This is a genomic window from Azospirillum sp. TSH58 (assembly GCF_003119115.1).
In the GTDB taxonomy this organism is placed as follows: domain Bacteria; phylum Pseudomonadota; class Alphaproteobacteria; order Azospirillales; family Azospirillaceae; genus Azospirillum.
In genome coordinates, this window is sequence record NZ_CP022364.1 from 272501 (window position 1) to 328595 (window position 56095).

Below are 56095 nucleotides of genomic sequence, written 5' to 3' on the forward strand. Positions count from 1 at the left end.
GGTCCCCCGGGGGTGGCAAGCACTTTTTTCGTCCCCGGCGATTTTTCTCGCCGCCTGCTCCCAAGCTCACATGACACTCTTTTCATTGGCTGTGCCGCGACGGGGACCGCATAGTCGGACCAACGGCTGAAGGGTTCTTCAGCTTGAACGCGGCAGTAATCAATGGTTCGTTAACCAAAATCCGGTAAGGTTGCACAACGGCAGAGAGTAGCCGCCAGCCGAACGCCGGGACCATCAGACACGGGTCCGACCGCCGCGATTGCGCTGAACCATTTTATAAAGGCTGACAAGCGTGACATTGCTTCGCACGCCGACCTTGGTCGAAGCCCCGGGCGCCGGCCATCGTTCGTCCGAATCTTCGAACGATGCCCTCTCCTCTTCCCCTTCCTCTCTTCAAGTTCCGGGCGTGCTGCGAGGCCGCGCGATGCCGGAGCTGCTTCGGGATGAGCTGCTGGCCGACATCTTCGCGGACACCGCGCGGGCCACGCCGGAGCGGACCGCCATCCTGTTCGACGGGCGCCGGGTCAGCTACGGCGAACTGGAGGCCCGGGCGAACCGTGTGGCCAACGCCTTGCGCGCTCGTGGCTACGGTCCGGGAAGCTTCGTCGGCCTGTGGATGACGCGGTCGCTCGACCTGCATGTGGCGCTGCTCGGTATCCTGAAGGCCGGCGCTGCCTATCTGCCCTTCGACGCCGACGCGCCCGCCGAACGCGTGGCGATCAGCCTGGCCGATTGCTCCGCGCCGGCCATCCTGGTGGACGCGGTGACCGCGTCGAAGGCGGCCGGGCTCGCGGTGCCGGCGCTGCGGCTGGACGATCTGGCTTCGGATGATGAACGTGCGCCCGACCTGCGCGCGGACGGCGTCACCCGCGATCATCCGGCCTACGCGATCTACACCTCGGGCTCCACCGGCAAGCCCAAGGGCATCGTCATCAGCCACGCCAACATCTGCCACTATCTGCGCGCGGCCAACAGCCTGTACGGCATCACCGGCGAGGATGTCGCCTTCCAGGGCGCCTCGGTGGCCTTCGACCTGTCGCTGGAAGAGATCTTCGTGCCCTATCTGGTCGGCGCGACGCTCTGGGTGGCGAGCCGGCAGGTGCTGGACGAGGCCGACCGGCTGGCCGACGTGCTGAACGACGCCGGAATCACGGTGCTGGACACCGTGCCGACCCTGCTCGCCATGCTGCCCAAGGATGTGCCGAGCCTGCGCGTCGTCATCCTGGGCGGCGAGGCCTGCCCGCCCGCGGTGGCCGCGCGGTGGTGCCGTCCCGGGCGGACGATCTTCAACAGCTATGGCCCGACCGAGGCGACCGTGGTCGCCACCGTGGCCGAAGTGCGTCCGGACGAGCCGGTCACCATCGGCCGGCCGATCCCGAACTACAGCTGCTATGTAGTGGACGAGGCGATGGCGCTCGTCGCCCCCGGCACCCAGGGCGAGTTGCTGATCGGCGGGCCGGGCGTGGCGCAGGGCTATCTGGGGCGCCCGGACCTGACCGCCGAGAAGTTCATCCGCAACAGCTTCGCCATCCACGGCAACGATCCGGTGCTCTACCGCTCCGGCGACGCCGTGAGCATCGATCCGAACGGCAACCTTCTGTTCCATGGCCGCATCGACGATCAGGTGAAGATCCGCGGTTTCCGGCTGGAGCTGGGCGAGATCGAGGCCAAGCTGACCGACATGGCCGGCGTGAGCCAGGCCACCGTCGTGCTGCGCAACGACAACGGGCTGGACCGGCTGGTCGCCTTCCTGGTGCCGCAGGCCGGCGCCGCGCTGGACAAGACGGCGCTGCGCGACCAGCTGCGCGCCCAGTTGCCAAGCTACATGGTGCCGTCGCATTTCGAAGTGACGGACCGCCTGCCCCGGCTGACCTCCGGCAAGGCCGATCGCAAGGCGCTGCAGGCCGCGCCGCTGACCGACGACGCCGGCCCCGGCGAGCAGGACGAGCCGCGGACGCCGACGGAGGCCGCCCTGCTGGAGGCCGCCAAGCGCGTCTTCCCCGGTCAGTCGGTGCCGCTGGAGGCCGACTTCTTCATGGATCTGGGCGGGCATTCGCTGCTCGCCGCGCGGTTCGTCTCGGCGGTGCGGGAGACCCGGCACCTCGACGGGCTGACGCTGCAGGATGTCTACGGCGCCCGCAGCCTGCGCGCCATGGCCGAGCGGCTGGACGCCCGCGCCCCGCGCGGCGGCACCAGCGGCGGGGCGGAGCGCAAGGACCGCTCCTTCACGCCGCCTCCCCTGCTCCGCCGCTTCCTGTGCGGCGCGGCGCAGGCGGCGGCCCTGCCCTTCATCCTGGCGCTGATGACGGCGCAGTGGCTCGGCGTCTTCGTCAGCTACATGCTGCTGTCGGGCGAGGACGCCAATTTCCTTCAGGAAATCGTCACGCTGCTCGGCGTCTACATGGTCATCAACGCCGCCACGGTGGTGATCGCCGTCGCCGCCAAGTGGCTGGTCATCGGGCGGACGAAGCCCGGGCGCTACCCGCTGTGGGGCGCCTACTATTACCGCTGGTGGCTGGCGCAGCGCTTCATCAGCCTCGTCCATCTGAAGTGGTTCCAGGGCTCGCCGGTCATGCGGGTCCTCTTGCGCGCGCTCGGCGCCAAGGTGGGCGACGAGACGCTGATCGGCGAGTTCGAGTCCGGGGCCATCGACCTCGTCACAATCGGCGCCGGCGCCTCGATCGGCGGCAAGGTGAAGCTGGCCAACGCGGAGGTGATCGGCAACGAGCTGGTCATCGGCGCGGTGGAGATCGGCGCCGACGCCTATGTCGGCACCTCCTGCGTCATCGGCATGGACGCGGTGGTCGGTCACGGCACGGAGCTGGCCGACCTGACCGCCCTGCCGGCCGGTGCCCGCACCGGCGCCTATGAGCGCTGGGACGGCTCGCCCGCCCGCCGCGTCGGCAGCGTCGACCGGGCGGAGCTGCCAGCCCCGGCGACCGCGGGACGGCTGCGCCGCGGGCTGAACGCCGCCTTCTACACGGCGATGCTGCTGGCCCTGCCGCCGATCTCGCTGATGCCGATCTTCCCGGCCTTCTACCTGTTCGACAATCTGGACGGGGTGCTGGGGTCGGTCTTCGGCGTCAGCTATCTCTATTACCTGCCGCTGATCGCCTGGCCGACCGCCATGGCGCTGGTGGCCGTGACGGTCTGCATGATCGCCGCGGTGCGCTGGATCGTCCTGCCGCGCGTCGAGGCCGGCACCTATTCGGTGCACAGCGGCTTCTACCTGCGCAAATGGATGGTGGCGCTGTCCACCGAGGTGATGCTGGACACCCTCAGCTCGCTCTACGCCACGGTCTACATGCGGGCGTGGTACCGGCTGATGGGCGCCAAGATCGGCAAGGACGCGGAGATCTCCACCAACCTCGCCGGGCGCTACGACCTCGTGGAGATCGGCGAGAAGTGCTTCATCGCCGACGAGGTGGTGCTGGGCGACGAGGACATCCGCCGCGGCTGGATGTTCCTGAAGCCGGTGAAGACCGAGGCGCGCGTGTTCGTCGGCAACGACGCGGTGGTGCCGGCGGGGGCCAGCATCCCCACCGGCTCGCTGATCGGCATCAAGTCGAAGCCGCCCGGCAACGAGGCGATGTCCGCGGGCGAGACGTGGTTCGGCAGCCCGCCGATCAAGCTGCCGGTGCGCCAGCGCTTCGACGGGGTCGGCGCCAACTGGACCTATGAGCCGTCCAAGGCCCGCCGCCTGGGCCGCGCGGTGTTCGAGGCCTTCAGCCTGTCGATGCCGACGATGCTGTTCATCACCTTCGGCACGCTGGCGGTCGAGCTGTTCGCCCCGGCCATCCTGGAGCAGCGCTACGGCGCCTTCCTGGCGCAGTTCCTGGCGGTCAGCGTCGCCATCCCGGTGGCGATGGTGGCGGTGGTGATCCTGGTGAAGTGGCTGCTGATGGGCCGCTACACGCCGACCGTGAAGCCGATGTGGTCCTGGTGGGCCATGAAGACCGAAGCGGTGGCGGTGCTCTATTGGGGTCTGGCCGGCAAGGTGCTGCTCGACCATCTGCGCGGCACGCCGATGCTGCCCTGGGTGCTGCGCCTGTTCGGCACGAAGTTCGGCAAGGGCGTCTTCATGGACACCACCGACATCACCGAGTTCGACTGCGTGTCGGTCGGCGACCACAGCGCGGTGAACGCCCTGTCGGCCCTGCAGACGCACCTGTACGAGGACCGCGTGATGAAGGTCGGTTGCGTGAAGGTGGGCCGCGGCGTCACCATCGGCGCCGGTTCCACCGTGTTGTACGACACCAACGTCGGCGATTACGCCCATCTCGGCCCGCTGACCCTGGTCATGAAGGGCGAGGAGATCCCGGCGCACACCGAATGGGTCGGCGCCCCGGCGGAGCCGGTGACCGAAGGCCAAGCCGAGTTGACAGATCAGTTCAAGACCGCCGCGTAAGTTCTTTTTAATATTAGATTGTTTCGGCCCGGCATCCAGCGCTTCGGCGGTAGGTCCGGGCCGCATCGTTTTTGGGGTGAGGCAACGCCCTTTCCTTATCGCCGCAGGGCGTTCCGTTCCCGTTGTGCGCCGGGCGCAGGGGTGTATAACGGTGCGCGAGCGTGGCCCTGGCCCTTTTGCGCGCTCCCGCGCGCCGCATCGGGGCCTGTGACCCAAGAAACAGGAAGGAAGCCCCCCGAATGCCCGATGACATCAGCCCCGCCCGCGGCGCCGCGACGCTGTTCCCGCTGTCCAAGGACGACACGACCTACCGCAAGCTGACCTCGGATCACGTCTCGGTCGTCGAGTTCGACGGCGAACAGGTCCTGAAGGTGGAGCCGGAGGGCCTGCGCCTGCTGGCCGAGGAGGCCTTCAAGGACATCAACCACCTGCTGCGCCCCGGCCATCTCAGCCAGATCCGCGCGATCCTCGACGATCCGGAAGCCTCGCCGAACGACAAGTTCGTGGCGCTGGACCTGCTGAAGAACGCCAACATCGCCGCCGCCGGCACCCTGCCGATGTGCCAGGACACCGGCACCGCCATCATCATGGGCAAGAAGGGCCGCCGCGTCTTCACCAAGGGCGGCGACGAGACCGCCCTGTCGGAAGGTGCCCGCGACGCCTACCTGAAGCGCAACCTGCGCTACAGCCAGCTCGCCCCGATCTCCATGTATGAGGAGAAGAACACCCGCAACAACCTGCCGGGCCAGGTCGAGATCTACGCGGAGGGCGAGGACGCCTACAAGTTCCTGTTCATGGCCAAGGGCGGCGGGTCGGCCAACAAGACTTTCCTGCACCAGGCCACCCCGTCGGTTCTGGCGCCGGACCGGCTGCTGAAGTTCCTCGAGGACAAGATCCGCTACCTCGGCACCTCGGCCTGTCCGCCCTACCACCTCGCCATCGTCATCGGCGGCCTGTCGGCGGAGCAGAATCTGAAGACGGTGAAGCTGGCCTCGGCCCGCTACCTCGACAATCTGCCGACCGAGGGCGGCGAGGACGCGCACGCCTTCCGCGACCTCGCCATGGAGGCGGAGGTGCACAAGCTGACGCAGACCATGGGCATCGGCGCCCAGTTCGGCGGCAAGTACTTCTGCCACGACGTCCGCGTCATCCGCCTGCCGCGCCACGGCGCCTCCATGCCGATCGGCATCGGCGTGTCCTGCTCGGCCGACCGTCAGGCGGTGGGCAAGATCACCAAGGACGGCATCTTCCTGGAGCAGTTGGAGACCGATCCGGCCAAGTACCTGCCCGAGATCACCGACGGCGATCTCGCCGGCGAGGTGGTCAAGATCGATCTGAACCAGCCGATGAGCGAGATCCTCGCCACGCTGAAGCAGTATCCGATCCGCACCCGCCTGTCGCTGACCGGCCCGCTGATCGTCGCCCGCGACCTCGCCCACGCCAAGCTGCGCGCGCGGCTGGACGCCGGCGAGCCGCTGCCAGACTATTTCAAGAACCACCCCATCTACTACGCCGGCCCGGCCAAGACGCCGGAAGGCTACGCCTCGGGCTCCTTCGGTCCGACGACCGCCGGACGCATGGACAGCTTCGTCGAGCAGTTCCAGGCGGCGGGCGGTTCGATGGTCATGCTGGCCAAGGGCAACCGCAGCCCCGAGGTGACCGCGGCCTGCAAGACGCATGGCGGCTTCTATCTCGGCTCCATCGGCGGTGCCGCGGCCCGTCTGGCCCAGGACTGCATCAAGAAGGTGGAGTGCATCGAGTATCCGGAACTCGGCATGGAAGCCATCTGGCGCATCGAGGTCGAGGACTTCCCGGCCTTCATCATCGTCGATGACAAGGGCAACGACTTCTTCAAGGAACTGAAGCTGGCCTGACGCCCGTTCTTCCCCTGTCCCTCCCCTGCGTCAGCTCTCGCGCAAACTGAGGGTTTGCGCGGACGCGGCAGGCGGACCGACGGTCCGCCGAGAGCGGGAGAGGGACAGGGAGGAGACAATTGTCTGCAATGCGAGGACCCGCCATGGCCGATGACCTGACCGCCAAGATCGCCGACGCCCAGCGCCGCGCCCTGTTCGCCGCCGAGGTCATCGTGAACCGGCGACTGCATGATTTCTCGATGCGCCATCAGACGCACTACGCCAACGACGTGGCAGAGGAGCGCAAGGCCATCGAGAAGGAAATCCGCGCCATCCGCCGCCGCGTTCCGGCCGCTCCGCTGGTGACGGACGCGTTGGTGGCCCAGGTCGCGGGCGACGTCCACCCGCCGGAATCGGTCCGGGCGGTGCTGCTGGCGCTGGCCGCCATCCGGCCCGACGTTCTGACAACGGTTGACGAAGCCGCCCTCAACCCCGAAGAGGATGAGGAAGACTGACCGACTCGTCCGTTAAGGCACCATGACACCCGAACAAATCCAGGCCCGCGTCCTCTACCGCGACGGGCTGATGCTCATCATCGACAAGCCCGCCGGCCTACCCGTCCACGCCGGACCGGGCGGCGGCCCGAATCTGGAGCGCCATTTCGACGCCCTGCGCTTCGGCTTTCCGAAGCCGCCGGGGCTCGCGCACCGGCTGGACCGCGACACCTCCGGCTGCCTGATCCTTGGGCGGCATCCCAAGGCCCTGCGCAAGCTGGGCAAGCTGTTCCAGGACGGCAAGGTCGACAAGACCTATTGGGCGGTCGTCGCCGGCACCCCGCCGGAGGAGCAGGGGCGCATCGAGCTGCCTTTGAAGAAGGTCACCAACAAGACCGGTGGCTGGCGCATCGTCGTGGCCGACGACGGGCAGAGCGCCGTCACCGACTACCGGGTCCTGGGCCGCGGCGACGGCATGACGTGGCTGGAGTTGAAGCCCCACACCGGGCGCACGCACCAGATCCGCGTGCATTGCGCCACGGCGCTGGGCTGTCCGCTGCTCGGCGATCCGCAATATGGCGGGCCGGATGGGCATCCGCTGCACCTGCAGTCGCGGGCCATATCCCTGCCCCTCTACCCCTCCCGCGAGGCGGTCGGCGCGGTGGCGCCGGTTCCGCCCCACATGCGCGCGGCGCTGGCCGCCTGCGGCTTTCACGGAGACGGCCCGGCCTGACGGTCGGGCCAGCGGGCCGTTACGCCCGCCACTCGGCGCGCTTCTCCGTGCCGACCTCCGTCTCATGCACCATGAAGCCGACGTAGCCGGCCACGATCGCGAGGACGGCGTGCAGCCAGATGTCGTTGCCGTGCAGCGGCACCAGCCCGAACAGCGTGTTCAGACCCGGGATGAAGCCAAGAACGGTCAGCACGGCGTAGGCCACGGCCACGCTGCGCAGATAGCTGCGCGAGGCCAGACGGCTGGAGAAGTAGGCGAAGAAGCCCCACAGGCCGAACAGGAGATGCACGATGTTGTGCAACAGATTCACCGGGAACAGCCCGAGCAGATAGCCGTGGAAGGATTCGACGGCGAGGGTCATGCCCTCCGGAGGCGGGGACAGGAAGGTCGGAATGAAGCCTAAAATGCCGATGGCCGTAAAAGCCGCGGCATAGACCAGTGTTACGTTGCGCCACCACATGTGCGTCTCCGTTGGCCGACAGGGGAAGAAACCGTCTTACCAACAGAGGCTATGGAAACAGCGTTCCCTGGCTCAGGCGGCAACCGGCTCCATGGTCACCGCTTTGACCGGGCACACGGCCGCGCAGTCGCCGCAGCCGGTGCATCCCCCCTCCTCGACGATCGGCAGCCAGCGCCCGCGCCCCAGCGGACGGAAACGGATCGCGCCGTGGTCGCAATGGTCGCCGCACATCCGGCAGTCGGTCCCGGTGTAGGACAGGCACGCCGCGCCGATGCGCGCCTCCAGCGCCTGGGGCGCCTCGGACGGACGGCTCTCGGACCGGAGGCGGCCCCGGAACAGATCCGCGCGACTGATCGCCATGATGGCTTCCCTCCTCCCGGCTTTTCCTTTTCCGTCGCCCTGCCCTTGCTGCATTCGCGAATGCCGGGCATCGGCGATGGCGGTACAGTGATGCTTCGTGCACCACCCGACCTTGATCGTCGTCAAGGTCCGCACCGGAAGGACGGACGGCATGGTCCCCATCGGCAACACCACGGCGCGCTGGATGACGCTTCGCTACGGGCTGGCGCTCGGGGTGATCGCGCTGTGCACGTTGGCCGGCTTCGTCATGACCGAACGGGTCATCGACCAGCACGCCGACATGCTGGAGGTCGTGAACATCTCCGGCCGCCAGCGCATGCTGTCCCAGCGCACCGCCCTGCTGGCGGAGCAGCTCCGCAACGCCCCGACCGATGCCGAGCGGAGCGCCCTGACCGTCCGTCTGGCCGAGGCGACCGACATGTTCGAGAACGCACACCGGCGGCTGACCGGCGCCGACGAGGGGCCGGCCATGGGCAAGGACGTGCGGCGCCTCTATTTCGACGGGCCGGAGCCACTGAACGATCTGGTGCTCCGCCACATCGCCGCGCTCCGCGCGGTGATCGCCGCCGGCCCCGCCGGTCTGCCGCCCGACATGCCCGAGGCCGACCTCGTCACCCATCAGGCGCTCGGCCCGCTGCTGGCGGGCCTGGAGGACATGGTGGCGCGCTATCAGGAGGCGGGCGAGCGTGGCTTCGCCACTCTGCACAATCTGGGGTTCGCCGCCCTGATCCTGACTCTGCTGACCCTGTGCGCCGAGGTTCTGGTGATCTTCCGACCGATGGTCCGGCAGGTGCAGCGCCAGTTCGCCGACATCACCCGCATGACCCAGGCGTTGGAGCAGACCAACGTCACGCTGGAGGCCCAGGTGCGCGCCCGCACCGCCGAGCTGCACACGGCGAAGGTGGCGGCGGAACAGGCCCATCTGGCGAAATCGCGTTTTCTCGCCCACGCCGGGCATGACCTGAAGCAGCCCCTTCAGGCCATCAACATGTTCACCGGCATGCTGGAACGGCAGCTCGACAAGCCCCGCGCCTTGGCGCTGGTGAAGGATTTGCGGCTGGCCCAGCGGTCGATGCACGATCTGCTGAACGCCATCCTGGACATCTCGAAGCTGGAATCCGGCGTGGTCGAACCGAAGCCCGCCGATGTCGCGCTGTCCGCCCTGTTCGACCAGCTCGAAGCGGAATTCACCGGGATTGCCGAGGACAAGGGCCTGCGGCTGCGCGTCGTGCCGACGGACCTTTCCGTGCGGACGGACCCCTTCCTTCTGGAGCGCATCCTGCGCAACCTGCTCACCAACGCGGTGCGCTACACCGAACAGGGCGGCGTGCTGATGGGATGCCGGCGCCGCGGCGGCACTGTGTGGATCGAGGTCTACGACACCGGCCGCGGCATCGCCGAAATCGACCGCCGCCGCATTTTCGAGGAATTCGTCCAGCTCGACCGGCCCGACCGCGACCGCAGCGAGGGAATCGGGCTGGGGCTGGCCATCGTCGACCGGCTGGCCCGGCTGCTCGGCCATCCGCTGGAGCTACGCTCGGTCGAAGGGCGCGGAACGGTGTTCGCCGTGGGGGTTCCCCTGGTCCGCAGCCTACACGAGACGGTCGCGGCCTGATTCCTTGACCAGCAGCACCGCCTGGGTCCGGCTGCCCACACCCAGCGCCTTCAGCACGCCGGTGACGTGGGTCTTGACGGTGGACAGGTTCAGGCCCAGCCGCTCCCCGATCTCCTGATTCGACAGGCCCTGGGCCAACAGGTCCAGAACCTCCAACTGGCGGCGGGTCATGCCGTCGAAGACGCTCGGCTCATGCGCCTTCGCGGCGACCGGCGCCTGGGCCAACCCCGGCATGCCGAGCACCGGCGGCACATAGGACCCGCCGGCCATGACCAGCCGCAGGATGTTCACGACCAGAACGTCGTCGGTGGATTTCGGAATGAAGGCCCGCACCCCGCGCGACAGCACGGCGCGCATCTCGTCCGGCGAATCGATCATCGAGAAGACGACGACCGGCACCGGCGCCACCCGCTTCACCACCGCCTCCACGTCTTCCAGCCCACCGAGGCCCGGCATGCGCAGATCCATGATGACGAGGTCGTAGGTCCCCTGGTCCAGCAGCTGGGTCAACTGGCCGAAGCTGGTCGCCGCGGCCACGTTGGCCTGTTCGTCCAGCTCCCCGACCAGATGGGTCAGGCCACTGCGAACAATGGAGTGATCGTCGGCGATCAATACCTGCATGACAACCCTGCTTCGGCGAAGGCGGCTGGAGGAAACGACCCGATGGGACAGGGTCCGCTGGGACCGGGCCGGCCTCGGTCGTCTCAAACCAAAGTGCGGCTTCCGGTATGAACCTCATACGCCGACCGGAGGTTTCACGCCACAATTGATGCATGATTCCGCAATGCTGCGCGTGTTTCTGCCGCAGATGCGAAAAGGGCGCCGCGGTGGCGACGCCCTTTCCCTGTCCTGACCGCGCCGACCGGCCCCGAACGGGACCGGCGGCCCGCCGGATCACTGCACGCGGATGAGGATCTGCGCGCGGCGGTTCGACGGCTCGCGGACGTTCGCCCCGGTGTTCACCAGGAGCTGGGTCTCGCCCTTGCCCTCGACAGTGATCTGGTTGGCGGCAACGCCCTTGCCGACCAGCGCGTTCTTCACCGCGTCGGCGCGGCGCAGCGAGAGCCGCTGGTTGTAGGCCGGCGAGCCCGAGGTGTCGGTGTGGCCAACCACATGGATGCTGACCGCCCGCACCTGACCGGCCGAGGCGGCGGCATCGCCGATGATCTTGTCGGACGCCGCGGTGATGTTGGCCTTGTCCCAGTCGAAGAACACCAGATACTCCGACTGCGGCTGCGCCTGCACCGGAGCCGCCGGAGCGATGGGGGCCGCCGCGGGGGCCGCCGCCGGGGCGCCGAAGGTGTAGCGCAGGCCGGCCATGATGGTGTGGTTCTGGTACTCGCCCTTCACGGTGGAGCTGGCGAGGCCGGCGGGGCCGCCCAGATCGAACTTCGGATCGAGAGTCGCGAAGTAGCGGTAGTCCAGCGTCAGGGCCAGGTTCTGGCTCAGGGCGTAGGACACGCCGGCGATGCCCTGGTAGGCGAACACCCAGTCGCGGTCATCGAAACCGCCGAGATCCAGACGGACCTGGGCGATACCGGCGCCGACGCCGATGTAGGGCGTGAAGGCGGTGCCGGTGTTGATGTCGTACAGCACGTTGCCCATGAAGGCGAGCGAGCTGGCCTTGCCACCCAGACCGTTCACCGCCGCGTTGGAGCTGTCGGTGCTGTCGATCGCGTTGCGCCAGCGCCAAGCGAACTCCAGCTCGGCGCGCGGGCCGGCGGCGGTGGCGTAGCCGGCGGAGATGTCGCCGATGCCGCCCAGCTTGAAGCTGGTGCTGGCGTCCGTCGGGGTGTTTTCGAAACGCAGATCGGCGTCGCGCGTCCAGTTCACGCCGGCGCCGGCGCCGACGTAAAAGCCCTCGGTCGCGGCCATGGCGGCGGTCGGCAGCATCGCCGCGAGCGCCGTTCCGAGCAGAATCCCACGCAGAGTCATCTTCTTCTTTCCTTTGTGCACGGCGTTGCCGGGGCTGTCGAAGCGACCCGTTCAGAAGGCCGGGTGTCCGGAGACTCCGTCCTTCATCGGGCGAGCCCGCCACATTCCGTCGGCGGTTGAAACGTCATGAGTTCGAAATAACAGCAACCACCCAACGTCACAAGTGCTCTGCGACAAGATGAACAGGGATGTTGCATTTCTGCATTACCCGAACGTTCGTCGTAGACTTCATATTCATTTGAGATCGAAGCAATCGCCCGCCGAATTCTTCCTAATCCCATCGGATAGAATGCATGACTTTCGGAGTGGATTTGCTCATAGGACCAACAGAGCGGACGCACGAAGGCGCCCCGCCTTCGGCAGGGGCGGCGCTTGCGCGGTTTCCTGGAAAAGAGTGGACGGACCCGATGCGGCCGTTCAGGTCAATCCTGCGGCTCGGCGACCATCTCGAACTGGGTGGGATCAAGCAGGGCGGAAACCGCCAGAGTTTTCAAGGTCTTGTGATCGTCGGACCGCTGCAGCTGGGCATGCTGCGTGCCCAGCCCATCCTTGCGGATGGCGATCACCTGCCACATGCCACCGCCGGGCCCCAACTTGCGGAACATCTGGCCTTCGACGACTTCGCGCTTTCTGCGCATATCCGATCTCCAAAACCCAAAACGTCAAACCCGCCAACCCTGCGGGTGCGGCCGACCATTCAAACACCAATCCGCCCCCGTTTGGCGAGTGTCCGTTGTGCGTCCCACGCATACCGGAACCGGGCTGTAGCGGTGCTGCAACAACCGTCTTCGCACCTGCGGAACAATCCGCCGATCCGGCGTGTTGATGCCGTCATGAAAATCGATCACGACGTGCTCCTGTTCGCGACCCGCCTCGTGGAAGAACTGGGCGAGTCCGCCGTCCGCATCAGCCGCGTCCGCCTCGTCGAACTCACGGCTGCCAACAACCTGCGCGCCGCCGCCTTCTGGCGGGATGTGATGCGCACCTCCGAGAGGCTTCTGGCGGAGCGCTCCCCCGCTTCGGCGCCTCCCCCCACCGCGCCACCGGTGGCGCCCGTCCTGTCGGCGCAGCCGGCCACCCTCTGAGCCACACCGCAGACACCACGCCAAACGAAAGGCCCGGCGGTTTCCCGCCGGGCCTTTGCGCGACTTCGTTTCCCGAAGGAAAACGGATCGTACGACCGGTTTACTTGACCTGGGCGTACTGACCGTTGTTCCAGCGGTACCAGACATAGGCCGGAGTGGTCACGTCGCCCTTGGCGTCGAAGCCGATCTTGCCGATCACCGTGCTGTAGTTGCCCTTGCGGAGAACCTCAGAAACCTTGGCGGCGTCGGTGGAGTTGGCCTGCTTGACCGCGTCCGCCCAGATCTGCAGGGCGGCGTAGGTGTAGAGGGTGTAGCCCTCCGGCTCATAGCCGGCCTTGCGGAACTTCTCCACGGCTTCCTTGGCGTCCGGCATTTCGCGCGGGTCCGGACCGAAGGTCATCATGGTGTTCTCGCCGGCCGGACCGGTGATCGCCCAATACTCGTTGGTCACCAGCGCGTCGCCCGACACGATCGGGGCGTTCAGGCCCTGATCCTTCATCTGGCGGGCCAGCAGACCGGCTTCGGTGTGATAGCCACCGACATAGACGACGTCGACGGCTTCCTGCTTCAGCTTCGACACCAGCGCCGAGTAGTCCTTCTCACCCGCCGTGTAGGCTTCGTAGATCTTCTCCTTCTGGCCGCCGGCGTTCAGCGCCTTCTGCGTCTCGTCGGCGAGACCCTTACCATAGGCCGACTTGTCGTGCAGGATCGCGACGTTCTTGCCCTTGTAGTTGTCCAGCAGATACTTGCCGGCGATCTGGCCCTGCTGGTCGTCACGGCCGCAAACGCGGAAGACGTTCTTCAGGCCCTGCTCGGTCAGCTTGGGGTTGGTCGAGGCCGGGGAGATCTGCAGGACGCCTTCCTCGGCGTAGACCTGCGAGGCCGGGATCGAGGAGCCCGAGCAGAAGTGACCGGCGACGAACTTCACACCCGCCTTGGCGAGCTGGTTCGCCACGGCGACGGCCTGCTTCGGGTCGCAGGCGTCGTCGCCCACTTCCAGCTTCAGCTTCTGGCCCAGGACACCGCCGGCGGCGTTGATGTCGGCAACCGCCTGCTCCATGCCCTTCTTCATCTGCTCGCCGAAGGTGGCGTACTGGCCGGTGATCGGGCCGGCGGTCGCCACCGCGATGTCGGCCTTCGCCACCGAGGCGGTCATAGCGGTCGCCGCAACCGCAACGAGGAGGGAAAGCTTGTAGTTCATAGTTTCGTTGGCTCCCTGTTATGAGTCGTACGCCGGCCCCGCCGGGGCCTTTTCACCGGACCCCCAAGGGCTGGGGGCGCCGGTGCCGACAAGGTTCCACTATAGTCCGATCATCGCCAAGTGCGACAGTTTCGCCCGCGTCCTGGTCCCGATCGGAGCCATAGATTTCGCAATCACTCGGCGAGCGTTCCGCCGACGCGCTCGCGCCAGCCGAAGGGTCCCGAACGCTCGTACAGCCAAGGATACTGAGACACCATCCGGCGCGCCATCGAAATGCGGTACGTGGTCAGGGTGATCGCGCCGATCACCAGGGTGTGCACCACGAATCCGTATACCGACAGGAGCTGGCCGCCGAACAGGCCCCAGACCAGGAACCGGTCGCCCAAGCCCAGCAGGACGGAGTAGGCGATGGCGCTCGACAGCGGCTTCCAGCCTTCGGCCAGGGTCTGGCCGGTCAAAACGCCGCAGCCGCCGAACACCAGGACCGTCAGGCCCAGGAACACCGGCAGAGAGGACCCGAGAACGCCGTCCATCAGTGACCTCCCTCCAGATAGGCCGAGCGAACTTCCTCGTTCGCCAGCAGTTCCGCGCCGGTCCCCGACATGGTGACCTTACCGTTGACCATCACATAACCGCGGTGGGCGAGCTTCAGCGCGTGGAAGGCGTTCTGCTCGACCATGAACACGGTCATCTTCTGTTCGCGGTTGATGTCCTTCACCGCCTGGAAGATCTGCTTCACCACCAGCGGGGCGAGGCCCAGCGACGGCTCGTCGAGAAGCAGCAGCCGCGGCTGGCTCATCAGCGCGCGGCCGATGGCCAGCATCTGCTGCTCGCCGCCCGACATGGTGCCGGCGCGCTGGCCGATGCGCTCCTTCAGGCGCGGGAACAGGGTCAGGACCCGCTCCAGCTCGTTGGCGAAGCTGCCCGGCTTGGCGGTGATGGACCCCATCTGCAGGTTCTCCAGCACGCTCATGCGCGGGAAGATCCGGCGGCCTTCCGGCGACTGGGCGATGCCCAGGCGGACCAGTTCGTAGGTGGGCATCTGCGTGATGTCCTGCCCTTCGAAGGTGATCCGGCCCATGCGGGCGCGCGGACTGCCGCAGATGGTCATGAGAAGCGTGGACTTGCCGGCGCCGTTGGCGCCGATCAGCGAGACGATCTCGCCGGCCCCGATCTCGATGTCGACCCCCTTCAGCGCCTCGATGGCGCCGTAGAAGGTGTGGACGCCCGATACCTTCAGCATGGCTCAGGCCCCCTCCTCGGCTCGTTTGGCGACCTCCGGCAGGTCGGCCTTGACCTCCGGCGGCAACTCCTCGTCCTCTTCCTCGCCCAGATAGGCGCGGATGACCGCGGGGTCGTTCTTCACGAAGGCCGGATCGCCGTCGGAAATCTTCCGTCCGTAATCCAGCACCACGACATGGTCGGAAATGGTCATCACCACGCTCATGTCATGCTCGATCAGCAGCACGCCGATCCTGTGCTCGTCGCGGATGTAGGTGAGCAGATCGGCCAGTTCGCCCGACTCGCGGGGGTTGAGGCCCGCCGCCGGCTCATCCAGGCAGAGCATCACCGGCTCAGTGCACATGGCGCGGGCGATCTCCAGCCGGCGCTGGGCGCCGTAGGGCAGATTGCCCGCCTCCCAGTCCGCGAACTCCAGCAGGCGCACGCGGTCCAGCCAGTACTTGGCCAGATCGACCGCCTCCCGCTCCGTCTTGGTGTAGGACGGAAGGCCGAGCAGACCGGCGATGGAGAAGCCCGAGGCGCGGATCAGCTTGTTGTGCTGGGCGACGATCAGGTTCTCCAGGACGCTCATGCCGCCGAACAGGCGGATGTTCTGGAAGGTGCGGGCGACGCTGGCCTTCTGCGAGATGCGGTAGCCCGGCATCCGCTCCAGCAGGAACTCCTTCCCGTCGGCGTGGCGCAGCGTCAGCCGGCCCACCGTGGGGGTGTAGAAGCCGGTGATGCAGTTGAACAGCGTGGTCTTGCCGGCGCCGTTCGGGCCGATGATCGCGGTGATCTCGCCGTTGTTGGCCGAGAAGGAGACGTCGTTGACCGCCACCAGCCCACCGAAGCGCATGGTGAGGTGTTCGACCGTCAGCAGGGGCGTTGTGGTCATGGAATGGCCCGTCATCACTTTACCTTCCATCACTTCGCGCTCCCCCCGGCGATGCCCTGGCCGCCGGCGGCGGCGGTGCCCGCGGCGGGGCCGCCGGCTCCGCCCTTGGGACGGCCGTGCAGGAGGATGGTCGGATCGCGGTGGGCCAGCAGGCCGCGCGGACGCCACAGCATGATCAGCACCATGCCCATGCCGAACGCCAGCATGCGGTAGTCGGCCAGTTCACGGAAGGCTTCCGGCAGGCCGATGACCAGCAGGGTCGCCACGACGACGCCGATCTGGCTGCCCATGCCGCCCAGCACCACGATGGCGAGGATGATCGCCGACTCGATGAAGGTGAAGCTTTCCGGGCTGATGAAGCCCTGGCGGGTGGCGAAGAAGGACCCGGCGAAGCCGCCGAACATCGCCGCGATGGCGAAGGCCGCCAGCTTCATGTTCGTGCGGTTGATGCCCAGCGAGGCGCAGGCGATGTCGTCCTCGCGCAGCGCTTCCCAAGCGCGGCCCAGCGGCAGCTTGCGGACGCGCATGGTGAACAGGTTCACCACCAGGGCCAGCACCAGGATCAGGTAATAGAGGAAGATGATCCGGTGCAGCGGGCTGAACTCCAGGCCGAACATCTCGTGGAAGGCCGCGGTGCCCTCCGCCGGGGTCCGGGTGAAGTCGGCGATGCCGAAGAAGCTCGGGCGCGGAATGCCGGAGATGCCGTTCGGACCGCCGGTGAACTGGTACCAGTTGATCAGGATGATGCGGATGATCTCGCCGAAGCCCAGCGTCACGATGGCGAAATAGTCGCCGCGCAGGCGAAGGACCGGGAAGCCCAGCAGGACGCCCGACATCGCCGCCAGGAAACCGGCCAGCGGCAGGCAGACCCAGAAGCTGAAGCCGAAATAATGGGCCAGCAGCGCGTAGGAGTAGGCGCCCACCGCGTAGAAGGCCACATAGCCGAGGTCGAGCAGGCCGGCGAGGCCGACCACGATGTTCAACCCCCAGCCCAGCATGATGTAGGTCAGCAGCAGGATGCCGATGTCCAGCAGCTGGCGGTCGGCGAAGGGGGTGAACGGGAAGGCCAGCGCCACGACGACGGCGATCGGACCGAGCCAGCGGGAGGCGTGCTGCACCTGCGCGGCGATGTGGTCCATCCGCTTGTCGCGCTCCGCCTGCGACAGCTTGGAGCGGCCGGTGCGGATCGCCAAAATGGCGCGGATCGCGATGACCGCGCCGCCGGCGATCAGGATGACCCGAAGGGCCTCCGTCGGCATGGCGATGAAGAATCCCGCCGCGGTGGCGGCGGCGGCCAGCACCAGGACGGTGACGGCGTGGCCCTCGCGGATCAGGCAGAGGCCGAGACGGCCGAGGAAGACCAGACCGACGGCGGCGGCCACCTCGTTCCAGCGGGTTTCCAGCCCGAGGCCGGTGGGACGGTCCACCGTGCGCAGGCCGACCAGCGGAATCGTCAGGAGAAGGGCGACGAAGGCGGTCATCGCCGCCTCCTTCAGGATCGCGGGCCAGGCGATGGCCCGCGGCGAAGACAGGGAAATCGCGGTCATGGCCTCACACCTTCTCGATTTCCGGACGGCCCAGCAGGCCGGTCGGACGGAAGATCAGGACGAGCACGAGAATCGTGAAGGTCGCCACGTCCTTCCATTCGCTGCCCATGTAGCCCGACCAGAAGGCTTCGATCAGCCCGATGACCACGCCGCCCAGCATCGCGCCCGGCAGCGAGCCGATGCCGCCGAGCACCGCGGCGGTGAAGGCCTTAACGCCGGCCAGGAAGCCGATGTAGAAGTCGATCACGCCGTAGATCAGCAGAACCATCATGCCCGCCACGGCCGCCAGGGCGGCGCCCATGACGAAGGTCAGCGAGATGACGCGGTCGACGTTGACGCCGAGCAGGCCCGCCATCTTCTTGTCCTGCTCGCAGGCGCGCTGGGCGCGGCCGAGCGAGGTGCGGGTGATGAGCTGGGTGAAGCCGTACATCAGCGCGATCGTGATGACGATCGTCGCCAGACGCACGTAGCTGACCGACACCGCCCCGTCCATCATGGTCAGGTTGCCCGGCAGGATCGGCTGCAGCGGCTTGCTGCGGGCGCCCTGCAGGATCTGCACGTAGTTCTGCAGGAAGATCGACATGCCGATCGCCGAGATCAGCGGCGCCAGACGCGGCGAGCTGCGCAGCGGGCGATAGGCGATGCGCTCCACCGTCCATCCGTAGACGGCGGTGAACAGCATCGATGCGACCAGCATGACGAGAAGGGCCAGCGGAACCCAGGTGATCCCCAGGCTGCCGATGGCCAGGAAGGTGATGAGGGCCACGAAGGCGCCGATCATGTAGATCTCGCCGTGGGCGAAGTTGATCATGCCGATGATGCCGTACACCATCGTGTATCCGATCGCGATGAGGCCATAGATGGCGCCCAGCGACAGGCCGTTGATCAACTGCTGAAGAAAGTATTCCATTGTCTTACCTCGCCTCGGCGCGATGCGCAGGCTTCGGCGAGCGAGACAAGCGCGCTCGTACACCAGTCACGTGAAGTGCCACTCCCCGAATTGGCTTACCCGGGCTCTTGAGCGCGGGGCCAAGATTGTTGTGTGAGCGGAACGTTAGCCCAGCGGCTCTCAACAGAGCAAGAGGGCAAACCCGCACTCTATCTGCGGTAATACCAATTTTCCGAGAATTTGCAATATCGATTCATGTCAGTTCCGTGAACTTTGCGCTTGCTTTCTACCATAGCGAATGCACCGCATAAAAAACCCTCTTCACTGTGGTGAAGAGGGCTTGGCAACAACTGTGCCATTGCTGCGATGCGTGATGCCGGTCCGCCTGTGACGGCCGGCATCACCATCGATACTGGCCGCTCAGCGCTTGGCGGAAACCACCTGCGCCTTCGCCGGCTCCTTGGGCTTCCCGGGGGCCTTGGCCGTCGCCTTGCCGGTCGACTTGGAGGCGGTGGCCGCGCTGCCGCTGCGCGAGGCCGGGGCCTGGGCGACGTCGTAATTCACGTCCGGGTTGCTGACGACCTGCACGTCGCACAGCGGCTTTGACGACAAATGCATCAGGCCGGCGCTTTTTTCATCGCCGGTCAGGACGCGGATATCGTCCGCCGTCAGGTCCATCGCCGCCTTGGAGCGATCCACGAAGTTGGCGCAATAGAGCCCGGTGCCGATCACCGCCGCGCGGCGGCTGACCTCGTTCGCCAGTTCGGTACGGAACATGTCGAACTGCCGCGTCGCGTTGCCGCCCCCCTTCTTGCGGAAGTGGTCGATCATCGACGCTTCCGAGTTGGAGATCAGGGAGCGGTTCTTGACGGTGAAGTCCTGGTACAGGTTGAACGGCTTCTTTTCCGGATTAACCTGCATGCAGGTCAGCCCGACCACCATCATCTCGGTGTGCATGCGGATGGTCTGCTCGGCCGCGTGCTCGGCGCGGCTGTAGCAGGCGCCGGGCTTGGTCGCGGCGGCCTTGGACGCGGTGCTCTTGGCGGCGGCCGGCTTCGCGGTGGCCTTCGCAGCCGTCTTTTCAGCGGCCGGCTTCGCCGCCTCCTTGGCGGCGGCCGGCAGCGCGGCGCCGGCGAACAGCACGGCGAGGCCGACGGCGGCGGCGCTGCGCAAGGTGAAGGAAGGAATGCGATGGGCGGCGCGCTGGCGATTCATCGTTGGTCCGGCTCCGGTGGCCCTGATTGACGGGCGGAATCCGACGGATCACGCCCTCTCCTTCGCTGGTTCTACAAGATCCCGACAGACGGTCAACCCATATCGCCCGACCGAAGACCATTTGTCCCAGCCTGTGGCGCGGCCGTCGCCGGGGCCATCGCCGGGAAGGTCGGGCGGTTGCTTGGCTTGCGGGTTGCCGGTCTTTCCCAGTATTGCAACAGCCTCGGCGTCCGTCTGTGACGCGGGCCACACATCAGGGCATTTTCCCATGAACCGCACCGATGTCCCTCCTTCGGTCGTCCGCATCGGCATCGACCTCGGCGGCACGAAAACGGAAGGGATCGCGCTCGACGCGGCCGGCGTGGAGCGCGCCCGCGTCCGCGTCCCCACCCCCCGCGGCGACTATGACGCGACGGTGCGGACCATCGCCGATCTGGTGGCGCGGCTGGAGAGCGCGACGGGGTCGGCGGGCGCCACCGTCGGGGTCGGCATTCCCGGCGCCATCTCCCCGGCGACCGGGCTGGTGAAGAACGCCAATTCGACCTGGCTGATCGGCAAGCCCTTCGACCACGATCTGGCCGAAGCGCTCAAGCGGCCGGTGCGGGTCGAGAACGACGCCAACTGTCTGGCCGTCTCGGAGGCGGCGGATGGGGCGGGGGCCGGCTGCGGCGTGGTCTTCGCGGCCATCCTCGGCACCGGCTGCGGGGCGGGAATCGTCGTGGATGGTCGTCCCCTGGGCGGCCGCAACGCCATCGGCGGCGAATGGGGGCACAACCCCCTGCCCTGGCCCACCGACGGGGAGCGGCCCGGCCCGGCCTGCTATTGCGGCAAGTCAGGCTGCCTGGAGACCTTCGTGTCCGGCCCCGCCGTCGCCGCCGACCACCGCCGGGTCACCGGAGCGGACCTGCCGGCGGAAGCCATCGCGGCGCTGGCGGAGCGCGGGGACGCCACAGCCCGCGCCACCCTCGACCGGCTGGTGGACCGGCTGGGGCGCGGGCTGGCGGGCATCGTCAACGTCCTGGACCCGGACGTGATCGTGCTGGGCGGCGGGCTGTCCAACCTGGAGTTCCTCTACGCCGCCCTACCCCCGACGATCGCGCGCTGGGCCTTCTCGGACAGCCTGGACACGCCGGTCCGCCGGGCCGTCCATGGCGATTCAAGCGGGGTCCGCGGGGCGGCCTGGCTGTGGCGCCCCGAGGAGGCTGCGGCTACCGCTCGAAATTGTATTCCGGATTGAGCGTCACCTCGCGCGGGGTGCCCGGCACGTTGTCGCCGCCACCGCCACGCCGCGCGGCCGCAGCGCCGCCGCGCCCGTCGCGAACCGGCGGCGTCAGCGAATTGGTCCGGGAGTAGGAGGGAGTGGCGCGGGCCGGATCAGTGCCGTAACCGCGGGAGCCGGCGCGGAACTGCTCACCGTTGCCCATGGCGCCCCAGTGGGACGGGCGCTGTCCGGGAATCGGCTGGGCCTCCTCCATGCGGCGCATGTAGGGGCCGGTCGGCACCATCTCCTCATACACCCAGGAGGGGTATTCCTGCCTCTGCGCTTCGGCGGGTGCGGCAAAGGCCAGCACCGCGAGGGTCGCTACAGTCATCGTTCGAAGCATGACACGGCGGCCTTCCATCCTTTTGCGTGTGGAAGACGGATTCCGCCGGATGCGGCCGCGCATGTCCAGGGAGGAGGCGGGTTACTCAGCCCGCGGCCTCCATCCGGTGGACACCCCATTCCGGTCCGTTCAGTGGGGCGTTCAGGGGCGCGCCGCGCCGTAGAGCGTCAGGGTCAGCCGCTTGCCGGTGTTGTAGTTGAAGCCGGTGAAGCGGCCGAGCGGCACCGGCTCCGCCCCCTTCAGAGCGGCGCGGAACTCCGCCTCCTCCCGGTCCGTCACCAGGGCCAGCCCGCAGGCCGGGTTCTCGGCCAGATGCGCGGCGGCGCCCGTCCCATGGATCAGGCGCGTGTCGGTGCCCAGCAGGAAGACGAGGCTCGGTTCTGAATAGCCGGCGGAGGCGACCACGCTGTCGGCGCAGGGACGCACCGCCGCAACCGTGCGCGCGGCCTGCCGGCTGATCCACACGCCGTCGATGCCCGGCAGGACCACGCCGTAGGTCCCCGCGTACAGCACCGCCGCCGCCGCCAGACCCGCCGCGAAACCCGGCTTTTCCCGACGCTGGGCGAACAGGCGTACGGCCAGCGCGTACAGCACCAGCACCACCGGCAGCATGGCGACGGCGACCGGATCGACGCGTCCGTCCACCAGATAGGGGATCACCGCGACCGCGACCGTCAGGGCGCCGAACCCGATGGCCCCGAGAGCAGTGGCCGCCCAGAACAGGCCCCGGCGCGGCGTCTCGGCGCGGCGCAGGAAATGCTCGCGCGCCGCGGCGGCGGTGAGGATGGCGATGGCCGGGAAGACCGGCAGCGTGTAGTGCAGCAGCTTGGTCGGCACCGCCTCGAAGACCAGCCAGCTCGGGATGATCCAGGCAATGCAGAATCGCACGGCGTCCACCGCCGGCCCGCTGCCCTTGCGATGGCGCCACGCCCAGGGAACGGCCAGCAGCGCCAGGAAGGACCAGGGCGCGAAGGTCACCCAGAAGGTGCCCAGGTAATAGCCGGGCGGCAGGCCCTTCGCCTCCTGCCCGCTGACCACCTTGCCCATCATGTCGTGGCCGACCGACTCGGCGAAGAAGGCGCCCTTGGTCTTCACCGTGATGGCGATCAGCCAGGGTGCGGCGATGGCGACCACGATGGCGAGCCCGACCAGCGGGCGCAGCCGCTTCAGCCAGCCGGCGCGGCGGTCCAGCACCGCCAGCACCAGCGCCGTCGTGCCGGACACCAGAAGGACGATGGGCCCCTTGACGAGGATGCCGATCCCCGCGGCGATCCAGAAGGCGAGCGGCGCCGCCCAGCCGGACCGTTCCGCGTGGCGGTTCAGATAGAGGCTGGCCAGCGCCGCCTGCCCGATCACGATGGTGGCGAGCAGCACCGCGTCGGTCTTCGCCATGCGGGCCTCGACGCCCAGCACGACGCAGGAGGCCATCATCAGCCCGGCGAGGAACCCGACCGTCCCGCCGAACATCCGCGCCCCGGTCCACGCCGTCGCCAGCACCGCCAGCACCGCCCCGATCAGGGAGGGAATGCGGAAGGTCCAGATCTCCTTCGACATCTCCCTTGGGCCATCGACCAGCCGCGTCGCCGCGGTCTGCAGCCAATAGATGCCCACCGGCTTCTTGTGGCGCGCCTCGTCCTGGAAGCGGATGTCCACATAGTCGCCGCTTTCCAGCATCTGGTGGGACGCCTGGGCGAAGCGCGCCTCGTCCCGGTCGAAGGGCGGCAGATCGAAGAAGCCGGGCAGGAACAGCAGGACGCTGATCACCGCCAGGACCAGATAGGCCAGGACCGGCAGGCGGCTGGCCGCGGCGTTGGGCACCGCGCTCACGGCGTGCCCGCCGCGCCGCCGCTCCGGCGGTTGTTCAAGACGAAATAGAGGTTCCGGAAATAGATGATGAGGCCCAGCCCTTGCCCGAACATGAACACCGGATCACCCCGCTGGATGGAATAGGCCAACAAAAGAACCCCGCCGCCGATGGAGAAATACCAGAAGAGGTCCGGCACGATGCTGCGCCGGGCGCGCTCGCTGGCGATCCATTGCACGACGAAGCGCATCATGAAGAGCGCCTGCGCAAAAAAGCCGACGCCGACCCAGATCAGGTCGGCGGTGCTTTGACTCTGGTACCAGGCGATGGCGCGTTCGAGCATCGGGCGGCGACCGGTCGGGATGGGGAAGGGTTCAGCGGTCTTCGACCGCGGGCGACAGCGCGGTGCGCCGCTTCAGCCAATAGGGCGGCGACCGGTCGGGATGGGGAAGGGTTCAGCGGTCTTCGACCGCGGGCGACAGCGCGGTGCGCCGCTTCAGCCAATAGACGCCCAGCAGATCGACCACGCCGATCAGCCCGCGGCGCCAGTTGGTGTATTTGGACACGCCGCGTTCCCGCGGGCGGTGGTTGACCGGCACATAGGCCACCGGATGACCGTGCGACCGGAACAGCGCGGGCAGGAAGCGGTGCATCGCCCCGAAGAAGGGCAGATCGAGGAAGGCGTCGCGGCGGAACAGCTTCAGCCCGCAGCCGCTGTCGGTGCAGCCGTCCTGAAGGAAGGATTGCCGCACGGCGTTCGCGAAGCGCGAGGCCAGCCGCTTGGACAGCGTGTCCTGCCGCTTCTTGCGCAGGCCGCCGACGAGCACCGGCGCGTCCGGACCGCCCTTGGCGGCCAGGGCGAACAGGGCGGGAATGTCGGCGGGGTCGTTCTGGCCGTCACCGTCGAGGGTGGCGATCCACTCCCCGCGCGCCGCCTTTACCCCGGTGCGCACAGCGGCGCTTTGTCCGGAGCGGCGGACATGACGGACCAGCCGCAGGCGCCCGGCGGCGACCACGGGGGCAAGGCGCGTCAGCGTGTCGTCGCTGGACCCGTCGTCCACATAGATCACCTCGAAGGCGCGGCCCAGCACCCCGGCGGGCGACAGCGCGCGTTCGATCTCTTCGAGGAGGGGAAGGACGTTTTCGGCCTCGTTGAAGACCGGAACAACGACCGACAGCCGCACGGGCGGACGGCCCTCGGAATCTACGCTCACTGGATTAATCCCATTCGCCAAGTGGCGGGCAAATTACTCCCGCCGCTCGGCAAACGGTAGAGGAAAAGGTTGGGACAGCCCCAGGGGACAGCCTCTGGAGACAGCCTCTGGGCCGCCCTCAGCCCTTGCGGTCTTCGATGGGCATCGGCACGTAGCGCAGGTCGCCGTCGCGGCTGAGCAGCATCAGCACGGTCTTGCGCCCCTGGCTGCGCGCGTCGTCGACCAGACGGTTCAGGTCTTCCGGAGTCTTCACCGGTTCCTGCCCCGCCTCGACGATGACGTCGCCGGCTTCGATGCCGCGCTCGCTGGCGGCGCTGGCGTCGCCGACCTCGGTCACCACCACGCCCTCGACGTCGGGATTGATGGAGAAGCTGTCGCGCAGGCCGGGGGTCAGTTGCGACAGGGTCAGGCCGAGGACCTGCTTGGTGTCGACCGTCGTCTCCGGACGCGGCGCTCCGCTCGACCCGGAAAGGGCGACCTGCTCCTGCGGTTCCAGTTCGCCCACCGTCACGGTCAGGGTCTCGGCCTTGCCTTCGCGGACCAGTTCCAGCGGCACGGCGGACCCGATCCTGGTCGCCGCGACGACGCGCGGCAGTTCGCGCATCTGCTCGATGGATTCGCCGTTGAAGCGGGTGATGACGTCGCCCTGGCGGACGCCGCCCTTCCCCGCCGGTCCCTCAGGCGACACGCTGGTCACCAGGGCCCCCGCCGGCTCCTGCATGCCCAGGCTCTCGGCGATGTCGGGTGTCACGCCCTGCACCTGGACGCCCAGCCAGCCGCGGCGCACCTGCCCATGGTCGCGCAACTGCTCGACGACCGGACGCGCGACGGAGGACGGAATGGCGAAGCCGATGCCCACCGACCCGCCGGTCGGCGAATAGATGGCCGTGTTGATGCCGATCACCTCGCCGTTGAGGTTGTAGAGCGGCCCGCCGGAATTGCCCCTGTTGATCGAGGCGTCGGTCTGCAGGTAGTCGTCGTACGGCCCCTGCTGGATGTCGCGCTGGCGCGCCGACAGGATTCCCGCGGTCACCGATCCGCCGAGGCCGAAGGGGTTGCCGATGGCGACCACCCAGTCGCCGACGCGCAGCGCCTCGCTGTCGCCCCAAGGGGCGGCGACCAGCGGCTTCTTGCTCTCCACCTTCAAAACGGCGAGATCGGTCGGCCCATCCACGCCGACGAGCTTCGCGGGCAGTTTCGTGCCGTCGTGCATGGTGACGGAAATCTCCGCCGCCTCGGACACCACATGGCTGTTGGTGACGACGAAGCCCGCCGGGTCGATGATGAAGCCGGAGCCCAGGGCCGCCGTCGGGCGCGGCGCCTGCTGCTGTTGCTGCGGCTGGCCGCGCTGGCGGTCGCGAAACTCGCGGAAGAATTCCTCGAAGGGCGAACCGGGCGGAAAGCCGGGAAGCTCCGGGCCGCGCGGTCCCGCCTGCGGACCGCCCTGCGGAGGCGCCTGGGTGGTGGAAATGAAGACCACCGCGTCCAGTTGCTTTTCCGCGAGATCCGCGAAGGTCGGGGGGGCGTTGGGCGGCAGGACGGACGCCAGCGGCGGGGCGGCCGGCGCCGGAGCGGCTCCGCCCGCATCCTGCGCGAAGGCCGGCGACGAAAAAGCCATGATGGCGGCGACAAGGCCCGCGGACGCGGCGGGCACCGCCGATCGCGATGCAGATCCGCTCGTCGGTCCGGTCTTCAACCCGGCGTGGCGCCGGACGAGGCCGGACCGGGGCCGGAATCGATCGATGGAATGCGGCATGAAGAAACTCCGCCTGTCGGACAGCGCGCGCCTTGAAAGGGGCGCTTCATGTCAACAGAACGCTCCGCAACGCATTCCGGACCGCCGCGGATTTTCAAAGCTCTTTGCAACCGCGTCCTGCACGACCGATTCGTGAAATACAGTTTTTAAAATTCTCCTCCGCGGATGTTCCTATGCGGTTCGCGCAGGCATTGCCACAAGGCAATCCGGCCTTCGGACGAAGGCTCGGGCAAGCCGCCTAAGCGCAATTTTTCCAGGCGGCGCAAAGTTCTTCTGGCATTTTCCCAGCAAGTTCCCGATATTCATCCGTACCGACAACATCGCACGCAAAAACGGCTCCTGACGTGATGCCCGTGCACGCGCCCGCGTGCCGCTGCGTCAGAAGGCGCGCGATACGGCCCAAGCAGCGTACGCATGACTCAAAATTCACTTTGGCAACCGAGCGACATAATGAACGCAGAAACCGGGTCCGAACCGGAGGCTCCGAAGAAGCGCGGACGAATCCCCCAGTCGGCGTGGCCGCAGATTCTTGAGCGTTACCGTTCCGGCGTTACCCTGTCGGCGATCGCGCGTGAATTCGAATGCACGCCGAGCGCCATTTCCTACATCATCCGCAAGGCTGAAGCCGCCGGCGAGAAGGATGCCCCGGTCGAAGAGGGCGCCGTGACCGACGCCGCCGCGGAAGCGCCGGCCGGCGACGCGCTGGCGGAGGAACCGGCTCCCGCTCCGGTTGCTGCTCCGGCCGCCGCCCCGGAAGCTCCGGCACCGGCCAAGCCGGCGCGCCGCTCCGCGGCCCCCGCCCCCGCGCAGGCCCCCCAGCCCGCGGCTCCGGCACCCGCTCCGGCCGCGGTGGTTCCGGCCGCGGCTGCCCAACCCGCTCCGGCCCCGGCACCTGCTCCGGCTCAGACCGAGACGCTGCGCCTCAACCGTCCGGAGGCGCAGCCGGCTGCACAGCCGGCGCCGGTTCAGCCGGCCCCGGCCCAGCCGACGGCAGCCCCCGCCCAGGCCGCTCCCCAGCCCGCCGCGGCGGATGGAAGCCGCCCGGCCGGCACCAATCCCCCGCCGGTCGATGCCGTCGAGGCGCGGTTGCGCGACACCGCGCGCGGTTGCCTGAACGCCTACCGCGGCTGGCGCCAGCAGCCCGGCGAAGCGTCGATCCAGACGCTGTCGGAAGCGGTTCACGAACTGCGCAAGGCCCTGGCCCGCATCGAGATCGACATGTCGGCCAGCCGGCGTGAAGAGCAGGCGATCCGGCCGATTCCGATCCCGGCGCACCGCACCGCACGCCGCACGCCGTAAGACAGGCCAGCAGAACGGGTCTTCGCAACGCCGCTTGGGTTCCCGAAAAGCCCTTCCCCATCGATTGGGGAAGGGCTTTTTTCATGCGCCCGGCCTTTCGGCCTAGGCGGCCCACCAGGACCGCCTACCTCCACCGGCGCAGGAAAAAGCCCTACGAACTCCCGGGAATTGGCGGCTATACTGGAGGCAACAAAGCAATCATAAGCCGGAGGAACGCCCGATGACCTTCCGCAGAAACACCGAACTGCCCGAATCGGTGAAGCGGTGCCTGCCGCTCCCCGCCCAGGACATTTACCGGTCGGCTTTCAATCACACATGGCAAGCCTGCCGCTCGCCGGAAGCGCGTCAGGCCATGCAGCGCGAGAGGCTCGCCCACAAGGTCGCCTGGGCCGCGGTCCGGCGGCGTTTCGAACCGGACGGCAGCGGCTGGCGCCCCAAGCATTGATGCGCCACGATCGCCCAGCAACGTGAGGGGCGCGCCTCGCGCCCCCCTTTTTCCTTACTCCACCACTGTGAAGCTGCTGAGGTCGCCCTTGCTCCGCTCCTCGGACGGCAGGCGCCCCTGAACGATGTAGCAGATGTTCTCAGCCATGTTCGTAGCGTGATCCCCGGCCCTCTCGATCGACTTCGCCACGAACAGCAGGTGGGTGCAGCCGGTGATCTGGGCCGGCGACTCCATCATGTAGGTCAGGAATTCGCGGAACAGGCTGGTGTAGGCGGCATCGACCTGCCCATCCCGGTTGCGGACGGCCATCGCCCGCTCGGCATCCTGTCCGTCATAGGCCGCCACCACGTCGCGGATCATGCCGAGCACCGTCTCGCCCATCCACGCCAGCGACGCGACGTGCGGCTCCACCGGCAAGGCCGCCAGAGTGACCGCGCGCTTGGCCACCGAACTCGCGAAGTCGCCCATGCGCTCCAGATGGGAGGCGATCTTGAGCGCCGAGACGATGTCGCGCAAATCCTTGGCCATCGGTTGACGCAGGGCCAGCAACCGAACGCTCAGCGATTCCAGTTCCAATTCCATGCGGTCGATCTCGGCATCCGCCTCGACCACCCGCGCGGCTTTGCCGGCGTCCCGCTCCGCGATGGCTTCGAGAGCGGCGGCGAACTGGCTTTCCACCCGCCGCCCCATGGTCACGATGATCTGGTGCAGGCGTGCCAGTTCGGCATCGAAGGCCGCCACCGTGTGTCCGCCGGTCATTCGCCCTCTCTCCTTGTTCCATTGCCGCACCGCGCCGGTTGGGCGTCGTCTCGCGCCCGGCTGCGGAAGAGCATGTTAACAATTAAACCAGATTATCTTATGACACTGCTAACGCGCTGGAGTAACCGCGCCCCGACCCCTGCGCTGTGCCGGGACGGGCCGATTGTCGGACGGGGTCATGACGCCACATGAGTTGGTCGCCGTGCTGGAAAAGCACGAGCGTTGGCTGAAGAACCGGTCGGGCGGCACGCGCGCCAACCTGACCATGACCAACCTCGAGGGATCGAACCTCGCCGGGGTGGAACTGACGCAGGGCAAGCTGTCGGGGGCCAACATGGCCCATTGCGACCTGTCCAACGCGAATCTCAGCCACGCCGACCTGTTCGCCGCCCATCTGACCAAGGCCGACCTGACCGGCTGCAACTTCTACCGGGCGGATCTTCGCGGCGCCCACATGCGCGGCGCCAAGCTGAAACGCGCCATCCTGAAGGAGGCCGACCTGCGCGGCGGCGCGCTGCTGTACGGCGGAAACGGAGCGAACGGCAGCAAGGGGCTGGACTTCGTGCGCTCCGACCTGTCCGGCAGCGACATGGACGACGCGATGATGTCGAACGCCAACCTGTCCGGCGCCGACCTGACCGACGTGTCGATGAACGGGGCGGATTGCGAGGGCGCGCTGATGGCCGGGGCCACGCTGATGCGCTCGACCATGAAGAACTGCAACCTCGCCCGCGCCGACCTGCGCGGCTGCAACCTGTCCGGCGTCAATCTCCAGGGCGCCATCCTGCGCGACGCCAACCTGAACGGCGCCGTGCTGGCCGGCGCCAATCTGCGCAACGCCGACCTCCAGGGCGCGAAGATGGAGGGGGCGGACCTTGCCGGAGCCGACACCACGGGCGCCAACATGGCGCGCTCGGCCGAGAATTTCTCGATCCAGATCCAGGAAGCCCTGCACAACCATTACACCTGGATCAACACCAACGGCGCCATGGGGGCGCGCGCCGACCTCAGCGGGGCGGACCTCTCGCACATCGACCTTCACGGTGTGAATTTGTCCGGCGCCAATCTGCGCGGGGTGCGGCTGGTCGGCGCCAAGATGCGCGACTCCCTGCTCATCATGTGCGACATCTCCGCCGCCGACCTGACCGGCAGCGATTTCAGCGGCGCCATCCTCGACGGGGCGACGCTCCGCGGCACCAACCTGACCGGCGCGCGGTTCGACGGGGCGGGAATCGGCTGGGTCGACATCAAGGGTCCGGACGGACGGCCGACCGGGCGGCTGTGGGCGGCCAATCTCACCGGCAGCACCTTCACCGGGGCCTCCTGCATCCGCACCAACATGCGCGGGGCGAATCTGGCCGGCTGCGACTTCTCCAGCGCCGACCTGACCGGGGCCATTCTCAGCGACGCGAACATCCGGGACGCGCGCTTCACCGGCGCCAACCTGACCGGAGCCAGCCTGCCGCCCCCGCCCGATCTGGACGATTGACCGGAACAACCGGCGGGCGGATGACCGCCGCCGCAAAATCCGTCATCCCAGATCATCGTCTCCGCCGATGGGCGGCAGGCCGCCGAGATTGGCGGACACGCGGCGCAGCACGCTGACGGTCAGCGCCAGTTCGTCCGGCGAGATGCCCTGGGCGGCGGTCTCCTCGATCTCTTCGACGCAGGGCAGGATGTCGGCGCGCAGAGCCTTGCCCTTCGGTGTCAGGTAGATGTTCACCTTGCGCCGGTCGTGAGGGTTGCGCACCCGCTGAACGAGATCGCACCGCTCCAGATTGTTCAGCGCGGTGACGGTGGTCGGTTCCATCATGCCGACGCGCTGGCTCAATTCACGCTGGGTCAGCCCATCCTCCTCCCACAGGGCGCGCAGAAAATACCACTGTCCCATGCTGACGCCGTGATCGGCGATGCGGATCTGCAGCGCGCGGGCGATGGCGCGGTGCGTCTCCCGCACGGCCCGCGGCAGGGTCGCGCCGGACTGGGGAAGCGCGTCGGACTCCTCCCCATGTGGTTCGGCGACCATGGGTTTCTGTCTCTTGAAACGCCCATGCATGACGACAATCTCTCGGCAGACGTCCGTAGGGCCGCGCTGCGACGCAGCGAGCAAAATCAACGGACGAAATCAACTTGCCCGATCATATCCACTATCGGAAAAATCGCAAAGAGATTGCGGATATAAGTTTCGCGAGCATGCAATAATATGTCACGTAACCACCGCGCGATCCCTCAAGGGTGTTTTTTCATATTTGTGCGTATGATCTTCACCTTTTCCCCCTGCCCATCGGCGACGGACGGGCAACGAGGTCGTCCGACTCTGAAACATGGACAAATCTGAACGGTTCGCGACCTTGAAAGGTTTGTTACGGGGCGGAGATGGGGTTGCGCGCCCGGCCGTCCGCCCGTTAACACGGCACAGCACCACGCAGAAGCACAGGAGCATCAGCCCATGCGCCCCACCACCGGACGCAACGTCACCGTCGCGGCGACCCAGATGGCCTGCGGTTGGGACCGCGACGCCAATGTGAGCGGCGTGGAACGCCTCGTGCGCGAAGCGGCGGCGCGCGGCGCGCAGATCATCCTCCCCCAGGAACTGTTCGAAACGCCCTATTTCTGCAAGGACCAGAAGCAGGAGCTGTTCGCCCTCGCCCACCCGGTCGAGGATCATCCGGTGATCGCGCGGATGAGCGCGCTCGCCCGCGAACTGTCCGTGGTCATCCCCACCAGCTTCTTCGAGCGGGCGCGGAACGCCTATTACAACTCGCTGGCGATGATCGACGCGGACGGCACGGTGCTGGGCGTCTACCGCAAGTCCCACATCCCGGACGGTCCCGGCTACCAGGAAAAATACTATTTCAACCCGGGCGACACCGGCTTCCAGGTCTACAAGACCCACTATGCCGCCATCGGCTGCGCGATCTGCTGGGACCAGTGGTTTCCTGAATCGGCCCGCGCCATGGCGCTGAAGGGCGCGGAAATCCTGTTCTACCCCACCGCCATCGGGTCCGAGCCCCAGGACGGGTCGCTGGACAGCCAAGCCCACTGGACGCGGGTCATGCAGGGCCACGCCGGGGCCAACCTGATGCCGCTGGTCGCCTCCAACCGCATCGGGCGCGAAGAGGGCGAGACCTGCGGGATCACCTTCTATGGGTCCTCCTTCATCGCCGGGCCGACCGGGGAACTGGTCGCCCAGGCCGACCGGGAGAGCGAGACGGTCCTGACCGCCAGCTTCGACCTCGACCGCATCGCCGCCCAGCGCGCGTCCTGGGGAATCTTCCGCGACCGCCGGCCGGAGCTTTACGGCCCGCTGCTGACCCTCGACGGCGAGTCCCCCGTCCGCCGCTGAGGACCGGACGGCCCGGCGTCAGACCATGATGCCGGCGGTGCCGGTGCGCCGGCCGATGCCAGAGGCCGACGCATAAGCCGCCGCACCCCGCGCCGCCAGCGCCGGCGCGGCGGTGTCGCTTGGCGGCGCGCCCTCGTTCCCGCTGTCCTGCCCGTCGGGCGAGCCGTTCCGCGCGCCCGTCCCCGCCCCCTTCCGCCGCAACTCCTGCTGCGCCTGCATCTTCGCGGCGTCGGCCTGCTGGGCGACGCGGAGGTCCTGGGCAGACGGGTCGGACGGCGCCAGGGCGGCCGCCTTGACCGTGTCCATCTTGCGGACGGTGGCTTCGGGATCGCTCTCCGCGCCGGCATCCACCTGGACTTCACCGGCGGTCGCGTAGTTCTTGCCGTCCGGCCCGCGGGTGAAGGTGAAGGAGGCGCCACCGGCGTGGGGACCGCCGGCCGCCTGATGCGCCGCCTCGTGCTGGCGGACGCTGGCGTCGATGCGCTTGAGTTCCTGGACCTGCCGCTGCTGGTCGTCGGTCAGCGTGCCCGGCTGGCCGGCGGCGTTGCGGCCCGTGCCTGTCTGACCGGTGTCCTGAGCCCCGTCCCGGCTCCGGTCACGCGCCGTCTGTCCGGGCCGAGGGAGCGGCACGCCGTAAAGGCCACTGGACGATACACCGGCAACCATGGGCCGCGGCTCCTGCGCGCTCCACGCGATGCCCCGCAGTCTACACGCCGCGGGACTGATCGGCAACGCAGCTTGGCCGTTGCCTTTTCATGGTAACGCACGCAATAGTATTCATAGCGCCCGGATTGGATGACCAGCATGGTGCCGGGATACGGCGCCCCCACAATCCATGTGTGAATTCTTGCACAGAATCCTCTCCCTTTTGGTGCCATTGGCGGCGCTGATCGTCTGGGGGCTCGCCGTATCGGCTGCGGAACCCCTCTCTCCGGCGACCCATCCCCGCGCTCCGGCCGCGTCGCCGGTGAAACCCGCCCCGTTCCCGGGAGCCCTGTCGCCGATCGAGACCGCGTACACCGAACGGGCGGGCTCGGTCCTCCTCCAGTTCGGCTACGACCAGTTCGGTGAGCAACCGCCGCGGCGGGAGGGTTCGGGCGGCGTGCAGGCCGACTACACGCTGGGTCCGGGCGATGAGCTTCTGGTGACCCTGCGCGGTCAGAAATCGTCCAGCAAGCGCCACGTCGTCGACGCGGCCGGGTTGCTCACCGCGGACGATGTCCGGCCCGTCGTGGCGCAAGGACTAACCCTGGCGGATCTGCGCGTCCAACTGGCGAACGCCGTGACCGCCTCCTTTCCCGACACCGAGGTGTATGTCTCGGTGACCGAAATCCGGCGGATCGGCGTGCTGGTGACCGGTGCCGTGGCGCGTCCGGGCCGGCAGGAGGTGGGAGCCTTCGCCACGCTGATCGACGCGCTGACCGCGGCGGGCGGCGTCACCCGCGGCGGGTCGCTGCGCCGCATCCGCCTGTTCCATGCGCAAGCCGCCGGAGGGAGCCCATCCACCGGGCTGCCCGTCGACCTGTACGACCTGTTCATGACCGGGGACGGCGCGAACGCGGGTCTCCGCCTGCGCGACGGCGACCGTGTCTTCGTGCCGCCGCTCGGCCCCACCGTGGCGTTGGCCGGTCCGCTGAAGCGCCCCGGTGTCTACGAGCTTCCTCCCGGTCAGGAGCGTCTTCCGGTCGCCGTCGCGAAGGAGATGGCCGGTGGTCTCCTGCGGCCCGGCGCGCATCGGGCGCTCCGTTACGCCATCGGCCCCAACGGCGAGGAACGCGCCGAGGAGCTGTCCGACGCGGACGCCGCCCAGTTGGCCGACGGCGACCTGCTGCTGCTCGCTCCCCGCCGGGAGGACCGGCGCGGCGACCTGCGCCTGGACGGACATGTCCTGCGTCCCGGCCCGCGGGCGCTGGAGCGCACTCCGACCATCGCGACGCTGGTCTCGGCGGCGGATCTGGGACCGGCACCCTACCTCCCCTTCGCGGTGCTCGCGTCGACCAGCCCGGCGAGCCGCGCGCGCGTCCTGCAGCCGATCGACCTGGGGGCGGTGCTCGGCGGCCGTGACCGCCGCCCCCTGGCCGAAGGCGACACCCTTTACGTGCTGGGCGCGGACGACGTGGATTTCCTGACCTCCGAACCGGTTCTGGAATTGCTGCGCGGCGCGCGCGCGCCGGCCCCGGACGCGTGCCGCGGTCTGGTGGTGCTGGCCCGCGCCTTGACGGCGCAGCCGGACGGCCCGCTCGCCGAGGGGCCCCAGGCACGGGCGGCGGCGGGGCTCACCGGCGGGCGCACGCCCTGCCCGCCCCTGTTCGAAGCCGTTCCCGACCTGCTCGTCTTCGCACTGGAGCATTCCGCCCTGCTGATGGGAGGAGTGCCGCGTCCCGGTTTCTATCCCTCCACCGGGCGGGGCGGCGCCGCGGAACTGGCGCTTGCCGCCGGCGGACGGGAGTCCGGCGTTTACGCGCCCCCCATCGGCGGCGCGTCGCCGCGCCGTTCGACGGCGGGCACCATTGTGGAACCGGACGAGCCCGTTTACGAGCTGACCGGCCATGCCCGCCGTCCCGGCGTTCGCCCCCTGGCGGGGGGCGCCACGCTGCGCGACGCGCTGACCGGGGGAGACGCCCTGAAACGGGATGTCTATCCCCTGCTGGGCGTCATCGAGCGCTTCGACCGCCGCACCCTCGCCCATCGCCTGCTTCCCTTCTCGCCGCAGGAGGTGGCGTCCGGACATGCCAACCGAGCGCTCGCCGACGGTGACCGGGTGCGCCTGCTCTCCATCGCCGAGGTCCGTGCGCTGACCAATCCGACGGACAAGGAGGCCCGGACCGAAGGGACGCCGGCCGACGCCGAACCGCCCCTCCCCGACGACGTCGCGGCGCTGGTGCGGGAACGCGGCGTGCAGGTGCGGGACGCGGTGCGCCTTCCCGGCACCTATCCCGTGGCGGAGACGGCGACGGTCGAAGCGCTGCTGGCGACCGCCGGCGGTCCCGCCGCGACCGCCGACCCCACCAGCCTGGAGATCACCACCGCCGCCGGCCAGCGCCGCCGTTTGGACCTCCGCGACGGCGCGTCGGCCCGGACGGCGCTGCATCCGGGCGACAGCCTGCGCGTCAACCCGGTGCCGCAAGCGCTTGAGGCGCGTGCCGTCACCATCTCCGGCGCGGTGCGCCGCCCCGGCCGCTACGACGTGGTGCGCGGCGAGACGCTGTCCTCTCTCATCGACCGGGCCGGCGGCCTGACGGAGGACGCCTATCCCGCCGGGACCAGTTTCCTGCGCGACAGCGAGCGCAAACGCGAGCGCGCCTGGTTCGACCAGCAGGCCCGCGACCTGGAGCGCTGGATGGTGCAGGAGGTCGAGAAGGGCGAGGCCGCCCGCTCGGACGTGGTCGGGCTGGCCCGGCAGCTCGCGACCCAGCTGCGCGGTGTGGAACCGCAGGGCCGCATCGTCGTCGAGGCCGATCCCCAGGTGCTGCGGCAGCGGCCGGAACAGGATGTGCTGCTCGAACCGGACGACCGCATCCTGATCCCGAAACGCCCTCTCACCGTCACCGTGACCGGGGAGGTCCTGCACCCGACCGCCGCCCAGTTCGTCAGCGGCAAGACCGCCGACGCCTATCTGCGGGACGCGGGTGGAACGAGCCGCTACGCCGACGACGCCCGCATCTTCCTGGTTCTGCCGGACGGGCGGGCGCAGCCGCTGTCCCTGTCCTCCTGGAACCACACGGTGACGGCGATCCCGCCCGGCTCGTCCATCGTTGTGCCGCGCGACCCGAAGCCGTTCGACCTGATGGAATTCTCCAAGAACATGGGAACGATCCTCGGCCAGCTCGCCATCTCGGCGGCGGCCATCGCGGTGATCTCCGAATGACGGGTGGGACGGGGGCGGTCCGGCTGGCCGTGGTCACCGTGGTCCGCGACGACTTGCCCGGCCTGCTCGCCACCCGCGCCAGCCTGCGCGCCCAGACCATGGCGGCCTACGACTGGTTCGTGGCGGACGGAGGCTCCAGCGACGGAACGGCCCGCTGGCTGTTCCTCCACGGGGACGAGACGGCCTGGTGGCGCTCGTCGCCCGACCGTGGCCTGTACGACGCCATGAACATCGCCCTGGACGCCATCGCCGAACGGTCGCCACCCGGCAACGCCCCCTGCAGCCATGTCCTGCTCCTCAACGCCGGCGACCGGCTGGCCGACGACCGGGTTCTGGAGCGGCTGCTTCCCATCCTGGCCGGGCATCCGGACGTCGGTCTGTTCTATGGGGACGCGTTGGAAGAGCTGCCCGGCGGTCGTCTCGTGGTGAAGCGGGCACGGTCGCACCGCCGTGCCCTGCTGGGCATGTTCACGCACCACCAGGCCATGGTCTACCGCCTGGCCGAGTCGTCCGGCCCGCGATTCGATCTGCGCCATGGGCTGGCCGCCGATTACGCCTTCACCCTGACCATGCTCAAGCAAGGGCTTCCGGCGCAGCGCTTGCCACTTTCGGTATGCATTTTCGCCGGAGGCGGACGGTCGCAGCAGGACCCGGCGCGCGGGCGCCGGGAGCAGGCGATCATCCGTCGCGAGCTGCTTGGGCTCGGCTTTGCAGCCAACGCAACATTGTGGGCATTACAATGGCTTGCCCTTACCCTGCGCCAGACAATTCCATGGCTTTACGCGAAATATCGTTTCTCACCAAATGAACGATCATTTCTTTCATAAGCTTTGACGACTGTTTTACGCATCTAGCTATTGATGCGCACGAAAAGTTGCATAGAATTTACTTTCTGAACTAACCAATTTCCCTGGTGGCGCGAACCACCTCCATACTGAGGGTCTATTATGAGTGCCACGAAATCCAAGCTATCACCCGCCCACACGCTGTCACGCCGTGGCGAGGGACCAAACCCGATCGACATCCATGTCGGCGCCCGGCTCCGTCTGCGCCGAACCCTGCTCGGTCTCAGCCAGGAGAAGCTGGGCGAGGCCGTGGGGATCACCTTCCAGCAGCTTCAGAAGTACGAGCGCGGGTCCAACCGCATCAGCGCCAGCCGTCTGTTCAACCTGTCGCAGGTTCTGGGCGTCCCGGTCAGCTACTTCTTCGAGGACATGCCGTCGCCGGAGCACATCGCCACCCCGTCGGCCGACGTTCCGCCGTCCGAAACCGAAGAGTTCGAGTCGATGGCCCGCCGCGAGACCCTGGAACTGGTGCGGGCCTACTACCGCATCGAAGACTCCTCCGTGCGCAAGCGGACCTTTGACCTTCTGAAGGCGCTGGGCGGGGAGCGCGCCCTGGATGAGGCGGTGTAAGGCACGGCACCGCCCGCCCGACCCCTCAGCCATCGGTGGACGCGGGTGATGCGGCCCGCCGCCTCGCGTCCGCGATCCTCATACCGATCTGCCAGTAGTAGAAGGCCCGCGCCAGCGCGTGCTGGAAGCCGGGACCGCCGTCCAGAAAGCCCAGCCGCACAACATAGCCGTACAGAAAGATCAGAAGCGGACGGGCCGGCAACCGGTCGAAGCCGATCTTCAGCCACCGCCGCGCCCCGGACTCCAGCGCGATAAGGTCCTTCATCCGTCCATCCGAACGCAGCGCCGCTTCCCAGTCCGCGTAGCGGGCATGCCGTTCGAACCAAGCCGCGACCGGCTTGTCGTCGGCATGGTCCAGACCGTGCCGCAACCGTCCGACTCTGCCGGCGATCACCGGCTGGTAATGCCCCTCGACCTCCCACATGGTGGCGACATCCAGATCGGGCACCAACGGGAAGCGCGCCTTCCTCCGGTCGAACAGGGCGAGTTTCCGGTTGCCCGCGCCGAAGCGCAGACGCCGGCCGAGGAACACGGGGCGGCCGTCGATCCAGTAGCCGTCATGCCGCGGTCCCGCGGCCATCAGCGCGGCGATCTCCTCCACCAGGGCATTGCCGAGTCGCTCGTCGGCATCGACGAACAGGACCCAGTCCTGGCGAAACGGCAGATGGTCCAGGCACCATTGCTTCTTCTTCGGGTACCGGCCATCCCAGCGGAAGGGCACCACCCGCGCTCCCGCCGCCTCGGCGATCGCCGGCGTGCCATCGGTGCTCCCGCTGTCGACCACGAAGCGTTCGGCGAACCGCTCCAGCGCGGGCAGGCAGTGGGGAAGATTGACCGCCTCGTTGCGGGTCATCACCACGACCGACACGGGGATCATGGGGGCGCCTCGCCGCCGGCCCGCCACAGGCGCCGCAGGCTGACGGCGACCGCCCCGGCCACAAGACCAGCCAGCGCCGCCATCGGAACGACCATCAGAGGGTTCGGCCAGTCCGGGCGCTGGGCCGCGGCCGGCGGTTCGATGGCGTCCGCCGCCAGCGGCAGATCGACCTCGATCATCATGGCGATCCGCTCCTGCTCCGACAGCAGGTCGGCAAGGGCCCGGCGGTGCTCCGCCACGGTGATCCCGGCCAGACGGGCGCGGGCATGGGCGATCTGCGCGGCGCTGCGCCGGGACGCCTCCGCCCGCAGATGGGCGTCAGTCGCCTGGGCCGCCGCCGACAGAATCCGCAGCGCCATGGCCCGGTCGGCGTGGCGCAGGCGCAGGCGCCGCATCGGCCCGCTTCCCACCATATCGACGGTCAGCCGGTCCCGAAGCACGCTCGCCACCCGCTCGGCATCGGGCTCCACCCAGTCCGACCGGCCGACGAGCGCGAGGAACAGACGCTTGGCGGACGCCATGGGGCCGGGGGCGGGGCGCCAGCCTCCCGCCGCCTCGTCCCAGCGGTCGGGAAACAGGCCGCGCAGCAGCAGAGGATCGGCCATCATCCGCTCCGCCACCGGGATCGAGGTGAAAAGCTGGAGGTAGCGCGCGAAGTCCGAAAGGATCTCGTCCCCCGGGCCGGGTTCCGACGCGGCGGCGGCGGCTTCCCGGCCGATCAGAACGGGCAGCCGCGCCCCCATGGCCGCCGCGCCGACGCGGGCGGTCGGCCCGATCACCATCACCGCGGTGTATTGCGGCACGACCAACCGCAAGGCGGTCACCGACGCCGCCAGCCCCAGCGCCGTCCCAACGAGCAGGATCGGCCAGCCCTCCCGCAATGCCCGCAGGAACCGGCGCAGCCGCCGACCCGACTCCACCGCGTCGATCTCCAGCGGGGAGCGGCGCAGCGGCATTCCATCAGGCATGGGGCAGGCTCCGCCCGGGCAGCACGGACACGCCGCGCGGCTTCGTCCGGCGCAGCCCGTCCGCCAGCGCCGCGAAGCGCCGCGCCGCGGTGGCGGCGTCCCAGGCCGAGGCGACGGACAGCGCCCGTGCTCCTTGCGCCATACACAGGCCCGGATCGTCGGCGTAACGGCTGACCGCGGCGGCCAGCCCCACCGCGTCGTCGGGCGCCAGCCTTTGCCCGCAACCGTCCAGCATGGCGGCCGCGTCGCTGCCCGCCGGCCCCAGGAACAGGCAGGGCCGGCCGGCCGCCAGCGCGCCGGCCACCTTGCTGGGCACCAGAAGCCCCTCGGCGCGCGGGTCCATCGTCGCCAGATGCAGATCCGCGGCGGACAGGCTCTCGGCCAGCCGATCCGGCGGCTGAAGCGGCAGCAGCCGGACGTTCCTCAGCCCACGCCGCTCCACCGCCTCCGCCACGGCAGCCCGCCGGCGCCCTTCACCGATCAGCAGAATCGCAACGGCGGGGTCGCTACGCGCCAGCAGCGTCGCCGCGTCCAGCACGGCGTCCATCGGGTGGGCCAGCCCCATGTTCCCCGAATAGGCCACGGTGAAGCGGTCGCCCAGCCCAAGCTCCCGCCGGAACGGATTTTCCGCCCGCGGCACCGGACGGATGCGCGGGTCGGGCCAGTTGGGCAGCACGGTGATCCGGTCGGCCGCCACCCCCGCCGCCGCCAAGCGCCCGGCCATGCAGCGCCCGATGGCCACCACCGCGTCCTGCCGGCGAAGCGCCCGGACGCTGGCCCGGTCGACCCACCGCATCAGCGGGTCGGGCAAGCGGACTCCGAGCACCGGCAGCAACGCCGGAAACACATCCTGGCTCCAATGGATGGACGCCGCACCATGGCGCGCGGCGATCAGCGGCCCGGCACAGGCCAGCAGCGGCGGGTCGGTCATGGTGACCACGACGTCATGCCGCGGCAGGCGCAAAGCCCGCTGAATCAGCCGCGCCGCGGCGGCCAGATAGCCACGGGTCGCCGGCCGCGCGTCCGCGGGAGTCCCACCCGCTTTCGGCGGCCGTCCTCCACCGGTGCGGCGCACGGTGACGCCGGGCGGCGCGGCGCTGGGGCCGGCGCCGTCCGCGACCACCGTGACCCGCCAGCCCATCGCCGCCATCCGCTCCGCCAAGTCGGACACGCAACGCCCGGTCGCCCCCCTGTCCGGAGGAAACACGCGGTTGACGAACAGAATCGACGGCGCATCCACGATTGACGGATCTTCGTCTTGATGAAACACGCATAAGTATGCATTTCCATCAGCGATCCGGCAACCGCTTCCCGCGTCCCGACGCCAGCGCCGCCAGGGTGAGCAGCAGGCCGGTGTCGAGGTACTTGAAGCTGGTGTGCAGGCCGAGCGCCATCAGCAGCGGCGCCGCCACCGCCCAGCCGAGCGCGGGGTCGGAACGGAGAAGAGCCAGCGCGCGCGGCGCGAGTGCACCCAGATAGGCGATCAGGGCGCACAGCCCGACCACTCCGGTCTTGGCGAGGGCGTAGGTCGCCAGCGTGTGGGTGTAGGACACGCGCCAACCGCCCACCGCCGGGTTGGCGAGAAGCGCCCCCCAACCCTGCCCGAACAGAAAGGCCACCGGGGAGGACAGAGCCTGCCCGAGCGCGGCCTCCGCCTCCTCCCACCGGGTGTTCGCTCCGGCCAGCCGGGTTTTCTCCGCCGCCTGCCCGAAAGCGCCGAACAGCGCCTCGGGAAACAGCGCCACCAGCAGCAGCACCGCCGCCAACGCTCCCACCCCGGCCAGCGGCGCCCGGCGCAGCCACCACGGCCAGAGGGCGGCGAAGGCCACGGCGGCGAGCCCCAGCGCCATCCGGTGCACCGCCCCGGCCAGCGCCGCCAGGCACAGCAGGCCGCCGAGAATCGCGACCACGCCGGCGGCGCGGCGCAGCCACCCGCCTACCGTCAGCATGCCGATTCCGAATGCCGGCAAGGCGATGGCGGCGAACAGGACCGAGGGCGCGTTCAGCAGGTAGACGCCGCCATCCGCCATGGTCCGGACCCCAACGGCGCCGAATCCCCAATCCGCCTGCTTCCACCAACGCAGGGCGAAACCGACTCCGGCCACCGCCAGACCGCCGGCCAGCAGCCCCACCGCCCGGTCGGGAGCGGCGCGCAGCATCGGCACCAGCAGGACGGGAAGGAACAGATAAAGGAGCGGCACGACATCGCGCACCATGTCGCCCGGCGCCCAGTCCAGCCACACGCCGCGCATCAGCGGGCACCACAACAGCACTGCCAGCGCCAGCACCGCGGGCGTCTCCCACGACGGCGAATCGCGCTCCAGCAAGGCGTGGCCGGTCGCCACGGATAGGGGACGCGACAGCCCGACGCCCAGAACCAGCAGCGCACCGATCGCCGCTTCGGCCAGCCGGATCTCCGCAGGGGCCGGCGCGCTCAGCAGGCCATACAGCGTGAGCGCCAGGAACAACCCGATGGCACGCCGCAGTGCCACTCCCTCTCCGGCCACGCCTTCCCCACCATCGCTCCGACTCGCACAGCAGGCAGGATTTCACGGCACAGTGAAAAAAGGAACAGTCGACCCAATCCACAACGCTCAGGCGTAGCGCAGTTCGGCGCGATCGAGACGGTAGAACAGCCCCTCCAGAGGATTCAGCCGCAACGTGCCGGTCATCAGCACCGGCCCCTGCGAATCGCGCACCGGAATCTGGCTGTGGACATACAGCATGGTGGAGGGGCTGGGCCGGTGGCAGGCCGGGCAGGACACGGGATTGGCGGCGAGTATGAAGCGGTTGTGGGCCGGCGCGTCGCTGAGCGGCACCATGAAGCCGCGCACCGTTACCAGCTTTCCCTCCAACGCCCTGACACGGGTCGGGAAGACCGGGTTGGCGGACGGCCCGTCCATGCGGACCTGCACCAGATCCCGCCACAGGGCCGTGGTGTCGTCCAGCGGCAGATGGAACGGTCCGGCGGAATGCGTGGGTTCCCTGGCGTTGCTGGCCCAGATCGCCCAGCCGGCCACCGGGGCCAGCGCAAGCGGCAGCAGAACCTGTCGGCGCGACGTCATGGCGGTCCTCCCCCTCGATCCTGCCCGTTTCGGTCGTTCGTTCGACCGTTGATTCGATCGTTGAAGGCGTCCTGTGCGGCCTTGTCCCAGACCGTCGTGCTTGTGGCTGAATTGTTCCCGAGCCATCGCCCAAGGTCAACAGGCGAGCGATAGGCCATACGTAAGAGGCCATCGCCAATCGACTTCGGACACCGTTTCGCCGACCTATGGGATTGACGCGGCTTCCGGCCTATACTTTGTAAGGGCGGCAACCACCGATAAAAACCTTACGAGCGGGAACCAACGCGGCATGCAAAAAGGGTCAGCACCGAAGGACAAGCCGGCGCATCTCCGCCTGTCCGAAGACCAGACCACCGAACTGGCCGACATGTTCCGCCTGATGAGCGACCCCAGCCGGCTGCGCATCATCCTGGCCTGCCTGGACACCTCGACCTCGGTCGGCGACATGGCGGCGGCGCTGGGCCTGTCGCCGTCGCTGGTCAGCCATCACCTCCGCCTGCTGCGGGCGGGGCGGCTGATCCAGGCGGAGCGGCGCGGCAACCGCGTCTTCTACCTGATCACCGACGAGCACATCCGGCGCGTCCTGTCGGACATGGTCGACCATGTGGCGGAGGAAAGCGAAGGCGACCTGGAGGCCTGAGGCGGTTCCGGTTGCGGCGGCCCCGGCCGCCACAACCCGTTGAAGCCTTTATAACAAATACGCAATAGGATTTGACCGCCATGCCGGTTGCGCCGCATAGTTCCGGTTATGCTGCGGCGCATCAAACCGTTGTTGCACGAATGGCCTGAAGAATCGGGCCAGGAAACCAAGGGTGTTGGCATGGAGACGTTCCGCTTCCAGCCGGGGGAAACCCCCGTCCTGCTCAGCATCCCGCATGTCGGCACCGTGGTGCCGCCGGACATCGCGGCCACGATGACCGACGCCGCCCTGGCGGTGCCGGACACCGACTGGCATCTCGACCGCCTCTATCACTTCGCCCCGGCGCTCGGCATCGGCTTCCTGAGGCCCACCCTATCGCGCTACGTGATCGACCTGAACCGCGATCCCGACAGCGCCCCTCCCGGCGCCGGCAACACCGAACTCTGCCCGCTCACCACCTTCGATCACCAGCCGGTCTACCGGCCGGGGCAGGAGCCGGACGCGGCGGAGGTGCGGCGGCGGGTCGGCGCCTACTGGCGCCCCTATCACGAGCGGCTCGACAGCGAGCTTCAGGCGTTGAAGGACCGCTTCGGCGTGGCGGTGCTGTTCGACGCCCATTCCATCCGGTCGCGCGTGCCGCGCTTCTTCGACGGGCAGATCCAGGACTTCAGCCTGGGCACGGCGGAGGGCACCAGCGCCTCGCCGGCGCTGGTCGGCCGGGTGATGAACGTGCTCACCGCCACCGGGCGTTTTTCCTCCGTGCAGAACGGGCGCTTCAAGGGCGGCTTCATCACCCGCCGTTACGGCAATCCCGCCGACAACATCCATTCCATACAGCTCGAACTGTCGCAGGTCACCTATATGGACGAGGAGGCACCCTTCGGCTTCCGCGAGGAGTCGGCGCGTCAGGTGCGCCCGACGCTGGAGCGGCTGCTGAGCCTCGTCGTCGAATGGGCCTGGGAGAACGCCGCCGGCCGTCGGCGCAGCGCCTTCCTGTAACGGCCTGCCCGACCCTCAGACCCAGACGCCCCGCACATAGGGCGTCAACTGGGTGTCCTGCATGATGATGTGGTGAACCAGCCAGTTCGCCGTGAAGGTGTAGATCCGCTCGGCGTTCTGATGCGTCGGGTCCCGCGTGAAGACCGCGGACAGTTCGCTCAAGGTCCGCACCGCCTCGTGATGCTGGCGGACATGCTCCTCGAACTTCGGGTAATGCACGGCCTGCATGATCTTTTCTTCGCGGGCGAAGTGCTGCTGGGTGTATTCCAGCAGTTTCATGAGGATCTTGGCAACACGCACGGGCATGAAGCTGCGCGCGTTCAGCGCGGCATCCAGTTCGTTCAGATATTCGATCAGGTGCTTGTGATCTTCATCGATGGACGGCTGGCCGACGCTGAGCTGCCGCCTCCACGTAATGACACCCATGAACCCTCCGCACCCTGTCTTCCGCGGCCACCGGGCAATTCCGCCGAAAGCCACCGCATTGAAGGGAAGCGCGTCGTACCTGCGCAACTGACGATGAAGGTGCGCAATCCGTCAAAGAACCGTAAATTCCGGACGCCGCGCCCCTTGTCGCCACCAGTTCCACAACCGGCGGCCTTTGCCTGCATTATGGGCGCATTTTCTACAAAACGAACGCATACGATCGTCACATGGCATTTTGCCGCACCAAAAGAAAAACACGGAAAGGCAGGGGAAACGTCATGTTTCCGCCTGCCTTTCCATCGACTTCATGAAGATGAGGCGACGATCAGCCGCCCCAACTTACCTGTGAACCAGCGTCCGATCAGCCGACGATCGAATAGCCGCAATCCACATAGGTGGTGCTGCCGGTGATGCCCTTGGCGCCGTCCGTCGCCAGGAAGGCGGTGGTGTAGCCGACCTCCTCGATGGTGACGAGACGCTGCTCCGGCGCGCGCTCCGCGGCCTTCTCCATCAGCTCGTCGAAATGGGCGATGCCCGAGGCGGCGCGGGTCTTGATCGGACCGGGCGAAATGGCGTGCACGCGGATGCCCTTCGGGCCCAGCTCCGCGGCCAGATAGCGCACGCTGGCCTCCAGCGCGGCCTTGACCGGCCCCATGACGCCGTAATTGTCGATCACGCGGTTGGCGCCGAAATAGGACATGGTGAACAGTGAACCGCCGTCCTTCATCAGCGGCTCCGCGTAGCGGGCCATGCGGATGAAGGAGTGGCAGGACACGTCCATCGCCATCTGGAAGCCCTCGCGCGAGCAATCGACGACGCGGCCGTGCAGATCGTCCTTCGGGGCGAAGGCGATGGAGTGCAGCGCGAAGTCCAGCTTGCCCCACTTCTGCTCGATCTTCTCGAAGATGGCCTTCAGCTCACCCTCGCCGGTGACGTCGACCGGCTCGAAGATCTCCGCTTCGAGCTGCTGGGCCAGCGGCTCGACGAAGCGCTTCGCCTTGTCGTTGAGGTAGCTGACCGCGAGATCCGCGCCCAGCGCGCGGAAGGCGCGGGCGCAGCCCCACGCGATCGACTGATCGTTGGCGATGCCGAGCACGAGGCCCTTCTTGCCTTCAAGGGTGGCGGCGGCGGGGATGATCGTGGTCATGGGCTGGCTTTCCCGGATTGCAAGGTGGCCGGATTCAAGTGCGCCAGAGCGGATCACTCGAATTGTGCAACGCACCATAGTGCAATCGAAGGTCATAGGCAACTTGTTAAAGTCGCAATATAACCGACATTATCGCTTTGTTTATCCGTAACGCAGCCTTCACACAGCGAAGACGCGAAGTCCCCAGCGGCGCTCCATACCTCTTTCTTGCGTGTTCATGAAGAAGACCGCAACAATGGCAAAGGCCCCACCTTGCGGAGGGGCCTTTTCGCAGAACCGGGGACGATCAGGCGGCGCCGGGCGTGAACGACGGCGGATCGCTTGCCGGGAAGGATTCCATCGACGCCTCGTCCACCTTCTCCTTCTCGTGGGCATCGTCGTAGATGTCGCCGGGGTGACGGGAGTACCGGTGAACGCCCTGATCCACGTCCTCGGCGGGGGTGCCCGCCTCGTGGTGGTTGCCGAAATCCTCCATCATCGCCTTGGCCGGGCAATAGCCGGTCAGCCCGCGGGCCACCAGGGCACCGCCGGCCAACGCCAGCGCCGCCCCTCCGACCGTCGGGCGGCGCAGCCCGAGAACGGCGAGAAGCCCGCCGCCGACCAGCGACACCAGACGTTCGGTGTGTCCGACGTTGATCATGCGCTCAAGATCGTCCGGCAGGGCCGCGCCGCGGCTGCCCATGCCCTTCTGGCTCGTCATCGCCATCGCTGCTCTCCTCGATCATTTTCTGTTTTCACGGCCGCTTGCTTTCGAGGCCGCCCGTCTTCACTGCTGCGGGGCGGGTGGCGTGGACCCACCCTGGTCCGGCGCCGGCGCGTTGCCGGTCGATCCCGATGAGCCCGGCTGCGCCGCCCCATCGGGCTTGCGGGCCGTATCCGCCAGCGTCCGGGCCTGCGACAGCTCACGGTTCAGACGGTCCACCTCCTGCGACAGGCGCTGCACCTCCGACTGGAGCTGCGGCGATCCCGCGGCACCGCCCTCCGGCATACCAACCGCGGCGAGGGCTGCACCGTCGCGCATCCAATAAGGCTGGACCCCATAATAGGTGTGCAGCGCCACCGCCCATTGCCGGTCCGACATGTCCGGGCGGTTGGAGCTGGTGAATTGCGGCGCCGCGGTCAGCCGGTCCTTGGTCACGTTCAGGACATAGCCGTCACCGGCCTGCGCCGGCTGGATCAGCGCCCAGGGAACCGGGAAGTTGCGCTCGCCCAGCCCCAGGAAGCCGCCGGCCTCGACCACGGCGTAGGCGACGCGCCCGGTGTTCGGATCGACCACCAGCTCGGAAATGGAGCCCATTTCCTCGCCGCTGGCGTTGTGCAGCTTGGCCTTGGACAGGTCGTCGGCGGCGACCACGCGCGGACGCTCCACCGAGCGCAGCAGCGCGTCGGCCTCGCTCAGGATGGTCTGGCAGGCGGGCTCGCCGCCCCGCTGCCCGGCGCGTTCCGCGGTCTGGCGCAGGGCGCGGAGCTGGCCGAGTTCCTGCGGGCTGATGGACGCGGGAGTCTGGTTGCCGGCGGCCTCCAGCGCGCCGATGCGCTGGCCCAGCCGGTTCACCCCCTCCGGGCAGGTCTCGGCGAGAGCCGGCCAAGGCCCGAGCGCCCCCGCGATCATGGCGGCGCTGAGGAGCAGGCGTTTCATCGTGGGTGCCTCCGGCTTGGTTTCCGTGCGTGTGGTTCTCACGCGTGGAAAACAGCACGGCCAAGACGGAGGTTCCGCGAATGCTTCTTCTGCGAAATGATCAGCCCGGAAGCGGCAACCCGCCCCGCTGGACGATGAAGGACTGGACCGCGTCCACCCCCTGCCCCGTCTTGATGTTGGTGAAGACGAAGGGGCGGTCGCCGCGCATCTTCTTGGCGTCGCGGTCCATCACCTCCAGGCTGGCGCCGACCAGCGGGGCGAGGTCGATCTTGTTGATGACCAGCAGGTCCGACCGGGTGATGCCCGGCCCGCCCTTGCGCGGGATCTTGTCGCCCGCCGACACGTCGATGACGTAGATGGTCAGGTCGGCCAGTTCCGGCGAGAAGGTCGCCGCCAGATTGTCGCCGCCCGACTCCACGAAGATCAGGTCGAGGTTCGGGAACTTGCGGTTCATCTCGTCGACGGCGGCGAGGTTGATCGAAGCGTCCTCGCGGATCGCCGTGTGCGGGCAGCCGCCGGTCTCCACACCCATGATCCGTTCCGGCTTCAGCGCGCCGGAGCGGGTGAGGAATTCGGCGTCCTCCTTGGTGTAGATGTCGTTGGTGATCGCCGCGACCTCCCAATCGTCGCGCATGCGCTTGCACAGCGCGTCGGTCAGCGCCGTCTTGCCGGAGCCGACCGGCCCGCCGATGCCCACGCGCAGGGGGCCACCATGGCTCTTGGAAATCGGGGCGGTCATGAGCGGAACAACCTCGTGTATTGGGTTTCGTGGATCATGGAGGTCCAATCGACGGCCATGGCGCGGCTGCCCAGGTCGTCGAGCGGGACGGCCAGCGCGGCCTCCGCCGCAGAGTGCACCACGGAGTCGAGCGCCGCCAGGGCCTTCTGCCCATCCGTCTGCCCCAGCGGCACCAGCCGCACCCCGGCGGAGACGAGGTTGGCGGCGAAGGCGTGCAGATAGGCCGACAGCGCCGGCCCCTCCGGCACGCCGATCAGCGCGGCGGCCAGCGCCACGGCGACGGCGTAGGCAACGGGGCGGCCGCTGTCGGCGATCACCCGGTCCCAGCGCTCCATCCCCTCCAGCGGCCAGGCGGCGCGCACGGCAATGAGGAAGGCCTGCCCCTGCGCGCGGCTCTCCAGCGCGGTTTCGGAAGAGGCGCGCATGGCGTCGGCGCGCTCGACCGCCCAGGCGAATCCCGCCTCGTCCCCCGCCAGCACGGCGCGGTGGGCGGCCACGAAGAGCATGCCGTCGGTGCGCCCGGCGCCGTGGCGCAGGATGCCGTCCATCCAGCGCGCCAGCGTGTCGCGGTCGCGGACGAGCCCCTGCTCTACCGCCGCCTCGATGCCGTGGCTGTAGGAGAAGCCACCGACCGGAAAGGACGGCGACAGCCAGGCGAGGAGCTTGGTGAGGTGGCTGGCCGAGACGGGCCCCCACCCCCCCGCTTCGCGGGTCCCTCCCTCCCCCGCTGCGCAGGGGAGAGCCAGATTCCCTCCCCCGCCCAGCGGGGGAGGGTTAGGGTGGGGGCAAGCGCCCTCAGTCATGCGAATGCCCATGGGAGTGGCTGTGGGAGTGCGAATGACCATGGCCGTGATCGTGGTCGTGGTCGTGGTCGTGCCCATGGCCGTGCCCGTGCGAGTGGCCATGCCCCTGCCCCGAATAGGCCCCACCCTCCGGCGCGAAGGGCGCGTGGATGGCCGCGACGCTGGCCCCCAGACCCTTCAGCATGTCCTCGATCACATGATCGCGGCGCAGGCGGATGGTCTCGCCAACGATCTGCACCGGCAGGTGGCGGTTGCCGAGGTGCCAAGCGATGCGGGCGAAGCCTTCCGTCCCGCCGCCGCAGCGCACCTCCATCAGCTCCTCGTCGGCGGCGACCACGCGCAGGAAGGCGCCGTCGCCCAGTTCAAGCCCGTCTCCGTGGTCGAGCGCGACCGCGCGCGGCAGGTCCAGCAGGAAATCGGTCCCCGCATCGTCCCTCATCACCATGCGGCGCCGGTGGCGGTCGTCGAAGGCGAGGGTCACCGTGCCGGCCTCGCGCTCGGCGGGCCAATGGCCGCGGGCGTGGACTCGGGTGGCGCGGCGGAGCGTGTCGGTCATGGAGAAAGCCGTTCGAAGGGTGTGGGCCGGCCGAAGAAACGTCCCGCGAGCGCGCCGACCGGTTCCGCCGCTCCCGTGGTGAAGAAACGAAGGTCTCCCGCCGCCTCGCCGGCAACGGGGGCGTATTCGGGGTGGCGCTCCAGGTAGTTGTCCAGCGAGCGGGCGACCAGAGACGGCTGGCACAGCACCTCCACCCCCGGCGGCAGCGCCTCCGCGAAGAGATGCGCCACCAGCGGGTAATGGGTGCAGCCGAGCACCGCCGCGTCCAGCGGCCGGCCATCGAGCTGCTCCAGCAGCGCCCGCACATAGCCGCGCACCGCCGGGGCCAGCTCCGCGTCGCCCGCCCCGCGCTCGATCAGCGGGACGAGGTCCGGGCAGGCCTGCTGCACCACCCGCACGTCGGGCGCCCGCTTGCCGATCTCGCGCGGGAATGAGCCCGACGCGACGGTGGCCGGGGTGGCGAAGACGCCGACCGTCCGCGGCTCCGGACGCCAGTCGGCGGCGGGGCCGTCCTGCATCCAGGGCACGCGGGTGATCGCCTCGACCATCGGCACCAGGACGCCCAGCACGTTGCGGCCCGGATGGGCCGTGGGCAGCCATGTCCGCTGCATCCGCCGCAGGGCGACCGCCGCCGCCGTGTTGCAGGCCAGGACGACCAGCCCGCAGCCCTGGGCGAACAGCCGCTCCACCCCCTGGACCGTCAGGCGGTAGATGTCCTCCTCGCTGCGCGGGCCATAGGGAGCGGCGGCATGGTCGCCGAGATAGACGAAGGGACGCCCGGGAGCGGCGGCCACCAGCGCGCGCAGCACCGTCAGACCGCCATGCCCGGAATCGAAGACACCAATCACGAACCCGTCACCCCACACTCAGAACAGGAAGTACCGCTGCGCCATGGGCAGCACGTCCGCCGGCTCGCAGGTCAGGAGCTGGCCGTCGGCGCGCACCTCGTAGGTTTCCGGATCGACCTCGATGTGGGGTGTGGAATCGTTGTGGATCATCTGCTTCTTGCCGATGGCCCGCACACCGGTCACCGCCACCAGCTCGCGCCGCAGGCCGAGCGAGCGCAGCGCCTCGTTCTCCAGCGACAGCTTGCTGACGAAGGTCAGGGAGCTGGCCTGCATCGCGCGGCCGTAGGCGCCGAACATCGGGCGGTAATGCACCGGCTGCGGTGTCGGGATGGAGGCGTTGGGGTCGCCCATCAGCGCCGCCGCGATGGTCCCGGCCTTCAGCACCATGTCCGGCTTCACGCCGAAGAAGGCCGGCGACCAGACCACCAGATCGGCCAGCTTGCCGACCTCGACCGAGCCGACGACATGGGCGATGCCGTGCGACAGGGCCGGGTTGATCGTGTACTTGGCGACGTAGCGCTTGACGCGGAAGTTGTCGTTCTCGCCCGTCTCCTCGGCCAGACGCCCGCGCTGCACCTTCATCTTGTGCGCGGTCTGCCAGGTGCGGATGATCACCTCGCCGACCCGGCCCATGGCCTGGCTGTCCGAACTCAGCATCGAGAAGACGCCGAGGTCGTGCAGGATGTCCTCAGCCGCGATGGTCTCGCGCCGGATGCGGCTCTCGGCGAAGGCCACGTCCTCCGGGATGCGGGGCGACAGGTGGTGGCAGACCATGAGCATGTCGAGATGCTCGTCCACCGTGTTCACCGTGAAGGGCCGCGTCGGGTTGGTGGAGCTGGGCAGCACGTTGGGCAGGCCCGCCACCTTGATGATGTCCGGCGCGTGGCCGCCGCCTGCCCCTTCGGTGTGGAAGGCGTGGATGTTGCGGCCCTTGAAGGCGGCGATGGTGTTCTCCACGAAGCCCGACTCGTTCAGCGTGTCGGTGTGGATCGCAACCTGGATGTCCGTCTCCTCCGCCACCGTCAGGCAGGTGTCGATGGCCGCCGGGGTGGTGCCCCAGTCCTCGTGCAGCTTCATGCCGCAGGCGCCGGCGGCGATCTGCTCCAAAAGCGCGTCGGGACGGCTGGCGTTGCCCTTGCCGAAGAATCCCAAGTTGATCGGCAGCCCCTCCGCCGCCTGGAGCATCCGGGCCATGTGCCACGGACCCGGCGTGCAGGTGGTGGCCGAGGTGCCCGCCGCCGGGCCGGTGCCGCCGCCCAGCATGGTGGTGACGCCGCTGTTCAGCGCCTCGTCCACCTGCTGCGGGCAGATGAAGTGGATGTGGGCGTCGATGCCGCCGGCGGTGATGATCTTGCCCTCGCCCGCGATGACCTCCGTCCCCGGCCCGACGACGATGGTCACGCCCGGCTGGACGTCCGGGTTGCCGGCCTTGCCGATTCCGGAAATGCGCCCGCCGATGATGCCGATGTCGGCCTTGACGATGCCCCAGTGGTCGATGATCAGCGCGTTGGTGATGACGGTGTCCACGGCGCCGCCCTGGCGCGAGGTCTGGGCCTGCCCCATGCCGTCGCGGATCACCTTGCCGCCGCCGAACTTGACCTCCTCGCCGTAGACGGTGTGGTCCTTCTCGACCTCCACGATCAGGTCGGTGTCGGCCAGCCGGACACGGTCGCCCACGGTGGGGCCGTAGAGAGCCGCGTATTCGGCCCGGTCGATGCGATGCGCCATTGTCTGATGCCCCTCCGCTGGCGCCTTTTACAGGCTGCCGTTGACCTTGCCGTTGAAGCCGATGACCACGCGGTTGCCGGCGTAGGCGACCAGCCGCACGCGGCGCGTCTGCCCCGGCTCGAAGCGCACCGCCGTCCCGGCGGGGATGTCCAGCCGGAAGCCGCGCGCCGTCTCGCGGTCGAAGGTCAGCGCCCCGTTCGTCTCGGCGAAGTGATAGTGCGAGCCGACCTGGATCGGGCGGTCGCCGGCGTTGGCGACGTCCAGCTCCACCGTGTCGCGGCCGGCGTTGAGTTCGATCTCGCCCGCGGCGGGGATGATTTCACCGGGTTTCATCGGGGCTCCCCTTAGCGAATCGGCTGATGGACGGTGACGAGCTTGGTGCCGTCGGGGAAGGTGGCCTCGACCTGGATCTCGTGGATCATCTCGGGGATGCCGTCCATCACCTGATCGCGGGTGATCACCGTCGCGCCGTCGCGCATCAGCTCGGCCACGGTGCGTCCGTCGCGCGCACCTTCCACCACATAATCGGTGATGAGGGCCACCGCCTCGGGATGGTTCAGCTTCACGCCACGCTCCAGCCGGCGGCGCGCCACCATGGCGGCCATGGCCACGAGAAGCTTGTCCTTCTCGCGCGGTGTCAGGTTCATGGGGCTGTCTCTCCGCCTTCCCATTGGGTTGGCGGGATTATGCCACGTTGCTGCGGTGCGCCAATCCCTCTTCGATGAATCGCACCGCGTTTCCGACACCATCCTCGGCCCGGATAAGCTCGCCGAGCGCCGCGGCCCGGCCGCGCATGCCCGGATCGCCGGTCGCCGCGATGGCGCGGGCGAGCCCGTCGGGGGTCAGCGTCCGGCGGGGGATCGGCGGTGGCGCGACGCCGAGATCGTGAAGCCGGGCGCCCCAGAAGGGCTGGTCGCCCATGAAGGGGACGACCACCGCCGGAACGCCCGCCCGCAGCCCCGCCGCCGTGGTGCCGGCGCCGCCGTGATGGACGACGGCGGACATGCGTGGAAACAGCCAATCGTGCGGCGCCGACTCCAGGCCGTGGACCGTCTCCGGCAAGGCCGACCGGTCGATCCCGCCCCACCCGGCGGAAAGCACGGCGCGCCGTCCGTTCAGAGCCGCGACGACCAGCCGCGTCGTCTCGGCGGGATCGAACCCGGCCATGCTGCCGAACCCGACATAGACCGGCGGCGGGCCGCTCTCCAGAAAGGACGCAAGGTCGGGTGGCGGCGTGTAGGCGTCGGCCTCGTCCAGAAACCAGAATCCGGTCGCCCGGATGAAGTCCGGCCAGTCGTCCGGCCGCGGCAGCGCATGGGGCGAGAAGGCGTAGGGCATCGGCCATTTCGCCTTCATCAGCACCGGCCCCGGCCCGATGAAGGAGGGCTTCAGCCCCAGCACCGCACGCCGCGCCCGGTTGGTCGGTGCCCGGAAGGTCTGCCAGACGAGCTGCATCATCGCCAGATGCAGGGCGTAGTTCACGGCGCCGGGAAAGCGCCGGGGCGGCATCATCGGCGGCGGGAAGGCCCGCGTCGGCGCCATCGGCTGCAGCGCCGTCCCGACCACCGGAACGCCCAGCTTCTCCGCCACCGCCACGCCCGCGTAGAAGGCGAGACCGGAGGCGATGATCGCGTCGCTTCCCCGCGCCGCCTCCCAATATTCCCGCATCCAGTCCAGCGCATGGTCCTGGCCGAGACGGAGGAGCGCCCGCATCATCTTGACGGGGTTGATGCCGTCGCGGAAAAGCCCGTCCGCCTCCCGGCTGCCCGTCACGGCGCGCAGATCGCCGGACAGCGGGCTGTAGTCCAGGCCATGCCGTTCGATCAGGCCGCGGAACTCACGGTCGGCGGGAAACGCGACGGTGTGCCCGGCGGCCCGCAGGCCCTTTCCAAGAGCGACGTAGGGGCGGATGTCGCCCTGTGACCCGTAGGTGACGATGGTAAAGCGCATGGGACCGGAGCTACGCCGGCAACCGCCCTTTGGCAAGGAGGCTCAGACCTCCCACAGCCGCGGCAATCTGACCGGGAGGCCCGCCGCCGCCGAGCGCAGATGCGACCACAGCGCCGCGTAGGCACCGCGCACCGATCGCGCCTCGCCGCCCAGGATGCGGACGACCAGCAGCCCGTCGAAGGCGGTGACGCCGACCCGCACGCCCTCCAGCCTCTCCGCCGCCTCGCGCAGCGCGTCGCGCCGGCTGCCGGCGTCGGGGGCGGCGTAGAGCAGCGTGGCGCAGGCCCCGGCCCCGCCGAATCCCGCCGGGTGGGCCAGCGTCTCGGCGAGGTCGCCGTCCATGTGCAGGGCGTCGGCCCAGGCGAGGCGGCCGTCGCGCACGACCTCCCAGGCGTCGCGGACGAGGCCGCGGGTCACCGTCTCGCCGAAGGCGGCGCGCCCGAAGACCAGCATCTCGCCGGCGATCAGGCGGGCGTCGCCCTCCAGTTCCAGCCGGGTCAGGCGGCGCAGACGGGAGCCCTCGAAGACGATGGCCTCCTGCGGCATCCATTCCAGCCAGCCGCCGGCCTCCACGGTCACGCGGGTGTCGATGCGGCAGTCCGGCCCGGCGGAACGGTAGACCTTCTCCGCCGCCTGGGTCGTCACCAGCGCCGTCGCCCCCGGCCCCGCCGACAGGGCGACGTCCAGCCGGTCGCCGCCGACCAGCCCGCCGGAGGTGGTGACCAGCACCGCGATGGGCAGGTCCCCCGCCCGCGGGTCGGGCAGCAGCACCCGCAGCGGGTCGTGGTGGTAGAGCGTGGCGAGGCGGGTGGCCCCATGGCGATGCTCGAACCGCACCGTCGCCGCGCCATGGACGGCGACCTTCTTCATCAACGCGTCAGCCACCGTTGGAACCCATCCTTGCCTTCAATTCCTCGACCGCCAGAAGCACACGCTCCGGCGTCGCGGGCGCGTCGAGGCGCACGGGCAGCCGGTGGCCGCCCACCGCCGCGACGGCGTCCTTCAGCGCCAGCCACGCCGAGATGCCGAGCATCAGCGGCGGCTCCCCGATCGCCTTGGAGCGGAACACCGTGTCCTCCCGGTTGGGGCGGTCGGTGTAGAGCGCCACCCGGAAATCCTCCGGCAGCGAGCGCGAGGTCGGGATCTTGTAGGTGCTGGGCGCGTGGGTGCGCAAGCGTCCCTCGCCGTTCCACCACAGCTCCTCCGACGTGACCCAGCCCAGCCCCTGGACGAAGGCGCCCTCCACCTGCCCCAGGTCGATGGCCGGGTTGATGCTGCCCGAACAGTCGTGCAGCACGTCGGCGCGGGGGAACGTGTACTCGCCGGTCAGCGTGTCGATCAGCGCCTCGGTCACCGCGACGCCGCAGGAGAAGTAAAAGAAGGGCCGCCCTTCGCACTTCTCGCGGTCCCACCAGATCTTCGGCGTGGCGTAATGGCCGGTGGAGGACAGCGACACCCGGTTCAGATAGGCCAGCTTCGCCACCTCCGCGAAGGTCATGGCGTGGTTGCCGGCGAAGACGGCGTTGTCGCGGAACTCCACCTTGTCCGGCGTGGTGTGGCAGTGCTGGGCGAGGAACGCCACCAGCCGGTCGCGGATGGTCCGCACGGCGATGCGCACCGCCATGCCGTTCAGGTCGGTGCCGGCCGACGCGGCGGTGGGCGGGGCGTTCGGCACCTTGTCGGTGGCGCTGGCGGTGACCCGCACCCGCTCCACGTCGATCTGGAATTCCTCGGCGGCGATCTGGGCCATCTTGGTGTGGATGCCCTGCCCCATCTCCGTGCCGCCGTGGTTCACCTGGATGGACCCGTCGGTGTAGACATGGACCAGCGCCGCCGCCTGGTTCAGGTGCTTGACGGTGAAGGAGATGCCGAACTTCACCGGGGTCACCGCCAGCCCCTTCTTCAGCACCGGGCTGCGGGCGTTGAAGGCGTCGATCTCCTCGCGGCGGCGGCGGTAGTCGCCGTCCCGCTCGATCCGGTCCATCAGCTCGGCCAGGATCTCCGGTTCCTCGACCGGCATCCCGTAATGGGTGGTGTCGCGGCCCGGCCCGCCATAGAGGTTGGCGCGCCGCACGTCCAGCGGGTCCTTGCCCAGGGCACGCGCGATCTCGTCCACCACATGCTCGATGGCGATCACCCCCTGCGGCCCGCCGAAGCCGCGGAAGGCGGTGTTGGACACGGTGTTCGTCCTGCAGCGGTGCCCGGTCACCCGCGCCGCCGGCAGATAGTAGGCGTTGTCGGCGTGGAACATGGCGCGGTCGACCACGCCGTTGGACAGGTCCAGCGACA

General features: G+C 68.7%; 55 protein-coding genes (1 of these 55 only partly in view). 16 read left to right on the top strand and 39 right to left on the bottom strand.

Annotation, left to right across the window (positions count from 1 at the left end):
• Window positions 1-424: 424 nt before the first annotated feature.
• From TSH58p_RS04835 to TSH58p_RS04850, 4 genes are all read left to right on the top strand, one after another.
• A complete protein-coding gene (locus tag TSH58p_RS04835) occupies window positions 425-4408 on the top strand; it encodes a Pls/PosA family non-ribosomal peptide synthetase (RefSeq protein WP_109068289.1) in 3984 nt (1327 codons plus the stop codon).
• A gap of 239 nt (window positions 4409-4647) precedes the next feature.
• The gene (locus TSH58p_RS04840; RefSeq protein WP_109068290.1) at window positions 4648-6282 is read left to right on the top strand and encodes a fumarate hydratase; all 1635 of its coding nucleotides are present in this window, start codon (window positions 4648-4650) and stop codon (window positions 6280-6282) included.
• Between the two features lie 143 nt (window positions 6283-6425).
• Window positions 6426-6776 (top strand): hypothetical protein, encoded by a 351-nt coding sequence (locus TSH58p_RS04845; RefSeq protein ID WP_109068291.1) that lies wholly within the window; start codon window positions 6426-6428, stop codon window positions 6774-6776.
• A gap of 22 nt (window positions 6777-6798) precedes the next feature.
• Window positions 6799-7488, top strand: coding sequence for an RluA family pseudouridine synthase (locus TSH58p_RS04850; protein WP_109068292.1), 690 nt, complete (start codon window positions 6799-6801; stop codon window positions 7486-7488).
• A gap of 19 nt (window positions 7489-7507) precedes the next feature.
• Here the strand turns inward: TSH58p_RS04850 and TSH58p_RS04855 are convergent, their stop codons facing one another.
• Both TSH58p_RS04855 and TSH58p_RS33015 read right to left on the bottom strand, forming a co-directional pair.
• A complete protein-coding gene (locus tag TSH58p_RS04855) occupies window positions 7508-7948 on the bottom strand; it encodes a DUF4383 domain-containing protein (RefSeq protein ID WP_035673579.1) in 441 nt (146 codons plus the stop codon).
• A gap of 72 nt (window positions 7949-8020) precedes the next feature.
• On the bottom strand, window positions 8021-8308 hold the full coding sequence (locus TSH58p_RS33015) for a 4Fe-4S dicluster domain-containing protein (protein ID WP_158282558.1): 288 nt from the start codon (window positions 8306-8308) through the stop codon (window positions 8021-8023).
• Between the two features lie 97 nt (window positions 8309-8405).
• On the opposite strand from TSH58p_RS33015, the gene TSH58p_RS04865 reads away from it, so the two are divergent.
• A complete protein-coding gene (locus TSH58p_RS04865; RefSeq protein ID WP_247873848.1) occupies window positions 8406-9923 on the top strand; it encodes an ATP-binding protein in 1518 nt (505 codons plus the stop codon).
• Here the strand turns inward: TSH58p_RS04865 and TSH58p_RS04870 are convergent.
• The 3 genes from TSH58p_RS04870 to TSH58p_RS04880 form a co-directional block, all read right to left on the bottom strand.
• A complete protein-coding gene (locus TSH58p_RS04870; RefSeq protein WP_109068295.1) occupies window positions 9900-10544 on the bottom strand; it encodes a response regulator in 645 nt (214 codons plus the stop codon). The two genes, TSH58p_RS04865 and TSH58p_RS04870, sit on opposite strands and share 24 nt — an antisense overlap.
• Before the next feature lie 273 nt (window positions 10545-10817).
• Window positions 10818-11858: an OmpA family protein gene (locus TSH58p_RS04875; RefSeq protein ID WP_109068296.1), complete on the bottom strand. Its 1041-nt coding sequence runs from the start codon at window positions 11856-11858 to the stop codon at window positions 10818-10820.
• Window positions 11859-12280: 422 nt separating this feature from the next.
• Complete coding sequence (locus TSH58p_RS04880; protein WP_199230025.1) at window positions 12281-12496, bottom strand: hypothetical protein; 216 nt, start codon at window positions 12494-12496, stop codon at window positions 12281-12283.
• A gap of 195 nt (window positions 12497-12691) precedes the next feature.
• Between TSH58p_RS04880 and TSH58p_RS04885 the strand changes: the two genes are divergently transcribed.
• Entirely contained in the window at window positions 12692-12943 is a 252-nt protein-coding gene (locus TSH58p_RS04885) for a hypothetical protein (RefSeq protein ID WP_109068297.1), read from the top strand.
• Window positions 12944-13043: 100 nt separating this feature from the next.
• Here the strand turns inward: TSH58p_RS04885 and TSH58p_RS04890 are convergent, their stop codons facing one another.
• The 7 genes from TSH58p_RS04890 to TSH58p_RS04920 form a co-directional block, all read right to left on the bottom strand.
• Window positions 13044-14144: a branched-chain amino acid ABC transporter substrate-binding protein gene (locus TSH58p_RS04890; RefSeq protein WP_109068298.1), complete on the bottom strand. Its 1101-nt coding sequence runs from the start codon at window positions 14142-14144 to the stop codon at window positions 13044-13046.
• 173 nt (window positions 14145-14317) lie between these two features.
• Window positions 14318-14677: a DUF6867 family protein gene (locus TSH58p_RS04895; protein WP_109068299.1), complete on the bottom strand. Its 360-nt coding sequence runs from the start codon at window positions 14675-14677 to the stop codon at window positions 14318-14320.
• Window positions 14677-15387 carry an ABC transporter ATP-binding protein gene (locus TSH58p_RS04900; protein WP_109068300.1) on the bottom strand — a complete coding sequence of 237 codons (711 nt, stop codon included), beginning with the start codon at window positions 15385-15387 and terminating at the stop codon, window positions 14677-14679. Before TSH58p_RS04900 ends, TSH58p_RS04895 begins: the two co-directional genes overlap by 1 nt.
• 3 nt (window positions 15388-15390) lie before the next feature.
• Window positions 15391-16260: an ABC transporter ATP-binding protein gene (locus tag TSH58p_RS04905; RefSeq protein WP_247873849.1), complete on the bottom strand. Its 870-nt coding sequence runs from the start codon at window positions 16258-16260 to the stop codon at window positions 15391-15393.
• Between the two features lie 29 nt (window positions 16261-16289).
• Entirely contained in the window at window positions 16290-17807 is a 1518-nt protein-coding gene (gene livM / locus TSH58p_RS04910) for a high-affinity branched-chain amino acid ABC transporter permease LivM (RefSeq protein ID WP_109068302.1), read from the bottom strand.
• Between the two features lie 4 nt (window positions 17808-17811).
• Entirely contained in the window at window positions 17812-18717 is a 906-nt protein-coding gene (locus TSH58p_RS04915) for a branched-chain amino acid ABC transporter permease (RefSeq protein ID WP_109068303.1), read from the bottom strand.
• Between the two features lie 399 nt (window positions 18718-19116).
• On the bottom strand, window positions 19117-19911 hold the full coding sequence (locus tag TSH58p_RS04920) for a hypothetical protein (protein WP_109068304.1): 795 nt from the start codon (window positions 19909-19911) through the stop codon (window positions 19117-19119).
• Between the two features lie 268 nt (window positions 19912-20179).
• On the opposite strand from TSH58p_RS04920, the gene TSH58p_RS04925 reads away from it, so the two are divergent.
• Window positions 20180-21148, top strand: a complete 969-nt coding sequence (locus tag TSH58p_RS04925; RefSeq protein ID WP_109068305.1) for an ROK family protein — start codon at window positions 20180-20182, stop codon at window positions 21146-21148.
• On the opposite strand, the gene TSH58p_RS04930 is transcribed toward TSH58p_RS04925, so the two are convergent.
• The 5 genes from TSH58p_RS04930 to TSH58p_RS04950 form a co-directional block, all read right to left on the bottom strand.
• Complete coding sequence (locus TSH58p_RS04930) at window positions 21120-21503, bottom strand: hypothetical protein (protein WP_146205821.1); 384 nt, start codon at window positions 21501-21503, stop codon at window positions 21120-21122. The two genes, TSH58p_RS04925 and TSH58p_RS04930, sit on opposite strands and share 29 nt — an antisense overlap.
• A 153-nt stretch (window positions 21504-21656) precedes the next feature.
• Window positions 21657-23342 (bottom strand): glycosyltransferase family 39 protein, encoded by a 1686-nt coding sequence (locus TSH58p_RS04935; protein ID WP_109068307.1) that lies wholly within the window; start codon window positions 23340-23342, stop codon window positions 21657-21659.
• The gene (locus tag TSH58p_RS04940; protein ID WP_109068308.1) at window positions 23339-23662 is read right to left on the bottom strand and encodes a lipid-A-disaccharide synthase N-terminal domain-containing protein; all 324 of its coding nucleotides are present in this window, start codon (window positions 23660-23662) and stop codon (window positions 23339-23341) included. Before TSH58p_RS04940 ends, TSH58p_RS04935 begins: the two co-directional genes overlap by 4 nt.
• Before the next feature lie 112 nt (window positions 23663-23774).
• The gene (locus TSH58p_RS04945; protein WP_109068309.1) at window positions 23775-24533 is read right to left on the bottom strand and encodes a glycosyltransferase family 2 protein; all 759 of its coding nucleotides are present in this window, start codon (window positions 24531-24533) and stop codon (window positions 23775-23777) included.
• A 118-nt stretch (window positions 24534-24651) separates the two neighbouring features.
• Window positions 24652-26151, bottom strand: a complete 1500-nt coding sequence (locus TSH58p_RS04950) for a Do family serine endopeptidase (protein ID WP_109068357.1) — start codon at window positions 26149-26151, stop codon at window positions 24652-24654.
• 588 nt (window positions 26152-26739) lie between these two features.
• On the opposite strand from TSH58p_RS04950, the gene TSH58p_RS04955 reads away from it, so the two are divergent.
• Together TSH58p_RS04955 and TSH58p_RS04960 are read left to right on the top strand one after the other, a co-directional pair.
• Complete coding sequence (locus TSH58p_RS04955) at window positions 26740-27588, top strand: helix-turn-helix domain-containing protein (protein WP_109068310.1); 849 nt, start codon at window positions 26740-26742, stop codon at window positions 27586-27588.
• Window positions 27589-27808: 220 nt separating this feature from the next.
• Complete coding sequence (locus TSH58p_RS04960) at window positions 27809-28033, top strand: ChaB family protein (protein WP_109068311.1); 225 nt, start codon at window positions 27809-27811, stop codon at window positions 28031-28033.
• Between the two features lie 54 nt (window positions 28034-28087).
• Here TSH58p_RS04960 and phoU read toward each other — a convergent pair whose 3' ends face one another.
• A complete protein-coding gene (phoU, locus tag TSH58p_RS04965; protein ID WP_109068312.1) occupies window positions 28088-28792 on the bottom strand; it encodes a phosphate signaling complex protein PhoU in 705 nt (234 codons plus the stop codon).
• A gap of 178 nt (window positions 28793-28970) precedes the next feature.
• Between phoU and TSH58p_RS04970 the strand changes: the two genes are divergently transcribed.
• Window positions 28971-30281 carry a pentapeptide repeat-containing protein gene (locus TSH58p_RS04970; protein ID WP_109068313.1) on the top strand — a complete coding sequence of 437 codons (1311 nt, stop codon included), beginning with the start codon at window positions 28971-28973 and terminating at the stop codon, window positions 30279-30281.
• 42 nt (window positions 30282-30323) lie between these two features.
• Here TSH58p_RS04970 and TSH58p_RS04975 read toward each other — a convergent pair whose 3' ends face one another.
• Window positions 30324-30818: a MarR family winged helix-turn-helix transcriptional regulator gene (locus TSH58p_RS04975; protein WP_247873850.1), complete on the bottom strand. Its 495-nt coding sequence runs from the start codon at window positions 30816-30818 to the stop codon at window positions 30324-30326.
• A gap of 423 nt (window positions 30819-31241) precedes the next feature.
• On the opposite strand from TSH58p_RS04975, the gene aguB reads away from it, so the two are divergent.
• Window positions 31242-32138, top strand: a complete 897-nt coding sequence (aguB, locus tag TSH58p_RS04980) for an N-carbamoylputrescine amidase (protein ID WP_109068315.1) — start codon at window positions 31242-31244, stop codon at window positions 32136-32138.
• An 18-nt stretch (window positions 32139-32156) separates the two neighbouring features.
• Here the strand turns inward: aguB and TSH58p_RS04985 are convergent, their stop codons facing one another.
• Window positions 32157-32804, bottom strand: a complete 648-nt coding sequence (locus tag TSH58p_RS04985) for a putative metalloprotease CJM1_0395 family protein (protein WP_109068316.1) — start codon at window positions 32802-32804, stop codon at window positions 32157-32159.
• A 301-nt stretch (window positions 32805-33105) separates the two neighbouring features.
• Between TSH58p_RS04985 and TSH58p_RS04990 the strand changes: the two genes are divergently transcribed.
• The 3 genes from TSH58p_RS04990 to TSH58p_RS05000 all read left to right on the top strand — a co-directional run bounded on the left by TSH58p_RS04990 (window position 33106) and on the right by TSH58p_RS05000 (window position 37421).
• Window positions 33106-36006, top strand: a complete 2901-nt coding sequence (locus tag TSH58p_RS04990; protein WP_247873851.1) for an SLBB domain-containing protein — start codon at window positions 33106-33108, stop codon at window positions 36004-36006.
• Window positions 36003-36833 (top strand): colanic acid biosynthesis glycosyl transferase, encoded by an 831-nt coding sequence (locus tag TSH58p_RS04995; protein WP_109068318.1) that lies wholly within the window; start codon window positions 36003-36005, stop codon window positions 36831-36833. Before TSH58p_RS04990 ends, TSH58p_RS04995 begins: the two co-directional genes overlap by 4 nt.
• A 120-nt stretch (window positions 36834-36953) precedes the next feature.
• Window positions 36954-37421 carry a helix-turn-helix domain-containing protein gene (locus TSH58p_RS05000; RefSeq protein WP_109068319.1) on the top strand — a complete coding sequence of 156 codons (468 nt, stop codon included), beginning with the start codon at window positions 36954-36956 and terminating at the stop codon, window positions 37419-37421.
• A 25-nt stretch (window positions 37422-37446) separates the two neighbouring features.
• Here TSH58p_RS05000 and TSH58p_RS05005 read toward each other — a convergent pair whose 3' ends face one another.
• The 5 genes from TSH58p_RS05005 to TSH58p_RS05025 form a co-directional block, all read right to left on the bottom strand.
• Complete coding sequence (locus TSH58p_RS05005) at window positions 37447-38298, bottom strand: glycosyltransferase family 2 protein (protein ID WP_109068320.1); 852 nt, start codon at window positions 38296-38298, stop codon at window positions 37447-37449.
• Window positions 38295-39266, bottom strand: a complete 972-nt coding sequence (locus tag TSH58p_RS05010; protein WP_247873852.1) for a hypothetical protein — start codon at window positions 39264-39266, stop codon at window positions 38295-38297. Before TSH58p_RS05010 ends, TSH58p_RS05005 begins: the two co-directional genes overlap by 4 nt.
• Window positions 39259-40536, bottom strand: coding sequence for a glycosyltransferase family 4 protein (locus TSH58p_RS05015; RefSeq protein ID WP_109068322.1), 1278 nt, complete (start codon window positions 40534-40536; stop codon window positions 39259-39261). Before TSH58p_RS05015 ends, TSH58p_RS05010 begins: the two co-directional genes overlap by 8 nt.
• Before the next feature lie 19 nt (window positions 40537-40555).
• Entirely contained in the window at window positions 40556-41758 is a 1203-nt protein-coding gene (locus TSH58p_RS05020) for a hypothetical protein (protein ID WP_109068323.1), read from the bottom strand.
• 102 nt (window positions 41759-41860) lie between these two features.
• The gene (locus TSH58p_RS05025) at window positions 41861-42331 is read right to left on the bottom strand and encodes a DUF3299 domain-containing protein (RefSeq protein WP_109068324.1); all 471 of its coding nucleotides are present in this window, start codon (window positions 42329-42331) and stop codon (window positions 41861-41863) included.
• 289 nt (window positions 42332-42620) lie between these two features.
• On the opposite strand from TSH58p_RS05025, the gene TSH58p_RS05030 reads away from it, so the two are divergent.
• Both TSH58p_RS05030 and hutG read left to right on the top strand, forming a co-directional pair.
• Complete coding sequence (locus TSH58p_RS05030) at window positions 42621-42971, top strand: helix-turn-helix transcriptional regulator (RefSeq protein WP_014240322.1); 351 nt, start codon at window positions 42621-42623, stop codon at window positions 42969-42971.
• A 180-nt stretch (window positions 42972-43151) separates the two neighbouring features.
• Window positions 43152-43970: an N-formylglutamate deformylase gene (gene hutG / locus TSH58p_RS05035; protein WP_109068325.1), complete on the top strand. Its 819-nt coding sequence runs from the start codon at window positions 43152-43154 to the stop codon at window positions 43968-43970.
• 15 nt (window positions 43971-43985) lie between these two features.
• Here the strand turns inward: hutG and TSH58p_RS05040 are convergent, their stop codons facing one another.
• The 14 genes from TSH58p_RS05040 to xdhB form a co-directional block, all read right to left on the bottom strand.
• A complete protein-coding gene (locus tag TSH58p_RS05040; protein ID WP_109068326.1) occupies window positions 43986-44396 on the bottom strand; it encodes a bacteriohemerythrin in 411 nt (136 codons plus the stop codon).
• Between the two features lie 361 nt (window positions 44397-44757).
• Window positions 44758-45543 (bottom strand): enoyl-ACP reductase FabI, encoded by a 786-nt coding sequence (fabI, locus tag TSH58p_RS05045; protein WP_014240318.1) that lies wholly within the window; start codon window positions 45541-45543, stop codon window positions 44758-44760.
• A gap of 286 nt (window positions 45544-45829) precedes the next feature.
• Window positions 45830-46249: a YgaP-like transmembrane domain gene (locus TSH58p_RS05050; RefSeq protein WP_109068327.1), complete on the bottom strand. Its 420-nt coding sequence runs from the start codon at window positions 46247-46249 to the stop codon at window positions 45830-45832.
• A 60-nt stretch (window positions 46250-46309) separates the two neighbouring features.
• Window positions 46310-47182 carry a PRC-barrel domain-containing protein gene (locus TSH58p_RS05055; RefSeq protein ID WP_109068328.1) on the bottom strand — a complete coding sequence of 291 codons (873 nt, stop codon included), beginning with the start codon at window positions 47180-47182 and terminating at the stop codon, window positions 46310-46312.
• 100 nt (window positions 47183-47282) lie between these two features.
• Window positions 47283-47921, bottom strand: a complete 639-nt coding sequence (gene ureG / locus TSH58p_RS05060) for an urease accessory protein UreG (RefSeq protein WP_109068329.1) — start codon at window positions 47919-47921, stop codon at window positions 47283-47285.
• Entirely contained in the window at window positions 47918-48724 is an 807-nt protein-coding gene (locus TSH58p_RS05065) for an urease accessory protein UreF (protein ID WP_247873854.1), read from the bottom strand. The genes ureG and TSH58p_RS05065 overlap by 4 nt, the downstream gene beginning before the upstream one ends.
• Entirely contained in the window at window positions 48717-49280 is a 564-nt protein-coding gene (gene ureE / locus TSH58p_RS05070; protein ID WP_109068330.1) for an urease accessory protein UreE, read from the bottom strand. The genes TSH58p_RS05065 and ureE overlap by 8 nt, the downstream gene beginning before the upstream one ends.
• The gene (gene murI, locus TSH58p_RS05075) at window positions 49277-50128 is read right to left on the bottom strand and encodes a glutamate racemase (RefSeq protein WP_109068359.1); all 852 of its coding nucleotides are present in this window, start codon (window positions 50126-50128) and stop codon (window positions 49277-49279) included. Before murI ends, ureE begins: the two co-directional genes overlap by 4 nt.
• 18 nt (window positions 50129-50146) lie before the next feature.
• The gene (gene ureC, locus TSH58p_RS05080; protein ID WP_109068331.1) at window positions 50147-51856 is read right to left on the bottom strand and encodes an urease subunit alpha; all 1710 of its coding nucleotides are present in this window, start codon (window positions 51854-51856) and stop codon (window positions 50147-50149) included.
• A 27-nt stretch (window positions 51857-51883) separates the two neighbouring features.
• Window positions 51884-52189 (bottom strand): urease subunit beta, encoded by a 306-nt coding sequence (locus TSH58p_RS05085; RefSeq protein WP_014240309.1) that lies wholly within the window; start codon window positions 52187-52189, stop codon window positions 51884-51886.
• An 11-nt stretch (window positions 52190-52200) separates the two neighbouring features.
• Window positions 52201-52503 carry an urease subunit gamma gene (locus tag TSH58p_RS05090; RefSeq protein WP_014240308.1) on the bottom strand — a complete coding sequence of 101 codons (303 nt, stop codon included), beginning with the start codon at window positions 52501-52503 and terminating at the stop codon, window positions 52201-52203.
• 37 nt (window positions 52504-52540) lie between these two features.
• Window positions 52541-53806, bottom strand: coding sequence for a glycosyltransferase (locus TSH58p_RS05095; RefSeq protein ID WP_109068332.1), 1266 nt, complete (start codon window positions 53804-53806; stop codon window positions 52541-52543).
• Window positions 53807-53848: 42 nt separating this feature from the next.
• Window positions 53849-54691, bottom strand: a complete 843-nt coding sequence (locus tag TSH58p_RS05100; protein ID WP_247873855.1) for an urease accessory protein UreD — start codon at window positions 54689-54691, stop codon at window positions 53849-53851.
• A protein-coding gene (gene xdhB, locus TSH58p_RS05105; RefSeq protein WP_109068334.1) for a xanthine dehydrogenase molybdopterin binding subunit crosses the window boundary here: on the bottom strand, window positions 54684-56095 show its 3' portion. The gene runs 949 nt beyond the window's last position; only the last 1412 of its 2361 coding nucleotides appear in the window; its start codon lies off the right edge, out of view — the gene reads right to left on this strand; its stop codon occupies window positions 54684-54686. Before xdhB ends, TSH58p_RS05100 begins: the two co-directional genes overlap by 8 nt.

Coding starts and splice junctions, on each gene's coding strand:
- aguB (WP_109068315.1), top strand. CDS start 31,242: ATGCGCCCCACCACCGGACGCAACGTCACCGTCGCGGCGACCCAGATG.
- TSH58p_RS05005 (WP_109068320.1), bottom strand. CDS start 38,298: ATGATCCCCGTGTCGGTCGTGGTGATGACCCGCAACGAGGCGGTCAAT.
- TSH58p_RS04970 (WP_109068313.1), top strand. CDS start 28,971: ATGACGCCACATGAGTTGGTCGCCGTGCTGGAAAAGCACGAGCGTTGG.
- TSH58p_RS04955 (WP_109068310.1), top strand. CDS start 26,740: ATGAACGCAGAAACCGGGTCCGAACCGGAGGCTCCGAAGAAGCGCGGA.
- TSH58p_RS05095 (WP_109068332.1), bottom strand. CDS start 53,806: ATGCGCTTTACCATCGTCACCTACGGGTCACAGGGCGACATCCGCCCC.
- TSH58p_RS04880 (WP_199230025.1), bottom strand. CDS start 12,496: ATGCGCAGAAAGCGCGAAGTCGTCGAAGGCCAGATGTTCCGCAAGTTG.
- TSH58p_RS04835 (WP_109068289.1), top strand. CDS start 425: ATGCCGGAGCTGCTTCGGGATGAGCTGCTGGCCGACATCTTCGCGGAC.
- TSH58p_RS04885 (WP_109068297.1), top strand. CDS start 12,692: ATGAAAATCGATCACGACGTGCTCCTGTTCGCGACCCGCCTCGTGGAA.
- TSH58p_RS04850 (WP_109068292.1), top strand. CDS start 6,799: ATGACACCCGAACAAATCCAGGCCCGCGTCCTCTACCGCGACGGGCTG.
- TSH58p_RS04920 (WP_109068304.1), bottom strand. CDS start 19,911: ATGAATCGCCAGCGCGCCGCCCATCGCATTCCTTCCTTCACCTTGCGC.
- phoU (WP_109068312.1), bottom strand. CDS start 28,792: ATGACCGGCGGACACACGGTGGCGGCCTTCGATGCCGAACTGGCACGC.
- TSH58p_RS33015 (WP_158282558.1), bottom strand. CDS start 8,308: ATGGCGATCAGTCGCGCGGATCTGTTCCGGGGCCGCCTCCGGTCCGAG.
- TSH58p_RS04975 (WP_247873850.1), bottom strand. CDS start 30,818: ATGGTCGCCGAACCACATGGGGAGGAGTCCGACGCGCTTCCCCAGTCC.
- ureG (WP_109068329.1), bottom strand. CDS start 47,921: ATGACCGCCCCGATTTCCAAGAGCCATGGTGGCCCCCTGCGCGTGGGC.
- TSH58p_RS05000 (WP_109068319.1), top strand. CDS start 36,954: ATGAGTGCCACGAAATCCAAGCTATCACCCGCCCACACGCTGTCACGC.
- TSH58p_RS05090 (WP_014240308.1), bottom strand. CDS start 52,503: ATGAACCTGACACCGCGCGAGAAGGACAAGCTTCTCGTGGCCATGGCC.
- TSH58p_RS04900 (WP_109068300.1), bottom strand. CDS start 15,387: ATGCTGAAGGTATCGGGCGTCCACACCTTCTACGGCGCCATCGAGGCG.
- TSH58p_RS04855 (WP_035673579.1), bottom strand. CDS start 7,948: ATGTGGTGGCGCAACGTAACACTGGTCTATGCCGCGGCTTTTACGGCC.
- TSH58p_RS05065 (WP_247873854.1), bottom strand. CDS start 48,724: ATGACTGAGGGCGCTTGCCCCCACCCTAACCCTCCCCCGCTGGGCGGG.
- TSH58p_RS04895 (WP_109068299.1), bottom strand. CDS start 14,677: ATGGACGGCGTTCTCGGGTCCTCTCTGCCGGTGTTCCTGGGCCTGACG.
- TSH58p_RS04905 (WP_247873849.1), bottom strand. CDS start 16,260: ATGACCACAACGCCCCTGCTGACGGTCGAACACCTCACCATGCGCTTC.
- TSH58p_RS05055 (WP_109068328.1), bottom strand. CDS start 47,182: ATGAAACGCCTGCTCCTCAGCGCCGCCATGATCGCGGGGGCGCTCGGG.
- TSH58p_RS04925 (WP_109068305.1), top strand. CDS start 20,180: ATGAACCGCACCGATGTCCCTCCTTCGGTCGTCCGCATCGGCATCGAC.
- TSH58p_RS05040 (WP_109068326.1), bottom strand. CDS start 44,396: ATGGGTGTCATTACGTGGAGGCGGCAGCTCAGCGTCGGCCAGCCGTCC.
- TSH58p_RS04840 (WP_109068290.1), top strand. CDS start 4,648: ATGCCCGATGACATCAGCCCCGCCCGCGGCGCCGCGACGCTGTTCCCG.
- TSH58p_RS04950 (WP_109068357.1), bottom strand. CDS start 26,151: ATGGCTTTTTCGTCGCCGGCCTTCGCGCAGGATGCGGGCGGAGCCGCT.
- TSH58p_RS04915 (WP_109068303.1), bottom strand. CDS start 18,717: ATGGAATACTTTCTTCAGCAGTTGATCAACGGCCTGTCGCTGGGCGCC.
- livM (WP_109068302.1), bottom strand. CDS start 17,807: ATGACCGCGATTTCCCTGTCTTCGCCGCGGGCCATCGCCTGGCCCGCG.
- TSH58p_RS04960 (WP_109068311.1), top strand. CDS start 27,809: ATGACCTTCCGCAGAAACACCGAACTGCCCGAATCGGTGAAGCGGTGC.
- hutG (WP_109068325.1), top strand. CDS start 43,152: ATGGAGACGTTCCGCTTCCAGCCGGGGGAAACCCCCGTCCTGCTCAGC.
- fabI (WP_014240318.1), bottom strand. CDS start 45,543: ATGACCACGATCATCCCCGCCGCCGCCACCCTTGAAGGCAAGAAGGGC.
- TSH58p_RS04870 (WP_109068295.1), bottom strand. CDS start 10,544: ATGCAGGTATTGATCGCCGACGATCACTCCATTGTTCGCAGTGGCCTG.
- ureC (WP_109068331.1), bottom strand. CDS start 51,856: ATGGCGCATCGCATCGACCGGGCCGAATACGCGGCTCTCTACGGCCCC.
- TSH58p_RS05050 (WP_109068327.1), bottom strand. CDS start 46,249: ATGGCGATGACGAGCCAGAAGGGCATGGGCAGCCGCGGCGCGGCCCTG.
- TSH58p_RS05085 (WP_014240309.1), bottom strand. CDS start 52,189: ATGAAACCCGGTGAAATCATCCCCGCCGCGGGCGAGATCGAACTCAAC.
- TSH58p_RS04845 (WP_109068291.1), top strand. CDS start 6,426: ATGGCCGATGACCTGACCGCCAAGATCGCCGACGCCCAGCGCCGCGCC.
- TSH58p_RS04995 (WP_109068318.1), top strand. CDS start 36,003: ATGACGGGTGGGACGGGGGCGGTCCGGCTGGCCGTGGTCACCGTGGTC.
- TSH58p_RS04940 (WP_109068308.1), bottom strand. CDS start 23,662: ATGCTCGAACGCGCCATCGCCTGGTACCAGAGTCAAAGCACCGCCGAC.
- TSH58p_RS04930 (WP_146205821.1), bottom strand. CDS start 21,503: ATGACTGTAGCGACCCTCGCGGTGCTGGCCTTTGCCGCACCCGCCGAA.
- TSH58p_RS05025 (WP_109068324.1), bottom strand. CDS start 42,331: ATGACGTCGCGCCGACAGGTTCTGCTGCCGCTTGCGCTGGCCCCGGTG.
- TSH58p_RS05010 (WP_247873852.1), bottom strand. CDS start 39,266: ATGCCTGATGGAATGCCGCTGCGCCGCTCCCCGCTGGAGATCGACGCG.
- TSH58p_RS04890 (WP_109068298.1), bottom strand. CDS start 14,144: ATGAACTACAAGCTTTCCCTCCTCGTTGCGGTTGCGGCGACCGCTATG.
- TSH58p_RS05030 (WP_014240322.1), top strand. CDS start 42,621: ATGCAAAAAGGGTCAGCACCGAAGGACAAGCCGGCGCATCTCCGCCTG.
- TSH58p_RS04985 (WP_109068316.1), bottom strand. CDS start 32,804: ATGGTTGCCGGTGTATCGTCCAGTGGCCTTTACGGCGTGCCGCTCCCT.
- TSH58p_RS04875 (WP_109068296.1), bottom strand. CDS start 11,858: ATGACTCTGCGTGGGATTCTGCTCGGAACGGCGCTCGCGGCGATGCTG.
- ureE (WP_109068330.1), bottom strand. CDS start 49,280: ATGACCGACACGCTCCGCCGCGCCACCCGAGTCCACGCCCGCGGCCAT.